This window comes from Halorubrum sp. SD683 (genome assembly GCF_002135045.1).
GTDB classification, from domain to species: domain Archaea; phylum Halobacteriota; class Halobacteria; order Halobacteriales; family Haloferacaceae; genus Halorubrum; species Halorubrum ezzemoulense.
Genome location: NZ_NEWJ01000003.1, coordinates 1 through 55,725, shown reverse-complemented (window position 1 = coordinate 55,725; position 55,725 = coordinate 1). Strand labels below are relative to the sequence as shown.

The window sequence follows — 55,725 nt, the reverse complement described above, 5'->3', positions numbered from 1 at the left end:
TGCCGGCCTCGTGGGCGAGCCCGCTCCCCGTGATCAGCGCCTTCGAGGGGATACAGCCGCGGTTGAGACAGGCGCCGCCGTAGGCGTCCTTCTCGACGAGGGTCGTGTCGAGCCCCTCCTGTGCGGCGCGGATGGCGGCGACGTAGCCGCCCGGCCCCGCGCCGATGACCAGTACCTCCGTTCCCGTGGTGACATCTCCGACGACCATTATTCGTTGAGTAACAGCAGGGGGTTTTCCAGGTGTTCCATGACGGTGTTCGCGAACTCGGCCGCGACCGCGCCGTCGACGACGCGGTGGTCGATCGATAAGGACAACGGGAGCGTCGGCGCCGGGACGACCGTCGAGTCGTCCGAGTCGTCGAGGAACTCGGACTCGACGTCCGCGTGGTCGCGGACGACAGGGCGCTCCTCGATGGCCCCGAGCCCGAGGATCGCCGTCTCGGGGTAGTTGATGATCGGCGTGGCGTACTCGCCGCCGATCGCGCCGAAGTTGGTGATAGAGAAGGTCCCGCCCTGCATCTCCGCGGGCTTGAGCTTCCGCTCTCGGGCGCGCGAGGCGAGGTCGTTCACCGCGTCGGCCAGCTCGAAGAGCCCCTTCTCGTCGACGTTCTCGACGACGGGAACCATGAGACCCGCGTCGGTCGCGACCGCGATGCCGAGGTTGTACTCGCTTTTCAACACGATCTCCTCGTCGTCCTCCCGGAGCTCGCTGTTGAGGTACGGGTACTCCTTCAGCCCGGCGACGATGGCCTTCATCACGAACGGCATGTAGGTGAGCTTCACCCCCTCGGCCTCGGCCTTCGGCTTCAGCTCCTCGCGGGCCTCCACGAGCGCGTCGACCTCGGCGGTGTCGTGGTGGGTGACGTGCGGCGCCGTGAACTTCGAGCGCTCCATCTGCTTGCCGATGGTGCGCCTGACGCCGCGGTACGGGACGGTCTCGTCGCCCGACGCGGGAGCGCTCGTCTCGGACGCGTCGCCGGCGGTCACGGCGGGCTCCGTGCGCGGGCCCGTCTCGACCGGTTCCGGCTCGGGCGTCGACGCGGGCGACTCCAGCGCGTCAGCGTACGCGTTCACGGCCTCGGCCGTGACGAACGCCTCGCCGTCCCGGGTCTGGTCGGTCGGCACGTCGTCGATGTCCACGTCGCGGTCGCGCGCGGCCTTCCGCGTGGCGGGCGTCGCGAGCGTCGTCTCCCGGCCCGCGGGGTCGGGCCCGCCGGCGGGCGTCGCCGGGGCGTCGGCGGAGCCGTCGTCGGCGCCACGCTTGCTGACCGCGGACTTCCGCCCGTCGGGGCCGGTATCGGTCGGCGTCGGCGCGGGACGGGGTTCGGGGCCGTCGTCCGGGGCGCCCGCGTCGGCGGCCCCGGCGTCGCCCTCGGCGTGGGCGCGCACGTCGGCCTCGGTGACGCGGCCGCCGGGGCCGCTCCCGTCGACGGCCGCGACGTCGACGCCGAGCTCGCGGGCGAGCCGGCGGGCCGACGGCGGCGCGAAGGTGCGTCCGGCGGGCGTGTCGGGCTCGGCGTCGGCCGCCTCGGTGGTCGGCTCCGACGCCGACTCGTCGGGCGAGTCGGGCTCCGGCTCCGGTTCGGCCTCCGCGTCGTCGCCGGCGGCCGCCTCGCCATCCTCGTCGACGCGGAACGAGATGATCACGTCGCCGACGGGGACCATCTCCCCCTCCTCGGCGAACAGCTCCTCGACGACGCCGTCGTAGCTCGACGGCACCTCGACGAGCGCCTTGTCGGTCTCGACCTCGGCGACGGGCTGGTCCTCCTCGACGCGGTCGCCGGGCGCGACCAGCCAGCTGACGAGTTCGCCCTCTGCGACGCCCTCGCCGACGTCGGGCAGTTTGAACTCCTCGACCGTCATTCGTCGCCCCCCTCGGCGGTCGGGCGTCTCCCCTCTGCCGTCGTGCGCCGGTCCTCGGCGTTCATGGGTGTACCTCTGCCGGACATCTTAAAATTCGACCGCCTCCAAGATTCCGTCCTCGATGCGGGCGGCGGACGGGAGGTAGTAGTCCTCCAGCGCGTACAGCGGGTACGGCACGTCGAAGCCGGTGACGCGGCCGATCGGCGCCTCCTGGTACAGCAGCGCCTCCTCCTGAAGGATCGCCGTGATCTCGCCCGCGAGCCCGCCGGTCTTGGGGGCCTCGTGAACGACGACCGCGCGACCGGTCTTCTCGAACGCCTCGACGACCGCCTCGCGGTCGAGCGGGGAAATCGTGCGGAGGTCGACGACCTCGCACTCGATCCCCTCCTCCCCGAGCGTCTCGGCGGCCTCCAGCGTGGGGCGAGTCATCGCGCCGTAGGTGAAGACGGCCACGTCGTCGCCCTCGCGGCGCGTGGCCGCCTCGCCGATGGGGACCGTGTACGGCTCCTCGGGGACCTCCTCGCGGAACGCCCGGTAGATCAGCTTCGGTTCGAGGAATATCACCGGGTCGGGGTCGCGGATCGACGCCGCGAGCAGCCCCTTCGCCTCGTACGGCGTGGAGGGGATGACGACCTTCAGCCCGGCCTCGTGGGCGTAGAACGCCTCCTTCGACTCGGAGTGGTGTTCGGGCGCGCGGATCCCGCCGCCGTAGGGGGCACGTAGCGTCATGGGGAGCGTGAACCGCCCGCGGCTGCGGGTCCGGAACCGCGCCATGTGCGAGACGATCTGGTCGAAGCCGGGGTACATGAACCCGGAGAACTGGATCTCCGGGACCGGTCGCATCCCCATGGCGGCCATCCCGACCGCGGTGCCGACGATGCCCGACTCGGCCAGCGGCGTGTCGATCACCCGGTCGCCGCCGAACTCGTCGAACAGGCCCTCGGTCGCGCGGAAGACGCCGCCGTTCTTCCCGACGTCTTGCCCCATCACGACGACGTCGTCGTCCTCGCGCAGTTCGGTGTGTAGTCCGTCTCGTATCGCCTGTACCAGCGTGAGGTTCTGTGTCTCGGTCATTTACTCCTCCAGGAACGCCGCGTCGCCGCGCTCGTCGCGCAGGGCGGCGAACTCCTCGTACTGCCGCTCCAGCTCGGGCGGAAGCTCCGCGTACGCGTGTTCGAACAGCTCGCGCGGGTCGGGGCGCGCCATCGATTCAGCCTCGTCTATCGCGTCCGCGACCCGGGCCTCGACCGTCGACTCGATCTCCGCGACGCGCTCGTCGTCGAGGACCCCTTCGTCCCGGAGGTACGACTCCAGCCGGTCGATGGGGTCCTTCCGCTTCCAGCGCTCGACCTCGTCGTCGTCGCGGTAGACGGTCGGGTCGTCGGCGGTCGTGTGCGCGCCGAACCGGTACTGGACCGCCTCGATCAGCGTCGGCCGCGGCCGGTCGGTCTCGGGGTCGCGCGCCTTCTCTAAGGCCGCTTCCGTGACGCTGTACACCGCCAGCGGGTCCATGCCGTCGACCTGAACGCCGTCGATCCCGTACGCCTCCGCCTTCTGCGCCAGGGTCGCGCTCCGGGTCTGGCGCTCTCGCGGAACGGAGATCGCCCACTGGTTGTTGTTACAGAAGAAGACGGTCGGCGTGTCGAACACGCCGGCGAAGTTGATTCCCTCGTGGAAGTCGCCCTCGCTCGTCGCGCCGTCGCCGAAGTAGCAGACGAACGCGTCGTCCTCGCCGCGGAGCTTCGAGGCCCACGCGGCGCCCGTCGCGTGGGGGATCTGCGACGCGATGGGGACGGCGACCGGGAAGACGTTGACGTCCGTCGGCGCGTTGTTGCCGTCCTCGTGACCCATCCAGTAGAGCAGGGTCTGTTTCAGCGGGAGCCCATGGACGAGGGCGGCGCCGTGTTCGCGGTACGACGGGACCATCCAGTCGTCGTCGTCGAGCGCGAACGCCGAGCCGATCTGGGCCCCCTCCTGGCCGGAGAGCGGGGGGTACGTCCCCATCCGCCCCTGTCGCTGGAGGCTCACCGCGCGGCCGTCGAAGTGACGCGCCAGCCGCATGTGCCTGTACATGTCGACGAGCGATTCGTCGTCGAGGTCCGGCACGTCGCCGACGACCTCGCCGTCCTCGTCGAGGACGCGAACCGTATCGTCGTACGCCCTATCGAACACGTTCACGGTCGAACCCACCTTCGCATGTAGGATCCCTTCACCGCCCGGGTAATATCGTTTTCGTAAATAATTTAGTATACTCAGAAATAGCGGCGTCGCTCTGAGAGACCGTCCATCAGACGGGTCGAGAATCGGACGTTTCTGAACAAACTCGGAGCATCACGGCAATATTTTCGCCAACATGGGCGGTTCAGCGGTTAGTAACGGACGAACAGGAAGGTTTTCGTCCGCGCGTCCGACCGTCATCGAAGTGCGGTCCGAACGTCGCGGACGGTCGGAGCGGACGGCGCCGTAGCTCAACGGTGGACGGGTCTCTCCCGGATCGACGGAGCGGTGGAAATGGAAGGAATCGGCGGCTACCCGAGGCGGAAAGCGGGTTCGTCCGGCTCGCCGTCGAGGTCTTCGAGCTGGATCACGTCGTCGTCCTCGTCCTCGAGCTGCTCCCGGAGGTGATTGACGTACCGCTTGTGCTCTTCGAGCTGCTCCCGGAGGTGTTCGGCCTCGAGTTCCAGCCGCTCGTGCTCCCGGACGAAGCTCTTCGGAACCTCGACTTTCGGGGGAAACGGCTCGCCGTCGTCGCCCGCGTCGGCCAGTTCCGACTCCGGGACGACCCGGACCTGGCCGTCGTGGGCAACGAGCGCGTCCACGTAGTCTCGGAACACCGCCGACAGCGAGATGTCCCGCTCCTCGGCGATGTCGCGAAGGGCCTCGAACGCGTCCTCGTTGACGCGGAACGAGATGGTCTTGTTCTTGTTGCCCATCGCCCGAAACGTGGGCGCGCGGATCACTTAATGGTTTGTCAGACAGTCGCAAGAAACGGCGAAAAGTGAGTCGTTACGGGGTGACGCGCCCGATCGGTTCGTCGGGGCGGTCGGCCGTCGCCGGTCAGGGCTCGGGCGTCCCGGCCGGGTCCGGTTCGTCGGGGCGGTCGGCCGTCGCCGGTCAGGGCTCGGGCGTCCCGGCCGGGTCCGGTTCGTCGGGGCGGTCGGCCGTCGCCGGTCAGGGCTCGGGCGTCCCGGCCGGGTCCGGCTCGTCGCCGGCGTCGCCGGCGAGCTCGTCGCCGCTCTCGTCGAGGTCCTCTAACGCCGACAGCGCGGCGGCCTTGTACGTCTCGGGGTCGAGGTCGTACTCCTCGCGGGCCATTCGCGCGTACTCGTTGCCCTCGTCGTCGAACGCGGCGACGCGCTCGACGGTACGGCGGGCGGTCTCCGCGACCCAGCGGTCGCGGGTGGCGGCGTCGACCTCGGTGATCGACTCGGGGCGGACGGACACTCGGACCGTGCCGTCGTCGGTCTCGTAGGTCCGGGGTTTCCCCACGACTGCGACGTAGGCCGGGGGCTCCAGGTCCCGGAGTTTGGAAGCGGCCTCGGGCTGGTACTGGCCGGCGTACACGAAGAACGTGCCCGTCGGGTCGACGATGCGACCACGCCAGTACTCGCTGTCCTCGCCGACGTCCTCCTTCTCGGTGAGGGTGCCGACGAAGAACACGCGGTTCGAGGACTCGCCCGTCGGCAGCAGCGCGTAGACGGGGGCCCGCTCGTCGTCGGACTCGGTGAACGTGTAGCCGGCGTCGTTGAACTCGCTCGCGAACACGCGCCGGGCGACCTCTCGGGTGGGGGCTGACTGGCTCATTTCAAATCGACCTCGCTTCGATCAGCGCGCTTTCAACGTCGACGGTGCCGGGGTCCTCCATCTCGTCGACCAGGACGTACCGCCCGAAGGTCGGGCCGGTGACGCGGTAGTAGCGCCCGAGCACGTCCTCGCCCATCTCCTCGGCGACGACGGTAGTGTCGAGCGCGTCCATCGCCATGTCCTTGGCCTCCTCGAGGGTCATGCCGGTGAGATCCTCGGTGGCCTCGCGGTCGAAGATGACCTCGGTGACGGTCTCGCCGTCGTCGAGGACGCCCTTGATCCGCAGGTCGAACTCGCCCTCGACCTGGCCGTGCTCGGAGCAGCGCCCGTTCTGGAGGACGCGCGTACAGTCCTCCTCGGGGCAGCGCTTGATCAGCCCGGAGCCGGACTGGATGTCGACCAGCGCGCCCTCGACGGTGTCGGCGTTGTCGCCGACCTCGATCGCTTCGTCGATCTCGGTGATACCGGTCGTCCGGTTGAGCTTCACCGAGTAGCTCCCCTCGTACTCGTCGGTGACGACGTTCGAGAGCTCGTACGCCTGTCCCTCCGTCAGCTCGGGGAGGTCGGAGGTCTCGAAGGCGACGAACTTGATCGTGCCCGACTCGTCGCCGAGGAGCCCGACCTGCGAGATGGAGTCGCTGCGGGGCTCCCACAGGTCGACCAGCTCGACGCGCAGGTCCACCCACTGCTCGTCCTCGTCGATGTCGTTGACGAGGACCTCCTCGCTGCCGCCGCGGCCGAGCTCGTCGCGCTCCATCCCGGCGTCTTCGAGGTAGCTGTTGGTGACGCTCCGGCTCGCCTCGTCGAGCGGCACGCGGTACTCGTCGACCAGCGTCGTCAGGCGCTCCTCGACGTCGTCGGGGTCGACGTCCGTGTGGTCCGAGAACTGTTCCGCTATCGCTTCCGCTTCCTGTCGCAGTTCGCTCATGGGGTGTCTCCGCCTCCGGTCTTGTTTCACTGGGAGGCGTACGGCCGTTGGTTCCTCACCGTATTAAAACGCCCGTGACCGCGGTGAAAGTGAACGTATCCGTCGAGAGCGCGCTTCTCTCCGGAGTTCTCCGGATCGGCGCCGGACTGACCGCGGATCAGATGCTCGGAAGACACCGGTGCGGCGGCGGCCGCGTCAGACGCGCGTCAGCCGTGCGCGGGCGCCGTTTCGAGTGGAACCGTCCCACGGTTTGCGGTAGCACGGAGGGGGACGAGCCGAACGGAGGAACGGGTGTTCGGGACCCTCACTCGTCGGCGTCGGGGAACGGCACCTCGATCAGGTCGCCGTCGTCGGGGAGCAGGCACTCGCCGTCGAACGCCTCGCGGGCGTCGCGGTGGATCGGGCGCGGGTCGGCGGCGTAGCGCGAGGAGATGTGGACCAAGGCGAGCCGCTTCGCGTCCGCGCGGTCGGCGATCGACCCCGCCTCGCCGCCGGTCGAGTGAGCCGTGTCGCGGGCGCGGTCGGCCATGTCGTCGGCGAAGGTGGCGTCGTGGATGAGCAGGTCGGCGTCCGCGGCCGCTTCGACCGTCGACTCGCGCGGGCGCGTGTCCGCGGTGTAGACAAGCTTCCGGCCCGGACGCGGCGGGCCGACGACCTGCTCCGGCTCAACGACCGTGCCGTCCTCGGCCTCGACCGGCTCGCCCTCGTGGAGGCGGCCGAACTTCGGCCCGACGGGGACGCCGAGCTCCTCCGCCTTCGGGCGGTCGAACCGGCCGGGGCGGTCGTCCTCCGCTAGGACGTACCCCTGCGAGACGGTGCGGTGTTCCGTCTCGAACGCGCGGATCTCGTACTCGTCGGTCTCGTGGGCGACCTCGCCGGGAGCGACCGGCTCGATCCGGATCGGGAAGGCGGGGTCGTGGCCGGCCGCGTGGACCAGGTCGTGGAGGTGCCCGCCGGTCCCCGGCGGGCAGTGGATCGCCAGCGGGTCGGTGCGGTCGTTGAATCCGAGCGTCTGGACGAGGCCGGGGATGCCGAGGACGTGGTCGCCGTGGAGGTGCGAGACGAACACGCGGTCGACGGCGAACCCGGTGCCGCTGCGCATCATCTCGCGCTGCGTGCCCTCGCCGCAGTCGAAGAGGAAGCGGTCGCCCTCGCGGTTGACGAAGACGGCGCTGGCCGCGCGCTCGACGGTGGGAACGGCGCCGCCCGTCCCGAGGAACGTGACGCGAAGAGACATGGCGACTCATCGGGTCGGCGGTTGTAAACCGGTGTCGATGCGGGGGAGGAGGGCGCCGGATCGGGCGGGCGGCCGATCGGTCGACACCCACATGAGTCCGGCCGCCCGAGAGCGACCATGCGAGAGCCGATCGCCGCCTTGGTCAGACAGGAGGGGTGGCGCGCGGAGGGCGCGGCCGCCCGCGTCCACTACGAGGGGGGCCGGGACCGGTACGCGGTGGAGTTTTACGCCGAGACGGGCCACGTCCTCTACTGGTCCGTCCCGACCGACGAAGACGAGGAGGGAACGGCGACGCCGGTCCCGCGGGACGGGGTGCCGGACCCGCTCCGGCGACGTGTGCGCGACGACCTCGACGAGGCCGGGATCGACACCGCCGTCGAGCGGCGCGAGCTCTGAGCCCGGCGCGCGGTCGGCGTGACCGAGGTCGCCGCGGGCGCCGGACTGACCGTCGGGTCGACCGCTGCGCCGACGCCGGTGACCGCGGTGGTTCCGGGAGAGATCACCCGATCGAACGGGTGTTACCGGCGTTTTCTGCCGACGTATTTCGGTTCGAAGGAAACCTATTTGCCCGCCTACCTGATACAAAGTCGTGATGAGTGGCGTCGAATGGGAGGACGACGATCCCTTCGAGGAGCAGCGGGACAAGATAGAGAATCCGATGAAGCGGCTGTTCGTCGAGTACGGCCGCGACTACGTCCCGCAGGTGACCGTTGGGGTGTTCGCGAGCGTCTTCGCGCGGCTGCTCGACCTGCTCCCGCCGCTGATGCTCGGGATCGCCATCGACGCCGTGTTCTACGAGGACGCCCTGTTCAGCGAGCAGATCCCGCTCGTCGTCCTCCCCGACGCGTGGCTGCCGACGGGACAGACCGCGCAGTTCTGGTTCACCATCGCCGTCATCGGGGGCGCGTTCGGGATCGGGGCCGGGTTCCACTGGATCCGGAACTGGGGGTTCAACGCCTTCGCCCAGAACATCCAGCACGACGTCCGGACGGACACCTACGACAAGATGCAGCGGCTCAACATGGAGTTCTTCTCCGACAAGCAGACCGGGGAGATGATGTCGATCCTCTCGAACGACGTGAACCGGCTCGAACGGTTCCTCAACGACGGGATGAACTCCCTGTTCCGCCTGTCGGTGATGGTCGTCGGCATCGGCGTCCTCCTCTTCTGGATCAACTGGCAGCTCGCCTTAGTCGCGCTGCTGCCGGTGCCGATCATCGGCGGGTTCACCTACCTGTTCATCAGGATCATCCAGCCGAAGTACGCCGAGGTCCGCTCGTCGGTCGGGAAGATGAACTCCCGGCTGGAGAACAACCTCGGCGGCATCCAGGTGATTAAGTCGTCGAACACGGAGCCGTACGAGTCCGACCGCGTCGACGACGTGTCGATGGACTACTTCGACGCCAACTGGGACGCGATCACGACCCGGATCAAGTTCTTCCCGGGGCTCCGCGTGCTCGCCGGAGTCGGCTTCGTGGTGACGTTCATCATCGGCGGCCTCTGGGTGTTCCAGGAGACGCCGCCGGGACCGTTCACCGGCGAGCTCTCGGTGGGGATGTTCGTCGTCTTCATCCTCTACACCCAGCGGTTCATCTGGCCGATGGCGCAGTTCGGGCAGATCATCAACATGTACCAGCGCGCCCGTGCCTCCTCCGCGCGGATCTTCGGGCTGATGGACGAGCCGTCGCGGCTCGCCGAGGACCCGGGCGCGGAGGACCTGACGGTCGGCGACGGCGACGTGGTGTACGACGACGTCTCCTTCGGCTACGACGACGAGACGATCGTCGAGGACGTCGACTTCGCCGTCGAGGGCGGCGAGACGCTCGCGCTGGTCGGCCCGACCGGCGCGGGGAAGTCGACCGTGCTCAAGCTGCTCCTCCGGATGTACGACGCCGACGAGGGGTCGATCGAGATCGACGGACAGGACGTCCGCGACGTGACGCTCAAGTCGCTCCGTCGCTCGATCGGCTACGTCGGGCAGTCCTCGTACCTGTTCTACGGGACGGTCCGCGAGAACATCACCTACGGTACCTTCGACGCCACCGACGAGGAGGTCCGCGAGGCCGCCGAGGCCGCCGAGGCGCACGAGTTCATCCAGAACCTCCCCGACGGCTACGACACCATGGTCGGCGAGCGCGGCGTGAAGCTCTCCGGCGGGCAGCGCCAGCGCGTCACCATCGCGCGGGCGGTGCTCAAGGACCCGGACGTCCTCGTCCTCGACGAGGCGACCTCCGACGTCGATACGGAGACGGAGATGCTGATCCAGCGCTCGCTCGACCGGCTGACGGCCGATCGGACGACGTTCGCGATTGCCCACCGGCTCTCGACGATCAAGGACGCAGACACGATCCTCGTGTTGGAGGGCGGGCAGATCGCCGAGCGGGGGACGCACGACGAGCTGCTCGACAACGACGGGCTGTACGCGCACCTCTGGGGCGTTCAGGCGGGGGAGATCGACGAGCTCCCGCAGGAGTTCATCGACCGCGCGCAGGAGCGCACGGCGCGGATAGTCGAAGAGGCCGATACCGACGACGACTGATCGGGGCCGCGCGCCGAGCGGAACGGGGCGGGGCTCGACCGAAGAGTCACCGCGGAAGCCGCGTCCACTCGTCGGCGGCCGCCTCCGGGGGCGCGTCGGCGTGCCCGAGCGCATCGAGAACGGCCTCGCGGACCTCCGACGGATCCCGAAACTGCGTCTCCTCGCGCCCTTCGAGCAGCCCGTCGAGCCGCGCCGTCCTCGTCGGCATCTCCAACGTCGCGGCGCCGTACTGCTCTATCAACTCCGCCGCGGTCACCGGATAGCGGTGTTCGCGGAGCGCCCGCTTCAGCGGGCCGAACGTCACGGCCGGAGCCGAGTCGTGTGCCCCCGTATCGTGATCCGCGTTGTCACCGCTCATGGAGCCGCGATCCGCGGGAAGCGTCATAATACCCCGGGAGCGGCCGCGGGGCGAGCGCCCATGTCTCGCGAGCGGTCGACCGCCCCTGCGCCGCGGCGACCACCAGACGCCGACGGTGACCACTCGGCATCGGCGATGACCGCCGGCTATACGACGCCGGCCACCGAGGCGTCGGTATGCGCCTCAGCGAGGTCACGTGGACCGACGTTCGCGACGCCGACGTCGACGTCGCGTTCCTCCCGGTCGGCAGCACGGAACAGCACGGGCCGCACGCCCCGCTCGGCACCGACGCGCTGAACGCCGTCGCGGTCGCAGAGGCGAGCGCGGACGCCTACGAGGAGACGGGAACGGACGACGAGGGGTCGGGCGGCGAGCCGGGAGCGGACCGCGGGGAGGTCGCGGTCGCGCCGCCGATCCCGGTCGGCGTCGCGGAGGAGCACCGCGCCTTCGACGGGACGATGTGGGTTTCCCCGGAGACGTTCCGGGCGTACGTCCGGGAGTCCGCGGAGTCGCTGGTCTCACACGGGGTCGACCGCGTCGTGTTCGTCAACGGGCACGGGGGGAACGTCGAGGCGCTGGCGGAGGTCGCCCGCCGCTTCTCGCGCGACGACGCCCACGCGGGGTACGGGGTGGCGTTCACGTGGTTCGAGTCGGTCGGCGACCACGCGAGCGACATGGGTCACGCTGGCCCGCTGGAGACGGCGCTGCTGCGCGCGACGAATCCGGACTTGGTCCGCGAGGAGCGGGTCGACGATGCGAGCGCGGGCGCCGCCGACCGGTGGGGCGAGTGGGTGTCTGGGGTGAACCTCGCGCACGACTCTGCCGAGTTCACCGACAACGGCGTCGTCGGCGACCCGCGGGAGGGCGACGCCGAGCGGGGCGCGGTCCTGCTCGACCGCGCGAGCGCGGCGCTCGCGGCGCTGGCGGAAGCGGTCGCTGACCGGAAGTCGACGTAGGGCGCGGCCGGAGCGGAGGGTTACTCCTCGTCCGCCGCGTCCTGAAGCGCCCCGCGGATCGCGGGGACGGTGCCGGTGAGGGAGGCGACCTCGTCGGCGGCGCTCTCGATGTCGCCGACGAGCGATTCGAGCTCCTCGATCTCCGCTTTCAGGTCGGCGGCGTCCTCGAAGGCGTCGGCGCGCTCGCCGAGGACGTACGCCTTCTTCGCCGAGCGGACGCTGTCGACGGCGTCGCCGGCGTCGAGCGCGGATTTCAGTCCGTTGAGCGCGCCGAGGACGTTGTCCGCGTCCGTCTCCCACACCGCGTCCGGGTCCGGGAGTTCCTCGCGCGCCGCGGCGAGGTGATCTTCGACCTCCGCGCGGGTCTCCGCGGCCGCCTCGCCGAACAAGTCGTCGTCATCGAACGTGGACTGGCCCATACCGGACCCGTCTCGCCCGCGCCTTTTAAAAACGCGCCCGAAAGCGGAAGTGAAACCGACGGAGAGGACGGGTCGGGTGCCGGATCGGGCGGGTCTCGCGTTCAGTTTCGGTCGGCCGGCGGGCTCAGATGCGAACGAGCAGCTCGACGGCGATCAGCGTCACGAGGAGGGCGAGAAGGCCAGCGAGGACCGCGAGCGTCCGGAGCTGATCGAGCACCGCGTCCGTCCCGGGCGTCGCCGCGAGGAGGGCGGGACGGTCGCGGAGACCGGACTCGCCGTCCGGGTCCGAGTCGGCGCTCGGGGAGCCGCCGGCGGGCGGGCCGGCGTCGGTCCGCGAGTTCGGGTCCGGCACGGGCGGGGATTCGATCCGAATACTCGTTAAACCGACTATGAGGCCACAATACCGGTATTGAGCGTTACGGAGATCGGTCTCGGTTCCACGACGCCTCCTCGAAGTCGACGATCCGCTCGCGGCGGTCGAGCGCGTCGATCCGGGCGAGTTCCTCGTCCGTCAGGTCGATCTCGCGGGCCGCCCAGTTGTCCTCGACGTGGCCGAAGTCGGCCGCCTTCGGGATCGGCGCGACGCGCTCCTTCGAGAGCAGCCATGCGAGGCTCACCTGGGCCGGGGTCGCGTCGTGGGCCGCGGCTATCTCTCGGAGGGCGTCGACCTCGGCGACGCGGTTGCGCGCGATCGGCGAGTAGGCGACGAGCCAGTGGTCGTGTTCGACGGCGTACTCGCGGAGCCGCTCCTGTTGAAGCAGGGGGTGACACTCCACCTGGTGGGCGAACACGTCGTGGTCGAGGCGGTCGAGCGCCTCGTCGAGTTCGTCGGGCTCGAAGTTCGAGAGCCCGATCCGATCTATCACCCCGTCGTCGACGAGGTCGTCGAGCGCGGGCAGCGTCTCCGCGGGCTCGTAGGTGTTGATCGGCCAGTGGACGTACAGCAGGTCGATCGAGTCGACACCGAGCCGGTCGCGGCTGGCGCGGGCGGTCTCGACCGCGTCGTCGTACGAGAGGTTGTCCGTCGAGAGCTTCGTCGCGACGAACGGGTCCTCGCGGTCGCGGTCGCTCCGGTCGATCCCGTCGCCGACCGAGGCCTCGTTGTCGTACCCCTGGGCGGTGTCGACGTGGCGGTAGCCGGTCTCGATCGCGTGGGCGACGCCGGCCGCGCACTCCTCGCCGGCGGCCAGCTTGTACGTCCCGTATCCGAGTCTGTCGAAGGCGGTCGCCATGCGCGTCCGTGCGGGCGGCGACGCCCTCAACGTACCGGTCCCGGCGGATCGGGGTGTCAGGCCCGGCGGCCTCGCGCACGTGCTCGCTTTCCGCTCGCCGAGCCGCCGGTACCGCCCGAGTCGACCGCGAGCAGAGTATCACTGGTAATATTCGGGGAGGAGTTATTATGACGATAGGATCTCTGCCGTTCGGTATACATGCAAGAGGGATCGGCCTCGGGCGTCCGATCGAGCTACGGTGCGAAGCTCGCTCTGTCGCTGATCGGGGTCATGGCGGTCTCAGTTTCGTACGGAGTCATCGTCTATCTACGCGCGGAGGGGACCGGCGCCGCGGGCGCCGAAGTGCGCTCCGGACTGATCGGGATGACGCTGTTGACGGTGATCGGGCTCGCGCTCATCGGCGTCACCGTCGGCTCGAACACGGTCATCTCCCTGCGGCAACTGACTGACAAGGCCGAGCGGATGGCCGAGGGAGAGCTCGACGTGCGGCTCGACACCGGGCGAACCGACGAGATCGGGCGGCTGTTCCACGCGTTCGACGAGATGCGCGGTTCGCTGCGCTCGGAGATCTCCGACGCCGAAGCGGCCCGCGAGGAGGCGGAACGAGCGCGACGGGAGGCCGACACGCGCGCCGAGACGGTCGAACACAAGGCGACCGAGTACGAGTCCGCCATGCGCGCGCTCGCCGACGGCGACCTGACGCGCCGGGTCGACCCCGAGAGCGACAACGAGGCGATGGCGCGGGTGGGCGCCGCGTTCAACGAGATGGCCGACGAGCTGGAGGGGACGGTCGCGTCCGTCGCGACCGTCGCCGAGGACACCGCCGACGTGGCCGGGACCGTCGACGACCGCACGGAGGACCTGCGGGCGACGACAGGGACCGTGAGCGAGGCGGTCGAGGAGATCGCCGAGGGCGCGCGCACCCAGCGCGACGACCTGCGGGCGGCGACCGACGAGGCCGAGAACCTCGCGTCCTCGGCCGAGGAGGTCGCCTCCACCGTCACCGACGTGGCGGAGACCGCGGAACACGCGGCGGAGGTCGGCGACGAGGGTCGCGAGGCCGCCGAGGAGGCGCTCGCGGAGATGGACGCGGTCGAGGAGACGACCGCGGAGACGACCGCGGAGGTCGAGGCGCTCGCCGCGGAGGTCGAGGAGATCGGCGAGGTGGTCGACACCATCTCGGAGATCGCCGAGCAGACGAACCTGCTCGCGCTGAACGCCTCCATCGAGGCGGCCCGCTCCGGGGCCGACGGCGCCGGCTTCGCGGTCGTCGCCGAGGAGGTGAAGGCGCTGGCCGAGGAGACCCAGGAGTCGGCGAGCGAGATCGAGGCCCGGATCCGCTCCGTCCAGGAGCGCGCGGAGACGGGCGCCGACGCGATGGCGCGCACGGAACAGCGGATCTCGGCCGGCGTCGACACGGTCGAGACCTCGATCGACGCCCTCGAACGCCTCGCGGAGGCCTCCGAGCGCACCGACGCGAGCATGACCGAGATCACCCGGACGACGGAGACGCAGGCCGACTCCGTCGACGCGGTGGTCGGCCACGTCGAGGATGTCTCCGCGATCAGCGCGCAGACGGCCAGCGCGGCCGGCGACGTCACCGGTGCGGTCGACGAGCAGGAGCGGACTCTCGGGGCGGTCGAGACCGCGGCCGGGTCGCTCTCCGACCGGGCGCTCGCGCTGCGCGACGCGGTCGACGACTTCGAGTTCGTGGCCGGCGACGGTCTCGGCGCCGCGGGCGACGGGACGGGCCGCGGCGCGGCGGCCGACGGCGCCACCGCCGTCCCCGACGGGGGAGGCGACGGCGACGGGAGCGAGTTTGACTTCTCGCGCGGCGGGGGCGACGACGCGCCCGCCGGGGAGGGGGTGAACTGAGATGCTCGTCGACACCACCGTCTGGGCGTGGATCGGCGCGCTCGCGATGGGCGCCGGAACGGTTCCCCCGCTGTGGGCGTGGCTCTCCGGATCGTCGGCGACCGACGAGTCGCACGGCGTCTACTACGGGACCCTCGCCGGCGTCACCGGCGTCGCGGCGCTCGCGTACCTCGCGATGGCGCTCGGCGTCGGCACGCTGTCGACGGCGGCCGGCGAGCTGGAGGTCGTCCGGTACGTCGACTGGCTCGTGACCACGCCGCTCATACTCCTCTACCTCGGGCTGCTCGCCCGCCCGTCCCGACGGGTGCTCACCGGGCTGATCGGCGTCGACGTGGTGGTCATCGCCGGCGGGGTCACCGCCGCCGCCACCGGCGGAGCGGTGTCGTGGGCCGCCTTCGCCGTCGGCGGAGCCGCGTACCTCGCGCTCGTCTACGGGCTGCTCGTCGCGCTCCCGCGGTCGGCATCGGCGGAGGGCGACCGGGTCCGCGCCGTTTTCGGCACGCTGCGGAACATCACCGTGGTGCTGTGGACGCTGTACCCGGTCGTGTGGCTGCTCGCGCCCACCGGCTTCGGCCTGCTGACGTCCGCGACGGAGATGCTCGTGTTCGTCTACCTCGACATCGTCTCGAAGGTCGGCTTCGTCGTCATCGCGGTCGCGGGCGCGGACGCGCTCGACCGCCTCGGCGCCGATGAGTTCGCCGCCGCCGACTCGGCGGCAGAGGAGCGGACGGCCGCCCTCGGCGACGACTGAGCCGCGGAGATTTTTCCTGCGTTACGCGTCGTCCGCGACGAGGTCCTCGTAGCGTGCGCCGGTCTGTTTCAGCGTCTCGGTCGAGTAGAGTCGCTCGTGGTCGAACGGGAGGTGGTCGGTCGCCAGCTCGTCGATCTTCGCGTCGACCGCCTCCGCCTCCCGACCGTGGATCATCGTGAACAGGTTGTACTCCCAGTCCTGGTCGGGGCGACGCGGGCGGTGGTAACAGAGCGTGACGTACGGGAGGCTGCCGACCGCCTCGCCGCGCTCGTCGAGCTCCTCGTCCGGCACGTCCCAGACCACCATACAGTTGTTCGTGAAGCCGGTGACGACGTGGTTGACGACGCAACCGATCCGCTTGATACAGCCGTCAGCGAGGAGGCGCTCGACCGCCGCGAGCACGTCGTCGACGGGCGCGTCGATCTCGTTCGCCACGTCGGCGTAGGGGGTCGCGGACAGCGGGAAGCCGTCTTGGATCGCCAAGAGGAGGTCCGCTTCGAGCGGGCTCAGGTCGCCGCGCGCGTCCTCGGAGATGCGGGTGGCGGAGACGTCGGTGTGGTCGAGCGACTCCCGCGCGAACCGGTCGGCGTTGACTACGGGGAACTCAAGGTCGATGTAGTAGTCCGTGAGCATCGGGAGCGCCAGCACCTCGCAGCCGGTTTGCTCCTCGATCTCCGCGAGGATCTCGTCGCGCTTCTCGCGGGAGCCCGCGGTGACGACGAACCACTGGTTCCACTCGTGGTCGCGGCGGTAGTTGTGGTTCACCTGCCGGTACCCGTTGATCACCTCGGCGACCTCGTCGAACCGGTCGTCCGGCGCGCGCACCGCCGCGAGCGTCGACGAGCCGATGACCGGCGGGTTGAGGACCGCGCCGAACCGGCGGAACACGCCGCGCTCGCGGAGGTCGCGGACGCGGTCGAGGAGGTCGTCGGCGTCGACCGCGACGCCCGTCTCGGCCGCGATCTCGCGGGCGACCCGCTCGAACGGACGGCGTTCGACGGGGAAGCCGCTCTGGTACTCGTCGATGAGGGCCGCGTCGACCGCGTCGAGGTCGGCCCGCCAGTCGGCGTCCAAACTCATTGGAAACGCTTGGGGCGGAGTGTACGTACGGGTTTCGGAGGGCGCCGATCGTCAGGGCGACACCACGTTCGGGGTGGAGCGTCGGTCGTCGGCGGGGGGCCTCGCCGGGCGTCGCGACGGTGATTCAGTCGTCGGCGGGGGGCCTCGCCGGGCGTCGCGACGGTGATTCAGTCGTCGGCGGGGGCCTCGCCGGGCGTCGCGACGGTGATTCAGTCGTCGGCGGGGGCCTCGCCGGGCGTCGGCGCGAACGCCCGGGCGCTCTTCTCCAACTGCGCCGTCGAGCAGCCGCCGACGGTCGCGGCCTGTTCGAGCGTCAGCGTGCGGGACCGATACAGCGTGAGCGCGGTAGCGACGGATTTGGACGTCATCGGGTACGATCGCTAACTATCTGGACAAGCATATAACTCTAACGCTATTTTGATCCTGATACGGCACACTTACAGAGCAATTTTAGCGCTTGTTCACATATATCCTCACAGAACAAGACATTCGTCCATTTGTACTGTGTGAGTGAGTACCACAGATCGGGCGAGAGCGGTCGCGCCGTCCCGGCTCATCGCTCGCGCGCGGTGTTGCCGCGTCGAGTCGGAGGGCGGAGGCGGTCCTTCTCGTTCCCGCGGTGCGGGAGTCGAACGGGGGACTTTTCGTGCGAGAAGCCTAACGGAGCGTATGGCTCAGGCGACTCAGGAGTTCGGCGACTGGCCCCTCAAGCGGCTGATGACCGAGGTCTGCGGCTCCGGCCACAAGTCGGCCGACGACCTGACGCGCGCGCAGGCGACCGAGGCGTTCGAGCGCATCCTCGCGGGCGAGCCCGACCCGACGACGCTCGGGGCGTTCTGGCTCTCGAACCGCTGGAAGCGGAACACGGCCGAGGAGCTCGGTGCGTACGTCGACGTGATGTGCGACCGCGTCGAGTACGCCGAACCCGACGCCGACCCCGTCGACTGCGGCGCGAACTACGACGGGAAGGGACGGACGGCGATCCTCGGCGTCGCGGCGGGCGCGGTCGCGGCCGCCGCGGGCACTCCCGTCGTCGTCCACTCGGGCGACCGCGTGCCCACGCAGAAGCAGGACGCGTACAAACACGTCCTCGACGAGCTCGGCGTCCACACGGAGCTGACCCCCGCCGACTCAGCCGACATGGTCGACGAGACCGGCTTCGGCTTCTACTACCAGCCCGCGTTCAACCCCGCCATCGACGACCTGTTCGACCGGCGCGACCAGATGGGCGTCCGGTCGTTCGTCAACACCGTCGAGACGCTGGCGAACCCCGCCGGCGCGTCCGTCCACCTCGGCTCCTTCTACCACCTCGCGTTCGCGAAGAAGGTGGTCGACACGTTCATCGAAAGCGAGTTCCACGACCTCGACCGCGTCCTGATGTTCCAGGGCATGGAGGGGTACGACGACGTACGCCCCGGCTACACCAAGGTCGCCGAGTGGGACGCGTCGAGCGACGACGGCGAGGGCAGCGAGGGCGCGTCCTTCGACGACTTCGAGATCGAGACCGCGGAGTACGGGATGGACCTCGAGGAAGACGACCTCGCGGTCGACGACGTCGCGACCGACTCCGCCGCGATCACCGAGGAGGTGCTGGCGGGCGAGCGAGACGGCGCCTTCGCGGACGCGGTCGCGGTCAACGCCGCGCTTCGGATCTACGCCGGCGGCGACGCCGACTCCATCGAGGAGGGTCTCGACGCCGCCCGCGAGGCCATCGACGACGGCTCCGCGCACGACGTGCTCGAAGCGATGCGGGAGTTCTGAAGGGGCGCGACGCGGGCGTTACAGTTCGCGGGCGGGCGCCGGGGGCATCGCCCGCTTGTGGGCGCTGCGCTCGTGGAGGTCGACCACGCGGTCGACGGCCTCTTCGGGCACGTCGAGTTCGCTGACCGTCGCCGACCGCGAGAGTCCGCCGTCGACGTGGACCGCGAGGATGGCGTCGACGGTGTCGTAGTCGAGCCCCATCTCCTCGGCGTCGGTCTGGCCCTCCCACATCCCCGCGGTCGGCTCCTGCATCACGAGGTCGCGGGGGACGCCGACGTGGGCGGCCAGCTGGCGCACCTGCTGTTTGTAGAGGTTGCCGATGGGATTACAGTCGACCGCCTGGTCGCCGTACTTCGTGTAGTAGCCGGTCATCGCCTCGGCGCGGTTCCCGGTGCCGAGGACGACCCGGTTCTCGGCGTTAGCGACGAAGTAGTTCAACACGGCGCGGGTGCGGACGTAGACGTTCCCGGCCGCCATCTGGTCCGTCGCGGCCTCCGGGACCGCGTCGAAGAAAGCCTCCGCGATCGGCTGGATCTCGATCACGTCGTACTCGACGCCGAGGTCGTGGGCGACGCGCTCCGCGTCGCTCATCACGTCCGCGTCGTTCACCGCCGAGGGCATCGTGAGGCCGTGGAGGCCGTCCTCGCCGAGCGCCTCGACCGCGAGGTGGGCGGTGAGCGTCGAGTCGATACCGCCCGAGAGGCCGAGGACCGCCCCCTCGGCGCCCGCGTCGTCGACGACGTCGCGGATGAACGAGACGATGCGCTCGCGGGTCGCCGCAAGTTCGTCGTCCGAGAGGCGGAGGTCGAGCGGGGGGTCGTCCGACAGCAACACCGACTGCTCCGATGCGTGGCTCATACGTCTATTGAGGGGCCGCAGCGATTAATACCTCCGCGTTGGCCCCGTGAACTGGACGCGTGTCGGGTTCTGTCCGGTCGCCGGCGGACGCCCGGAGGGGTCGCCTACAACAGCCCCTCGCGCTCGGCGAGCAGGAGCCCTTCGAGCGTCGCGTCGTTCGTCGGGGGCTCCCGGGCGATGTCCAGCGCCTCGTCGACCGGGACCGCTCGCGGCGCGAGGAACTCGTTGCTGTCGTGGTCGACATCGACCGGCTCCAACCCCTCGGCGAACACGTAGCCGCGCGTGTGGCGCAACACGCCCGTCGAACACCACACCTCCTGGAGCAGCGACGTCGAGGACGGCGCAAAGCCGGTCTCCTCGGCGAGTTCGCGCGCACCGGCCTCGGTGTAGGACTCGCCGGACTCGACGATTCCGGCCGGGAGCTCCAGCTGCGTGTTCCGCACGGTGGGCCGGTACTGCTCGACGAACAGCACCCGGTCGTCGGCGACCGCGACGATCACCGTCGCGGGCGACAGCTCCGCCCAGTAGTACTTCTTCTCCGTGCCGTCGGGCTGCTCGACGCGGTCGTAACCGCCGACGAACCACCCCTCGTCGTACTCGACGACGACCTCCTCCACCGGCCACTCGGGCTCGCCCGGCAGCGAGTGGTTGCGCCCGTCGGAGAACGCGGGGAGCTCGCGGAGGTCGGCGGCCGGCGCGTCGGCGCCGGCGGGTCCCTCGTCCGCGCCGGGCGCCCCGTCTTCGTCCGTCACGGGCGGACCACCTCGGCGTGGTACACCTCGCCGCCGCGGCGCACCCGCACGCCGGTCTCAGTCGAGGCGTTCGGCACCTGTTGGGTGAGCGCGTCGACCTCGTCGAACGGGGTGTGGGTGAACCACTCTTTCATCCCGTACGGCCCGGCCTGGTAGCCGTCGGAGCGCCCGTCAGGGCTCTCTATCGCACCGATCAGGTACGGGTACCGGCGGTCGGAGACGTTGTTCACGTCGGCGGCGGTGCCGTTCGTCTCGATCGGTTCGACGGTGAGGTAGTAGGGGTCGCCGCTCCCGAGGTAGCTCGGGAGCGCGCCGAGCGCGAGCAGCGCGACGACGACGAGAACGATGGCGATGAGGAGGTTCCGGGTGACCCGGCGCATGGTCGCCGTAGGGTCCCGCGGGGAATACCGGTTTCGGCCGACCGGACCGCGGTCGGCGGGACGCGACCGCGTGGGTGACGACTCGCGGTGACGCGACCGCGACGGCGGCGACTCACGGCGAGAGGGCGGCGACGCGTTTTAGCCCGAGGCCGCCCTGTTCGCGGTATGGAGTACCGGTTCGAGCTGGCGTTGTGCGCCGCGCTCGAATCGCCTGACCGGGTCGTCGCCCGCCAGCTCGGGGCGGGCGTCGAGACGCCCGGCGCGCGCATCGTCGATGTCTGTCTGCTGTCGCCGGGACCCGGCTTCGACGACCGCGCCGCGATCAGCGCCGAGCGGATCCCCGGTCCGGCCGTCGAGGCCGCGGTCGGCCCGGGCGAGGCCGTCCCCGTCGCCGACGCCTTTGACCTCCCGCCGGACCGGGCCGCAGCCGTCGTCGACCGCGCGGTCGAGGTCGGCTACCTCGAACGCGAGCGGCGGAACGGCCGGGAGGTCGTCCGCGCGACCGCGCGCTACCCGGACGACTGGGTGGGCGAGCTCGTCGCCGTCGAGAACAAGCCCGACCTCGGGACGCCGGGCGACCTGGAGGCGCAGCTCCGGTACGACGCCGCGCTCGGACTCTTCGACGAGGTGGTCCTCGCCACCGCCTCGTACGTCACCCGCGCGCACCTCAACCGGATCCCGGACGCGGTCGGGGTCTGGCGGTTCGACCCGGAGACGGGCGAGCGCGAGGTCGTCTGCGAGCCGACGCCGCTCGACCCGGCGGCGCCGGGCGTCGAGATCCGCGACGAGCGGCCCTCCCGCACGGACGTGGCGCTCGTCGGCCCCGAGGCGAAGGCCCGCAAGCGGCGGCGGGTCGCCGAGCGCGCCTACGGGAAGGGGTGGCGCCCCGAGCCGCCGGCGTGCGCGCACGGCGAGACGACCGCCGACGGGCGACCGCGCTGCGCGCACTTCGACCGCGTCGTCGACCCCGGCCGCGAGTGCGGAGGCGGGTGTCCCGCGTTCGAGGCGGCCGACCCGCCGGCGGCCGAGCGCGACGGCCTCCGCGACGAGCGGACGGCGTGGGTCGCGGCTCCCGAGGGGGACGGCCCGCGCCGTCAGTCCGGGCTCTCACGGTATCTGTGAGAACGCTTATACGGCGAGGGCGGGTCTCTCCGGTATGGACGAGATCGAAGACGTCTTCGTCGCGCGACTGATGTCGACGGACCTCCACACGGTGACGCCGGACACGTTGGTCGAGGACGCGGCCGCGGTGCTGCTCGAAAACGACATCAGCTCCGTGCTGGTCGTCGACGACGACGGCGACCTCGTCGGGATCCTCACCTCGACGGACTTCGTCGACATCGTCGCCAAGAGCCAACCGAAAGCCGAGACGACCGTCGAGCGGTACATGACGCGCGACCCGATCACCACCGGCGCGCAAGACGACGTGTCGGCGGTCGCCGCGACGATGCTGGAACGCGGGTTCCACCACGTCCCGGTCGTCGACGGGAAGACCCCCATCGGCATCATCACCACCTCCGACTTCGCCGCGTACGTCTCCTCGCCGGAGTCGGTCTCCGCGTAGGGCCCACGGGTCGGCGTCCGGTCGGCGGTCGCTCCGCGCGTCTCCGTCGCGAGGCGTCCGCGACCGCGACAAGTGACGCCACTTCCTGTGGCCGTATTACACCGGAACGCGTACCGTGGTCCGTGTCCGATCACCTACACCTCAACCTCTTCACCATGACCTCGGTGGAGCACGTCTCGCCCGGGTCGTGGCGGTACCCCGGCGACCGGTCGGCGGACTACGCCGACCGCGAGTACTGGACCGAGGTCGCGCGCACCGCCGAGCGCGGCGGCTTCGACGCGGTGTTCTTCGCCGACGTGCGCGGGATCTACGACGTGTACGGCGACGACCGCGAGACGGCCGTCGAGCGGGCGGTCCAGACGCCAGCGAACGACCCGCAGCTGGTCGTGCCCGCGATGGCGGAGGTCACGGACGACCTCGGCTTCGCGGTGACGCGCTCGACGACGTACACCCACCCCTACCAGCTGGCGCGGGAGTTCTCGACGCTCGATCACCTCACCGACGGCCGGGTGGCGATCAACGTCGTCACCTCGTACCTGGAGTCGGCCGCGGCGAACCTCGGCCTCGACGATCGGATGGACAAGGAGACGCGCTACGACCGCGCCGACGAGTTCCTCGACGTCTGCTACGAACTGTGGGAGGAGTCGTGGGAAGACGACGCGGTCGAGGCCGACCGCGAGGCCGGGCGGTACAGCGACCCGGAGAAGGTCCACGCGATCGATTACGAGGGCGATCACTTCTCTGTGCCGGGGCCGCACGGCTGCGAGCCGTCGCCTCAGCGCACCCCCGTCGTCTACCAGGCCGGTTCCTCCGACTACGGCCGGTCGTTCGCCGCGCGCAACGCCGAGGCCGTCTTCGCCAGCCAGCCGACCGAGGAGGGCGTCGTCGAGTACATGTCGGACGTGAAGTCGCGCGCGGCCGACGCCGGGCGCGACCCCGAGAGCCTCCGCTTTTTCATCGGCGTGGTGCCGATCGTCGGCGAGACGCAGGCGCTCGCGGAGGCGAAGCACGCGGAGTACAAGCGGCACGTCGACGTCGAGGCGACGCTCGCGCTGCTGTCCGGCTTCCTCGACATGGACCTATCCGAACTCGACCCCGACCAGAAGGTCGAACACATCGAGACGGACGCGATCCAAGGGACGATGAACGCGTTCACGAAGGCGCAGCCGGACCGCGAGTGGACGGTCCGCGAAGTCGCGGAGTTCTGCGGGCTCGGCACCACCTCGCCGAAGATCGTCGGCACCCCGGAGGTGATCGCCGACGAGCTCCAGCGCTGGCACGAAGAGGTCGGCGTCCACGGGTTCAACGTCAAGGAGGTCGTCCGCCCGGACTCGCTCGTCGACTTCGTCGACCTCGTCGTCCCGGAGCTCCGCGAGCGCGGGCTCGTCCCCCCGGCCGACGCCGAGCCGCCGGGTGAGACGCTCCGCGAGCGACTCCTCGGCGAAGGACAGACGCGGCTCCGCGCCGACCACCCCGCCCGCCAGTAGCGGGAGAGAGTCCGCCGCCGAGTCGACGGGACCGGACTGCAGTCGGGCTGTTTCGGTTCCTGTTGGTCACGTGTTGTGAACATCTTGCCGCTAGCTAATACGATAACGCTGCCGCCCCCGGCACGCTTAAGTATCTACCTCCGCTTGTTTCAGGTGACGCTTCGCTTGGAGGGCCGAAGCGTCAGCGGGGACCTACTGAATGACACGCTCGTGCCACCTTTTCCCGGCACGGGCGTGCCGTTCGTTCCTTTGACTCCCGAGCTACGGGTGTTCCGTCCGTTTGCGACGACGGCGTGGTAGTGGTGGAAGCGCTCGTCACCGACCGGTGCGCCCAGCGGCGTCGCACTCGCGCGCGGCGGTGGATGTGGCCGACGGGCGCCAACCGATCGTTTCAGAGGTTCTCTTGCTGGTACGCGCCGTCGTACGTCCCGTCGTGGTCGGCCTCTGCGAGCACCAGCTGCGCGATCCGCGCGCCCGGCTCGATCTCGATCGGGTGTCCCACGTCGAGGCGCCCCTCGCCGACCCCCTCGTAGCCCGCGTCCCACACCGCGGTGTCGAGGGTACAGGCGTTCCGCAGCAGCGTCGAGCGCGGGAGGACGAAGCCGATCCGCTCGTCCGGGATCCGCACCGGCTCGCCGTACCGGACGACGTAGCTCCCGCGTTCGAGCCGGTAACAGTCGCCCCGCGGCTCCAGCTCCCGGCGCTCGCCCACGCGCTTCCCGTCGCGCCCGAGCCGGCCCGGTTCCGCCTGTTCGAACAGCGCGTCGACGGTGAGGTCGACGCCGTTCGGCTGTCGCTGCGCGTCGTCGAGGTCGGCGCCGGCCGCGGAGAGCGCCGCCGCGACCGCGGCTCCCGAATCGAACATGCGCGTCCGGAACCGCGGCCGAGACTAAACGGTGTCGACCGCGCGGCGGGTCGCTCGCGCGGAAAGCGGCAGCTCTCGCCGGAGGCGCGGAGACGGTGGTTTTCGGCCGTTTCAGGCGTTTAGTGGCCTAAAATACTCGGCACGGCTACGTATTTCACGGTGTATGGTACCACTGTGAGTTCACAGCGAACGTTGCCGCATCAGACGATCTAACACGGTCGATCTTCGGGAAACTCGCGGGTTTTATATCCACGGGAGAGCCAACTGCGGATGATATGGGACAAACGATTACAGAGAAGATCCTCGATGAGCATCTCGTCGAGGGCGAGCTGACGCCCGGCGAGGAGATCGGCATCGAGATAGACCAAGTGCTGACGCAGGACACCACGGGGACGATGGTGTGGCTCCAGTTCGAGGCCCTCGAAATGGACGAGGTCCAGACGGAGCTGGCCGCGCAGTACTGCGACCACCAGACGTACCAGTTCGACTTCAAGAACACCGACGACCACCGCTTCCTCCGCTCCGCGGCCGGCACGTACGGCGCGTACTTCTCGCGGCCCGGCAACGGTATCTGCCACCAAGTCCACAAGGAGAACTTCGCGGCGCCCGGCAAGACGCTGCTCGGCTCCGACTCGCACACGCCGACCCCCGGCGGGCTCGGCCAGCTCGCGATCGGCGCCGGCGGGCTCGACATCGCCGTCGCGATGGGCGGCGGCCCCTACTACGTCGAGATGCCGGAGGTCGTCAACGTCCACCTCGAGGGCGAGCTCCCCGAGTGGGCGACCGCGAAGGACATCGCGCTCCACCTGCTCGGCGAGCTGACCGTCAAGGGCGGCGTCGGCAAGATCTTCGAGTACACCGGCCCCGGCGCCGAGAAGCTCACGATCCCCGAGCGCACCACGATCACGAACCTCGGCACCGAGCTCGGCGCCACCTCCTCGATCTTCGCGACCGACGAGAAGACGAAGGACTGGCTCGCGCGCCAGGACCGCGAGGACGAGTTCGTCGACCTCCAGCCCGACGAGGACGCGGAGTACGCGGAGACGATCGAGGTCGACCTGACCGAGCTCGAGCCGCTCGTGGCCGCCCCCTCGATGCCCGACAACGTCGCCCCCGTCAGCGAGTACGAGGGCACCGACGTCGAGCAGGTCATCGTCGGCTCCTGTACCAACGGCGCCTACGAGGACATCCTCCCCAGCGCGAAGATGCTGGAGGACCGCGAGGTCGCCAAGCAGACCGAGATGATCGTCGCGCCCGGCTCGAAGCAGGCCTCCGAGATGCTGGCACGCGAGGGCTGGACCGCGGAGATGATGGCGGCCGGCGTCAACTTCTCCGAGGCGACCTGCGGCGCGTGTATCGGCATCGGTCACGTGCCCGCCTCCGACTCCGTCTCGCTGCGCACCTTCAACCGCAACTTCGAGGGCCGCTCGGGCATCGAGGACGACTCCGTCTTCCTCTGCTCGCCCGAGGTCGCCACCGCGGCGGCCATCACCGGCGAGATCGTCGACCCGCGTGACCTCGCGGACGAGCTCGGCGACCTCGAAGCGCCCGGTCTCGAAATGGGTACGAAGTACGGCCCCGGCATGGGAGAGGACGACTCCGACATCATCTCGCCCGACGAGGCGATCGACGACGGGCTCGTCAAGGGTCCGAACATCGGCGACGTGCCGCTGAAGGACGACATCGACGTGGACGGCGGCGAGGCCCTCCTCAAGATGGAGGACAACATCACCACCGACCACATCATCCCGGCGACGGCGGACATCCTGAAGTTCCGCTCGAACATCGAGAAGCTCTCCGAGTTCACGCTCTCGCGCGTCGACGACACGTTCGCCGACCGCGCGCTCGACGCCGACGGCGGCGTCCTCGTGGCCGGCGAGAACTACGGCCAGGGCTCCTCGCGCGAACACGCCGCGCTCTGTCCGATGTACCTCGGCATCGAGGCCGTCTTCGCGCAGAGCTTCGCCCGCATCCACAAGGCGAACCTGTTCAACTTCGGGATCGTCCCGCTGGCGATCGACGAGGAGACCTACGAGGAGATCGACCAGGGCGACGACCTCGAAATCGTCGACGACGTGCCCGCGGGCGTCCGCTCCGGGCAGGAGGAGTTCACCGTGAGCGTCAACGGCGAGTGGGAGTTCACCGCCGACCTCGACGCCTCCGAGCGCGAGCGCGACATCCTCGCGGCCGGCGGCAAGCTCTCGTGGGTCAAACAGCAGCACGCCGACGGCGGCTCCGGCGCGACGCCGGCCGACGACTGACGCCGCGACCGCGCGGCCGAACCCGACTTTCTTTTTTCGCTCCTCACCAGCGGCGGCGACGCGCCCGACGCGGCGAGATCGAGGCGGACCCGTCGGTGGGCGGTCGGAAAGAGATGCAGAAAACGCCGGCGGCGTCAGCGGGCCGCGGCGGCGTCAGCGGGCCGCGGCGGCGACGCGTTCGCGCTCCTCCTTCTGCGAGATGGAGTAGGAGCCCTCGACGTCGTAGTCGGCGGCGGCGACGAGTTCGTTCGCGAGCGCCTCGGCGGCGGCGGTCGTCGACTTGTACGTCGCGCTCGCGACGGCGTCGGAGATGAAGAGCAACGCCTGATCGACGCGGCGCTGGGGCGCGACGTCGACCGCCTTCGGGACGGAGATGCCGCCGTACTTCAGGCGGACGGTCTCCTCGCGGGGCGCGGCGTTCTCGACGGCGCTCACGAGGATCTGGACCGGGTTCTCCTCGGTCCGGTCGTGAACGATGTCGAAGGCGTCGCGGACGATCCGCGTCGCCTGCTGTTTCTTCCCGGTGTTCTCCTCGGTCTGCATCAGGCGGTTGATCAGCCGCTCGACCAGGGAGATCTCCGACTTCTTGAACTGCTTCGACGCGTGGCGGCCCATCGTGTGCGCGATGGGCGTCACCGTCATGTACCGCTTCGTCGAGGGATCCTCGTAGGCGATCTCGGTGACGTCCCAGACGCCGAACAGCTTGGCGTTCTCGTTGGCGGCCTCGCTCGACGCGGGCGCGTCCGGGTCCGGCTCCTCGGCGGCGACGTCCTCCTCGGACGGCGCCTCGGTTTCCTCGCCGCTCATCTGACCGGCTTCTCCGCGTTGCCGCGAACCAGTTCGATCATCGACACGCCGTTGACCTTCTCGACCTTGTAGTTGACGCCGGAGAGGTCGCCCATCGCGCGACCCTTCGCGCCGCCGATCCCGGCGATCGTGACCTCGTCGTGCTCGTCGATGAACGAGATCGCGCCGTCACCGGGGCAGAACGCGGTGACCTGCTTCCCGTTTTTGATGAGCTGAACCCGGACGCACTTTCGGATCGCCGAGTTCGGCTGCTTTGCCTCGATGCCGACCTTTTCGAGGACGATGCCGCGCGCCTGCGGGGCACCCTCCAGGGGGTCGGACTTCGTCTTGAGCCCGCGCTCGCGCCGAGCGTACTCGGAGTCGGACCAGCGTCGCTTCTGCCGGTCCTTTTTGAGCTTACGGGCCGCGTACTTGCCGTTCGCCATCGTACGTCTACTTCCGAACGGAGCTACTTAAGCGTCGTCTTTCGCCGCCGCGAAACGCCCTCAGATTCCCCGAGCGGTACCTCTCGACGGATCTGAGGGCGTTTCGCGGCGGAACGACGGGCGCAAAACAACGTTGAGGCGATAAGCCGCCGAGAGACGCGTTCGTTCTCCGGTCAAAGCCGGCGGAAGAGTGCGCGGGTTCGGGCGCCCTCGGCGCGCGAACCGGGGCGTCCGACCCGGGACGACCGGCGGAGCGTCGCTCTCCTCAGGTCAGCTGTACGTCGTCGACGTCGTAGTGACGCTCGGCGAGCCGGCGGGCGGTCTCGATGTTCGCACCCTCCGCGCCGATGGCGACGCCGCGGTCCGCCTCCGGAACCTCGACGTACGCCACGCGGTCGTTCTGCTCCGAGATGGTGACCGCGTTGACGGCCGCCGGCGCGAGCGTGCTCGCGACGAACGCCTCGGCGGTGTCGGCGTCCTCGACCAGTTCGATCGACTTGTCGAGCCGCCGCTCCGCCTCCGTGACGGTCTCGCCGGCCTGCCCGATCGCGGCCGCCATCTCGCCCGCGGGCACCACGAACACGAGCCGGTCGCCCTCCACGAGGCAGTCGGTCGGCGTGACGCCGGTCAGCTCGTCGAACCGACCGATGTAGCGCCGCGCCTCGTCGGAGAGCTCGACGCGCATTAGTCGTCGCTCACGACGCGCGACCCCATCCGGAGGTCGACGTCGCCGGTCCCCATCGAGATGGGCTTGCCGGCGATGACGTTCTCGATGACCCCGTCGAGGTCGTCGTACTCGCCGTGGATCGCGGCGTCGAGCAGGTGGTTCACCGTCACCTCGAACGCCGCGCGCGCCAGCACGGAGTCCTTGTTGCCGGAGATGCCGTGTCGGCCGATCGACTCGATCTCGCCGTTGTTCGTCATGATGTCGGCGACGAGCATGAGGTGGCGGACGTTCACGTCGTCGAGCCCCTGCTCTTCGAGCGTGTTCTTCGTCTCGTCGATGATCGTCTCGCGGGCCGCCTCGACGCCGAGGTTGCGGTAGATCTCGTGGATGTTGTTACACGTCGTCCGCGAGGCGTCGACGCCCTCGATGTCGAGGGTGTCGCCGAACGCCGACCCCTCGGTGTAGAGGACGAACTCCTCGTCGCCGTCGATCTCCTCTTTGCGGATGACGACGCGCTCGATCTCTTCGATCCCCTTGAAGACGATCTCCCGGAGCCGCTCGACGAGCTGGAGCAGCTCGCGGTAGCTCGGCTCGTTGGGGCCGAACTCGATCACGGTGCCGGCCTGCCGGGCGTCGACGCCTAACGCGTCCTCGATCGTCTCGGCGATGATCCCCGCGATCTCCGTCGGGTCGGAGTGGGTGGGCCACCGCTCCAAGAGGGTGTCGTCGTTTAAGTCGATCCGGACCAGCATGTCCGCGACGTTGGTCGATACGTCGCCGAGCGCGAGGATGCGCGTCGCCTCGATCGACCAGACGACCTCGTGGGCCTTCTCGCGGTCCGTCGCGTACTCCCCGTCGAGGTGGACCGTCATCATCGGCGTGTCCGGCGTCTTCCGGGCGTCCACCAGCTCGATGAGTCGGGGGAGCCCCTGCGTGACGTCGATTTCTGCGACGCCAGCGTAGTGAAAAGTATTCATTGTCATCTGAGTACCGGGTTCACCAATCGATTGGGCAGAAACAGTGCCCACAGGGTCCAAGGGATCAACCCGCGTCTGCTCGTAGCGGTTCTCGACGCCCTCGGCGATGTCGGTCGCCTGCTCGATGGTGACCTCGCCGGCCTCCTCGGCCTTCCGGTCGATCGCCTCGTACACCTTCGTCCTGAGTCGGCGGGGGAGCTCGGTCGCCTCCACGACCGCCTCCATGTCGTCGGTGACGTTGTCGTACTCAGTCATCGGACTCCACCCCCGGCCCGCCGGCCTTGTTGAGCCCCGGCCCGGCGTGCTCCGAGAGGTTCGTCGGCGGCTCGCGCTCGCCGAGGAACCGCTCCTTCTCCTCGTCGGAGGCGAACTCCGCGTCGACCACGCGGTCGACGATCCCGTCGACGTCAATGCCGTCCTCCTCGCCGGAGGAGACCTTCACGGGCGAGGTGCCGTCCTCGCCGAACTCGAACTGGACGATCCGGCCCGAGGTGTCCCGGACCGTGCCGTCGTACTGCGCCTCCAGCTCGGAGAGCGCGTTGATGAGCCGACGCTGGAGGTAACCGGACTTGGAGGTCCGGACCGCCGTGTCGACGAGCCCCTCGCGGCCGCCCATCGCGTGGAAGAAGAACTCCTGCGGGGTGAGCCCGCCGCGGTAGGAGTTTTCCACGAAGCCGTGCGCCTCAGAGGAGAGGTCGTTCGGTCGGTAGTGCGAGAGCGTCCGGTCCTCGTAGCCGCGGTTGATCCGCTCGCCGCGGACCGCCTGCTGGCCGACCGACCCGGCCATCTGCGTCAGGTTCAGCATCGAACCGCGGGCGCCCGAGCGCGCCATCACGACCGCCGGGTTGTCGTCGCCGAAGTGCTGGTCGGCGATCTCCCCGGCCGAGTCGCGGGCCTTCCCGAGCGTCTGCATGATCTTCATCTCGAGCGTCTCGTCGACGCCGCGGCCCGGCAGCGACTCCAGCTCGTCGGCCTCGTACGTCGCGATGAGCTCCTGAACGCGGTCGTAGGCGCTCTCGATCGCTTCGTCGACCTGCTCTTCGGCCTCCGGCGGGATCGACTCGTCGTCGATCCCGATCGAGAACCCGAAGTTCATGATCGCGCGCATCGCCAGCGACGCGATCTCGTTGATGAACACGCGGGCGCGGGTCTCGCCGTACTCCTTCGTGAGCGTGTCGACGACCTCGCCGCCGAACGCGCCGACCGCGTCCTCGTCGATGGTCCCCTCTATCAGCTGTCCGTCCTCGATGACGACGCTGTCGCCGGCCGAGGAGGTAAACGAGAGGTCGAGGTCGTCCGGGAGCAGCTCCGAGAACAGCGTCCGGCCGGTCCAGAACTCGCGGCCGTCGTCGTCGACGCCGTCCGCCTCGGGCAGTTCGTCCACGCGCGTGGCGCGGAGCAGGTCCAGCGCCTGCGTCTCCGTGAACTCGGGGTTCGAGTGGGTGAGCAGGTAGGTGCCGGAGATGTGGTCCTGGATCGCGCCGATGATGTTCCCGCCGAACCGGGGCGAGAGGATCTGCTCTTGGACGCGCATGAGGACGCGGGCCTCGGCGCGGGCCTCCTCGTTTTGGAGCGCGTGCATGTTCATCTCGTCGCCGTCGAAGTCGGCGTTGTACGGCGGGCAGACGACGGTGTTGAGCCGGAACGTCTTGTACGGCATCACCACGACCTCGTGGGCCATGATGGACATCCGGTGGAGCGACGGCTGTCGGTTGAAGATCACGATGTCGCCGTCCACGAGGTGGCGGTTCACCTCCCAGTCGGCCTCGACCTTCTCGGCGAGCTCCTCGCAGTTCTTCTCGGTCACCTTCAGCCGGCGGCCGTCGGGACGGCGCACGTAGTTCGCGCCGGGGTGGGCCTCGGGCCCGTTGCGCACGTACTGCCGCGCCTCCTCGACGTTGCGCTCGGTGACGTTGAGCGTCTGGGTCATCTCCTTGGCGACCCGGTCCGGAACGCCGACCGCGTTCAGCGAGAGGGTCGGGTCCGGCGGGATGACGGTCCGGGCGGAGAAGTTGACGCGCTTTCCGGAGAGCGAGCCGCGGAAGCGGCCCTCCTTCCCCTTCAGCCGCTGACTGAGGGTCTTGAGGGGACGGCCGGAGCGGTGTCGCGCCGGCGGCGTCCCGCTGATCTCGTTGTCGACGAAGGTTGTGACGTGGTACTGGAGCAGCTCCCAGAGGTCCTCGATGATCAGCTGCGGGGCGCCGGCCTCGCGGTTCTCCATGAACCGCTGGTTGATCCGAATGATGTCGACCAGCTTGTGGGTGAGGTCGTCCTCGGAGCGCTGGCCGTTGTCGAGCGTGATCGAGGGACGAGTGGTCACCGGCGGGACCGGGAGCACCGTCAGGATCATCCACTCGGGGCGGGAGTGCTCGGAGTCGATGCCGAGGACCTCGAGGTCCTCGTCCGGGATGTCCTCGAACCAGTCGCGGATGTCCGAGGGCATCAGCTTGTTCATGTCCTCCTCGGTGAGGTCGACGTCCAGCGCCTTCTCGATGGCGCGGCGGTCCTCCTTGCGCGGGCGGAACTCGCCGGCCATGATCTCGTTGATCCGGTCGACGGCGATGTCCGTCTTCTCGGCGAGCTCCTGCGGCGAGGTGCCCGGGTCGTCCTCCTCCTCGTCGGGCTGCATCGCGGCCGCGATTCGCTCGGAGTAGTCTCCGGAGAGCACGTCCTGAACCTCGTAGTAGGTGGTCGGCTTCTCGTGTTTGATGTCCGCCTGCGGCTCGCCGCAGAACGGGCACGTCGACGCCTTGCGGGCCTGCCGGACGGCGGCCTTCAGCACGTCGTGTTCGTCGTCGCCGAGCTCCTTCGCCCGCTCGTAGCGGTCGCGGAACTCGTCGCGCTGGGCGTCGTCCAGGGCGAGCCGACCGCACTCGCGGCACGTCGAGCGCAGCAGCCGCCGGATGAGCTTCGTGAAGCCCACGTGGATGACCGGCGCGGCCAGCTCGATGTGGCCGAAGTGGCCGTTACAGGAGCCGGAGTGCGAGCCGCAGGTCCGGCACTCCAGGCCGGGGTCGATGACCCCCAGTCGCGGGTCCATCAGCCCCATGTCGATCGGATAGCCGTCGTCGTCGTACGTGTCGGCCGTGATCACCTTCGTCGCGGACATGTCCCGGTACGTCTCCGGGTCCATGAGGCCGAAGTCGATCCCGCCGAGCACTTTCGGTGTTTGCATTGACATCTAAATCGCGTCCTCCAGTTCGAGTTTCGGTCGGATGCCGAGGGCGATCATCTCGTCGAGCAGCAGCTTGAACGCGTAGCTGACCTCCAGCTCGTGGATGTCGTCCTCGTCGCCCGTGACCGGGTCGTACACGCGGCGCTGCTCGCGGTCCTCGACGGCGACGAGCCCGGTCTCCGCTGAGACGTGGACCGTTTCGGCGTCAGAGGACTCCAGCAGCCGCTCGTTGAGCACCATCGACGCGCCGTGGCCGATGATCGTGTCGCGCTCCATCTCCCCGACGCGCAGCCCGCCCTCGCGGGCGCGCCCCTCGGTCGGCTGGCGCGTGAGCACCTGGACCGGCCCGCGCGAGCGGGCGTGGAGCTTGTTCGACACCATGTGGTACAGCTTGTGGTAGAAGATCGTCCCGACGAAGATCTCGGCGTCGATCTTCTCGCCGGTGACGCCGGAGTACATGACCTCCTTGCCGGAGGACTCGAAGCCGTACTCCTCCAGCTGACCGCGGAGCTCCTCCTCGTCTTCCCCCTGGAACGGCGTCCCGTCGACGCGCGAGCCGCGGAGCGAGCCGACCTTCCCGCCGAGCATCTCCAGCACGTGGCCGACCGTCATCCGCGACGGCAGCGCGTGCGGATTCATCACGAGGTCCGGGACGACCCCCTCCTCGGTGAACGGCATGTCCTCCTGGGGCGCGAGGTGGCCGACGACGCCCTTCTGTCCGTGTCGGGACGCGAACTTGTCGCCCAGTTCGGGGACGCGCTGGTCGCGCACCTTCACCTTCGAGAGCTTGGAGCCGTCCTCGCCTTCCATCAGCGTCACCGTGTCGACGACGCCCGATTCGCCCGAGCGCATCGTCACGGAGGTCTCGCGGCGCTTCTGCGGTGAGAGCCCGCCCATGTCGTCCGGCTCTTCGAGGAAGCGCGGCGGGCTGGTCTTCCCGAGCAGGACGGACGACTCGTCGACCTTCGTCTCGGGGTTGACGAGGCCGTCCTCGTCGAGGTGGGTGTACGCGTCCTCGCCGCGCGCGCCGCGAACGTCTTGGTCCGGAATCTCGAAGCGGTCCTCCTGGCCGCCGGGGTACCGGCGCTCCTCGCCCTCGTAGGTCCGGAAGAAGTGCGAGCGGGTGAGCGCGCGGTCGACGGAGCCCTGGTTCATCACCAGCGCGTCCTCGATGTTGAAGCCCTCGTAGGACATCACGGCGACGACGAAGTTCTGCGCCGCCGGCCGCTTGTCGAAGCTGATCTGGTCGGACGTCTGCGTCTTCACCATCGCCAGCTGCGGGTAGTGCAGGAGGTGCTGACGCGTGTCCGGCCGGATGCGGTAGTTGGCCGAGGGGAGCCCGAGCGACTGCTTCATCATCCCCGCGCCCATGGTGATCCGCGGGCTCGCGTTGTGCTCGGGGTACGGAATCATCCCCGCGCCGATGCCGAAGACGAGCTGCGGGTCGATCTCGAGGTGCGTGTGGTCCTCGGTCACGTCCTCCTCGTCGACCGCGACGAGAATGTCCTCCTCCTCCTCCGCGTCGATGAACTCGACGTAGCCGCGCTCGACGAGGTCCTCGAACTCGACATCGCCGCGTTCGAGGGCCTCGATCTCCTCGTCGCCGAGGAGCGGCTCGCCGTTCTCGACGACGATGAGCGGGCGTCGCGCCCGCCCCGCGTCGGCGTTGACGATGACCTCGCGGGTCCGGTCTTTCACCGAGACGTTCACCATCTCCGAGACGTCGCCGCGGCGGCGCGCCTCGCGTATCTGTTCGGCGAGCTCGTCCGGGTTCTCGTGGGTGCCGACGAGGCTCCCGTTGACGTACACCTTCGCTTCGCGTTCTGCTTGTGCCATGATCAGTCGTCCGCCGTCTGTCGTTCGACGCCCTCGATGCCGGGGATCCCCTCGACACCCATCGACGCCAGTTCTCGTTTCAGCCCCTGTTCGTCCTCAACCGTCTGCGAGAGCTCCATCGCCTGCGCGAAGTTCTTCACGAGCCCGCAGTTCGGCCCCTCCGGCGTCTCGGAGGGACAGATGCGACCCCACTGGGTCGCGTGGAGGTCCCGCGCCTCGAAGTGCGGCTGCGACCGCGACAGCGGCGAGCGCAGGCGCCGAAGGTGCGAGAGCACGCCCATGTAGTCGGTCCGGTCGACGAGCTGGGAGACGCCCGAGCGGCCGCCGACCCAGTTCCCCGTCGCGATCGGGTGTTCGAGGCGCTCGGTCAGCACGTCGGAGCGGACCACCGTGTTGACGGTGAGCTGCCGGTTCCGCATGTTCGCGCGCTCCAGCTGGTACTTCACGTCGCGCGCCAGCTTGTTGAGAGCGGTCCGGAACAGGTCGCGCATCAGGTCGCCGGAGACCTTCAGGCGCTTGTTCGCGTAGTGGTCCTTGTCGTCGGCCTCGCGGCGGTCGAGAGCGAGCTCGAAGCACGCCTCGGCCATGCGGCAGAGGTAGTACGCCTTGTTGATCCGCACGTCCTCCTCGTCGACGCCCTCCTCGTGGAGGTGCGGGAGGAGGTAGCGGTCGATGACGTAGTTTGCCCGCTTGAGCTGGTAGTTCTTCCCCTGACCGCTCGCGACGCGCTCGCCGAGGGTCTCGATTGCCTCCTCGGTCGTCTGGACCGAGGCCTCCTCTAAGTTCTCCAGCATGAACTTCACGATCTCGGGGTCGTCCGAGACGCGGTGGACGATCTCCTCGTCGGATTCGAGCCCGAGCGCGCGGACGAGCGTCACGAAGTCGATGGATCCGGAGACGGAGGGGAACGACACTTCGAGCAGCCCCTCGCGGTTGCGTTCACAGAGCACTAAGGCGCGGTAGCCCCGGCGCTGGGAGAACGTCTTCGCGACCTGGATCTCGTCGCCGTACTTCGAGTCGTACTCGGCGAGGATCTTGTTCGGCGCCAGGTCCTCCGAGGTCATCAGCACGCGCTCGGAGCCGTTGACGATGAAGTAGCCGCCGGGGTCGACGGGGTCCTCGCCGATGTCGATGAGCTCCTCGTCGGAGAAGCCCGCCATGTTACACTTGTCCGAGCCGACCATGATCGGCATCCGACCGACCTTCGTCTCGGTCGTGTCGACGACCTGCTCCGGTTCGTCCTCGCCGCCGCGGACGATGGACATCTCCATGAACACGGGCGCCGAGTAGGTGATGTTGCGGAGGCGCGCCTCCTGGGGATAGAGCAGCTCCTCGGAGCCGTCGGCCTCGCGGACGCGCGGGGTGACCATCCGCACGTCGCCGAGCTCGACGTAGACGGGCTCCTGGCCCTCCTTGTCGCCGATGTCCGTCTCGATCGTCTCCTTCTCGTCGACGACTTCCTGCATGCCGCGGTCCAGGAAGTTGTTGAACGAGCGGAAGTGGTGTTCGGCGAGCCGTTCGTCGGAGAAGTATTCGCGTGAAACCACGCGTCGGTCTTGCCTGTTCATGAGACGACCAGTCGATACACGACCGCCTCGTCGGTCGTGCGGGAGTCGCGGACGATCTTCACCACGTCCCCGACCTCGGCCTCGTCGGGGAGCGCGGGATCCGTGCGTTTGATCTTCGGTAAGTTCGTTTTCTTCACGTCGTACTCCGCCAGGACCTCTTCGACCTCCTCGGGGTCGTCGAGGAGGACGTGGTCCGGGACGAGTTCGTGTTGGCTTACGTCTACCATGGGTGCTGGTGGTGGGGAGAAGCTATCACGAGATACTACAGGTAGGTATATGCGCCAGCGTCATAAGACTTACCAAGCGCCGCCGCGCGCGGCTCACGGGTCGCGGGGCGTTCGACACTCCCACACACGCGAGGTTGACACAAAAGGATATCGGAGGCAACCCCCCTGTCACCGGACCCCATCCTCGTCGGCGATGACAAGCCTTATTTGCCAGACAGGGATACGAACTGGTACGACAAGCCCGGATGGTGTAGTGGCCCATCATACGACCCTGTCACGGTCGTGACGCGGGTTCAAATCCCGCTCCGGGCGTCCCCGGTTTCGGGGCGCTGTCGCTTGGTTGCCCGGATGGTGTAGTGGCCCATCATACGACCCTGTCACGGTCGTGACGCGGGTTCAAATCCCGCTCCGGGCGTTTCTGCTGTCGCAATTGCGAGCGAGGAGCGGTAGCGACGAGCGAGTACCGCGACAGCAGAAACCGTCGAAGGGATTTGAGTCAGGGAGTGAAGCGACCGTAGCGAGCGGAACGACCGGGGTTCAAATCCCGCTCCGGGCGTTTCTGTCGACGCCGACTACGAGCGAGGAGCGATAGCGACGAGCGAGCCCGGTGTCGGCCCACCTTCCGGGCTACAGGTCCAGTTCCGCCCGCAGGTCGTCGACGAGGGACTCGGTCTTCGCGTCCGGGTCCTCGTCGGTGTCGACCGGGGGGCGCCCGTCGTACGTCTCGTGGACCATCGAGACCCCCTCGGCGAGCGTGTCGAGGCCGTATCCGCCCTCCAGCACGTACGCGTGGGCGGGGCCGGCGTCATCGGCGAGCGTCCGGATCCGGTCGGTCAACAGCGCGTACCCCTCCGAGGAGACGCGCATCCGCGGGATGGGGTCGTGGCGGTGCGCGTCGAACCCCGCCGAGACGATCAGCAGGTCGGGGTCGAACCGATCGATCGCAGGCCCAATCCCCTCGTCGACGGCGTAGAGGTAGTCGGCGTCGCCGGCACCGGCCGCCAGCGGGAGGTTCACGGTCGTCCCGTCGCCGTCTCCCTCGCCGGTCTCGTCGAGGTCCCCCGTGTCCGGGTAGAGGCCGTCCTCGTGGATCGACGCGTAGAGGACGTCGCCGCGGTCGTAGAAGATGTCCTGCGTGCCGTTCCCGTGGTGCACGTCCCAGTCGAAGATCGCGACGCGGTCAGCGAGGTCCTCGTCGAGGGCGGTCTGGGCCGCGACGGCGGCATTGTTGAAGAAGCAGAACCCCATCGCGTCGTCGGTGACGGCGTGGTGGCCCGGCGGGCGGCCGATCGCAAACGGGGTCTGCCGCCCGGTCGAGCCGTCGAGCGCCGCGCGGGCGGCCCACTGGGCGAGCCCGGCCGAGGTGAGCGCCGCGTCCCACGTCCCGTCGCTGGCAACGGTGTCGGGGTCCCAGCTGCCGCCGCCGTCCGCGACGAACGACTCCAGTTCGTCGACGTAATCGGGGTCGTGAACGGCCGAGACGGCCGCCTTCGCCGCGGGATCGGCCTCGACGTACTCGACGCCGTGCCGCTTCGCGAGACCGCGGCGGATCGCGCGGAGTCGGTCCGGGTTCTCCGGGTGTCGCTCGCCGGTGTCGTGGTCGAGACACCGCTCGCTGTAGCCAAACTGCATCTACTCGAACAACGCGAAGTACGTCTCGATGTCCTCGGCCTGTACGGTCCGTCGGTCCGCGTGCCGGGCCAGCGTCGCGGCCGCGCTCGCGACGTTGTCGGCGTAGTCTTCCAAAATGTCGGCCAGCGCGACGCGCGCGTCGACGCCGACCCGATAGCGGTCGTCGATCCGGAGTCGAGCGATCCGGTCGATGGGCGCGACCGGGAGCGTGAGATCCTCCCGGCCGACGACCTGCTCGACGCCGAAGTCCGCGGCCATCAGCGTCTTCCGGCCGTCCGCGGTCGCCTGCTCGGCCGCGTCGACGGCGAGCTCGGCGCCGTGCGATTGGATCCGTCGCGCGAGCTCCTCGGCGGCGTCCGCGCTGACGCGGAGTTCCCCCGCGTTCCGCCGGATGATCCCGTCGACCGGCGCGAACGGTAACTCGACACTCATACACACAGTCGCGTCCGTGTGTCGTATAACGCTTTCCGTTACCCGCTTTGCCGCCGGATCCGGACGGGCCGCCGCGGCGGTCGGGCGCGTCAGAAGACGTCGTCGGCGTCGATGGTCCCGTCGCGCTCCGGGCCGCGGACGGTTATCTCCTCGCCGAGCCGGAGGCTCGCGTCGGTGTCGACCGATTTCGTCTGCTGTCCGTCGTCGAGCACGACGGGGTCCCCGGTCTGGACGACCGTGCCGGTGAACTCGACGGCGCCGTCCGATCGCTCCGCCGCCGCGGTCGCCGCGCCGCCGCTCGCACCGCCCCCTTCCTCGTCGCCGGCCTCACCGGCGACGGCCTCGGCCGCCGCCTTCTTGCCGTCATCGGAGAAGGCACCGAGGCCGGTTTCGTTCGACCCGCGGCCGTCTCCGTCGCCCCCGGTGCTTCCGGCCCCGGACGCGCCGCCCGCGACGCCGGCCGCCGCGTCGCTCCCCTCGTCGAGGACGGAGACGGTCGAGCGCCAGTTCGCGGACGCCTCGAGGTCGTCCTGCCAGCCGTCCTGGATCTCGACGTCGGTGAAGACGACCCGGTCGGCCAGTTCGATCTCGCGGTCGGCCTTGTCGCCCCACAGCGCGACGCGGATCTCGCCGGTCTCGTCTTTGATCCGGACGTTGCGGACCTGTCCCTCGCTGCCGTCGTCGCGGTCGAACGTCCGCTTCGGGTCGGTCTCGATGACGCCGCCCCCGATGTCGACAGTCTGGCCGATCTCGAGGTCGGCGATGTCGGTGGTCTCCGGGACGTACTCGACGTCCTCGTCGACGCGCTCGACCGTGCCGCGGTCGCCGACGTGGAGCTCCAGGTCGCCGTCGCGCTCGCGGACGTAGCCGTCGCCGACCTCGACGACCTCGCCCGCCGCGAACTCCTCGGCGAGGTCGGCCTTCCCGTCCCAGAGCGTGACGCGCACGCGCCCCGTCTCGTCGCCGAGCGTGAGGTTGGCGACGCGTCCCTCGCTGCCGTCGTCGCGGTCGAACGTCCGGATCGAGTCGGTGTCTAACACCTGCCCCACGAGGTCCACGTCGGACGCCCCGAGCGTCAGGTCCTCGACGCGGTAGGTGTCGAGCACTTGGACGTCGACCTCGGCGTCCTCGTCCGGCTCGACCTTGTCCGCGCTCACTTCGAGGCCGCTGTACCCCTCCTTGGGACGGCCCATGACGCGGAGGACCTGCCCGACTTCGAGCTCCTCCTCGGCCGCCGCGGCCATGTCGTCCCACAGTGCGACCCGGACGGAGCCGGAGGCGTCGGCGACATCGACGTTACACACGCGACCCTCCTCCGCGTCCTCGTCGTCGCGCTCGAAGGTCCGGATCTCGCCGATGGCTGTCACCTTGCCGAGGAACTTCACCTCGTTCATCCCCGGTTCGATGTCGGCGATGGTGTCGGCCTCCTCGTCGCGCAGCTCGTGTGCGATGAGCATCGCGGCGGTCTCCTCGTCCGCGAGCCCGCCCATCTGCTCGACCTTGTCCTCGACGGCGGCCTCGAACTCCTCGAACTCGACGTCGGTGTCGAGGTCCTCGTACACCTCCTCTATGGCGCCCATACTCGTCCCTCCGTGGTCGACGGGTTCGCGCATAAGCGTTGCCGTTGGCCGGGGGTCGCGCCGGGCACCCCCCGGTCGGCACGGGGACCGGAGCGGGTCGCGGTCGCGGCTCGAAAGCGTCTCATGGGCGTTCATGGGTCCCGTCGATACAAAAGGTGTTCATCCGGCACGGGGAGTATGCGGACCGCAGGCACGCGGCCGCCGGACCGTAACCGTCTTAAGTTCCACCGCGATACGTAGAAATGAGTCCTGGTAGGGTAGTGGACTATCCTCTTGGCTTGCGGAGCCAGGGACCGGAGTTCAAATCTCCGTCAGGACGTTTTCGGACAAACCAAACGGCGAGCGTAGCGAGCCGTGCGTGTGTCCGAAAACTCCGCGAAGATTTGAGCAGGAAAGTCGCAGCGGCCGAGCGAAGCGAGGCCGAACGGCTTTCCGAGTTCAAATCTCCGTCAGGACGCTCACTTTGCGGCTGCCTCACTTCGTTCGGCAGCGACTGCGTTCGGTCCCGACGTGCCCGACGCTTGTTTCACTCGCGTCGGACTCCGTCGAGACGTTTCGGCCACACCAAACGACGGGCGCAGTGGAGAGTATGTCGCCCCCGCGACTGGGGCTCAGAGCCGGTCACCCTCACTCCACGGGCGATCTGACCGAGCTGTTAATCGTGCGGGTGGAACCGCTCCATCGCTCGGCGGACCCCATCGGTGGCGCCGATGAACGTCACGCTGTCGCCCATTTCGAGGACGCTGTCGGCCGAGGGAACGCGGTTCTCGCCGTCGCGGCTGATCACGGCGACGAAGGTGTCGTCCGGGATCCGCGCGTTGAGGTCGCGGATGCTCTTCCCCGCCAATTCGCGAGAGGTCACCTCAACCTCCTGAACGTCGTGGCTGTCGCCGAGCTCGTTCATCCAGTGGGTGAGCGCGGGGCGTTCTATCTCGTCGTCGATGGCCGCCGCGGTCGCCGTCGTGGCGTCGATGCCGGTGACGCCGATGCTGTCGAAGGCGTCGACGTTGTCCGGGTCGTTCACCCGTGAGTAGACGGACGCAACGTCGAACTTGGTGATGGCGAGCTGGCACGCGAGGAGATTGATGTCGTCGTCGGCCGTCGTCGTGATGAACCGCTTCGCGTCGTCGATGTCGGCGGCGCGAAGCGCCTCCGTGTCACTGCCGTCCCCCTCGTAGACGGTGAACCCCTCTGCGCGCGCCCGTTCGGCGACGTCCGGGTCCGTCTCGACGACGACGACGTACTCGCCCCTGTTCTCCAGTCGCGTGGCGAGCGCCTGACCGACCCGGCCCCCGCCGATGATTATCGTGCGCATTGGTGACACTCCGAGAAACTCTCCGATCTGCCGCGCGAACCCCGCCTCGACGAGGACCGTCGCGAAGATGACCGCAAACACCGTGCCGACGAGCAGTTCGCCGGCGGCGATGCTGCCAGCGAGCTCCAGCTCGATGGCGAACAGCGTCGCCACGCTCGCCGGGATGATCCCCCGCGGCCCGACGGTCGCGATGAACAGGCGCTCCGGGCGGGTGAACCGCTCAACGCCGAACGTCGCGAGGAACGCACCGAGGGGTCGCAAGACGAGCATGATGACGGCGACGATCGCGATCACGCCGACCCCGAGGCCGGCGATCGCCTCGACGTCGATCAGCGCGGCGAGCGAGATGAAGACGAAGGATAAGACGATCGTGGTGGTGTTCTCCGCGAACGTCTCTATCTCCTCGCGGTTGTCGATCCCGAGGTTCCCGAGGAGGATCCCGCTCGTCGCCGCCGCCGCGATGCCCGCCTCCGCGGCGACGGCCTCGGCGGCCGCGAACGAGCCGATCGCGGCCGACAGCACGAGGAACTGCGACGCCTGCACGTCGCGTTCGGGGACGAGGTCGCTGTCCAGCAACACGTAGATGATCCCCGTGGCGAGCAGCCCCGCTGCGACCCCGACGCCGAACCGCTGGAGGAACGAGAGCACCGTCGCGGGGACGCCGAGGTCGTCGAGCAGCAGCGTCTCGAAGATGACGACCGCGACGATCGCGGCCGTCACGTCGTTGACGATCCCCTCCGTCTCCAGCGCGGTCGCGACGTGGTCCCGCACCCGGACCACGTTGAGGATCGGCGTGATGACGGTCGGGCCGGTCGCCACCAGCAGCGCGCCGATCAGCAGCGCGATCTCCCACGTGCCGTCCGTGAACGCGCGGACCGCCGCCGCGGTGCCGAGGAACATCACGACCGCGCTGATCGTCACCAGCCGGAGCGACACCGTCGACGCGCGGCGGATCCGGTCGATCCGGAGCGCGAACGCCCCCTCGAAGACGATGATCGCGACACTGAGTCCGACGATGATCTCCAGCCCCTCACCGAACGTCTCCAGCGTGACGAGGCCGAGCAGCTCGGGTCCGAGCACCACGCCGATTGCGAGGTAGAAGATGACGCTCGGCACCCGGAGCCGGTGAGCGAGCAGCTGGACCGCGAGCCCCGAGACGAGAATCACCGCGATCACTGGGAGTAGACTACTGGACACGTCGATCGACAGTACGACCCCCCACGTCGTTAGTGTACTGGTGGATCCGCCGACGCCGAGCGGAGTGGCGGAGACCGGCCACGACATTGGTTTCCACACACGGGAAACTATTAATTCGGTTCCGTCACACGGTGAACGTACGCCCGGTCGGTCCCCACCGCCGGGTCGAATCCATGACCGTCCGCGACCCCATTCCGACGTTCGCCCCCCGCTGGAGCGTCCGGAAACGGGTCCGCGGGCCGGTCGCCGCTCTCCTCGGTGCCGTCGCCGCGTGACCCCGACGCGGGGGCGGCCCGCTCGCTGCCGACGCGAGCGACCGCTTCTACCGGACTGCTCTCGACACCGATCCGTCGCCCTCCGACCGCGCGGTGCGGTCTCCGGCGGCCGAACTGACGCCGACCGCGAGGCGCACGCCTCGCACCACCACCCCAATCCGACGATGACAGCAGATCGACCCCCCTCCAGACGCATGGTTCGCCCCGACCTGTACGCGTGCCCGCACCCGACCGAGTCCCTCCCGTCGCTCGGCGCGACGATCGCCTTGGCGGCGCTGCCGGCCGTGGTGGTCGGAGTCCTCGCGTTTCCGATCGCGGCCGCGGTCGCGCTGGCGGCCCTCGCCGGCGCGGTCGTCGGCGCGGCGCTCCACCGACGGTATCCGAGCGCGGTCGGCCGGACGCTCCACCTCCCGGCCGACGACGCGAGCATCCGAGAGACCTGACCGACCCCGCTGACGCACGAACCCTCCGCCTCCCGCTGACGCACGAACCCTCCGCCTCCTGCTGACGCTCCGCCCTCCCCCGAGCCGTTCGCGGAACTCGACATTTATCACTCGCCGCCACCGACCGCGACGCGTGAGCGACCGCGACTCGGAGGCACGGAGCGACCGCGGGGACGCCGTCCATCGCGATCGCGTCGTCGCCGGCGCCGCGCTGTTCAACGAGGGGCACCCCCTCGCGGCGCGTCACGTCTGGGAAGCGGCGGGGGCGTCGATCGATGACGGCGGCGGGGAAGACGCAGAGCGACCGGAGGACGCCGAGCGACTGCTTCGGGGGCTGACCGCGACCGCGACGGCGACGCACCGCGCGGCCGACGGCGACGAGCCGGGCGCTTCCGAGCGCGCGGCGGACGCCGTCACGGCGCTGACGGCGGACTCCGACTCGCTGGGGGTCGCGATGGCCCCCGTCCGGGAGTGGGCTGAGCGGCTCGCCGAGGCGCCAGAGGCGACGGGGCCGGCGACGCCGCCGCGGATCCGCGTCGACGGCGAGACGCCGACGTTCGGCGATCTGTCGCTCGGGGCGGTGGGTCTCGCGGTGCCGGCGCTCGCGGCGACGGGCGAGCCGGGCGACGCGGCGACGCTCGCGACCGCGGCCGAGTTCGCGTCCGCGGAGCGCGGGACCGGGCGGACCGAGTTCGCCGAACTGCTGCTCGCGTACCTGCGGACGCCGGACGCGCGGCCGCAGGTGGCCGCGCGACTGGGCGACCACGTGGAGCGAGAAGAGCGGAAGCGGCGGGACGTCGAGGACCTGTTCTAGCGGCGCGGTCCGGCGCGAGGGCGGCCGGCGGCGGCCACTCAGGCGTCGTCGCTCGGCGCGTCCGGGTCAGCCGGGAAGTTGGGCTCAGCGGGCGCGTCGGCGGCGTCCGCGCCGGCGGCGTAGCGGCCGCCGTTCGTCTCGGTGTCGCGGTCCGGCTTGGGTTCGCCCTCGAAGGTGTAGTCGCCCGAGTTGTCCGCGGGGTCGTAGCCCAGCGCCTCGCGGGCTCGCTCGATGGAGTAGTAGCGCCGGTCGTTGTCCGAGATGCCGTACACGACCTCGTAGCCGTACGTCGCCCGGAGACAGCGGTCGAACAGGTGCGCGCAGTCGCGGTGCGAGAGCCACATCGCCTGCCCGCGCTCGTACTCGCGGGGCGGGTGGTCCTTGGTGAGGTTCCCGATGCGGACGCAGACGACGCTCATGTCGAACTCGTCGTGGTAGAAGCGGCCGAGCGACTCGCCGGCCGCCTTCGAGACGCCGTAGAGGTTGCCGGGGCGCGGGAGTTCGCTCCCGTCGAGCCGGTACTCGTCTTCGGGGCGGTACAGGTCGGGCGTCCGCTCGTCGGTCTCGTAGCCGCCGACGGCGTGGTTCGAGGAGGCGAACGCGAACTTCTCGACGCCGGCCTCGGCGGCGGCGCGCATCACGACCTGCGTCCCGTCGATGTTGTTCCGGAGGACGGAGTCCCACGGCGCCGTCTTCCGCGGGTCGCCGGCGAGGTGGATCACCGCGCCGACGTCGGCGATCGCCTCGCGGACGGCGCGCTCGTCGGTGATGTCGGCGACGTACCGGTCGGCGTCGGTGACCCCGTCGGGCACCTTCGCCGCCGGGAGCGGCTCGCGGTCGAGGAGCCGCCAGTCGTAGTCGTCGCCGATACCGCGGAGGATGGCCTGTCCCACCCGTCCGCCGGCGCCCGTCAGCAGTACCGGCTCGTCCATTCGACTCTACGTGGGCGGGAGAACGGCATATATGACACGGTTCGACCGGTACGCCCGAATGCCGGCCGCGAGGCCGGGGTCACGAGAGGAAAACGGGGACGAGCGGTCGGGAGGGCGCGCCTATAGCTTCTGCCGCGAGACCTTGACGCCGGTGGGGGTGACGATGATCTGGTCGTCGCCCTTCTGGACGATGTCGCCGTCGACCTCCTGGACGACCTGCCGGAGCTCGTCGTAGACGTGTTCTATCGTCCGGTCCGACGTGGAGTGGCGGGTGATGTCGGCGATGACGAAGTCGCCGTCGTACACCGCGTCCTTGATCGGGATGACGTCGCTCTGGTCGGCGATCTCCGCGAAGTGTACCTGCGTGTCCGTTTCCGCGTGCGCGTCGGCGAAGTCGTCCGCGTCGAGTTCGACGTAGTCGTCGACGGAGCGGCTCCCACCCCCGCCGAGGATCTTGCTCATGATGCCCATACACACCACACGACGAGGTCGGACATTAGTTCTTACGTCAGACGCACCCCCGGCGAGCGGACGCGGCCTCAGTCGAGTCGCTCCTGCCACTCTTGGACCTGCGAGAGCAGCTCCACCGGGGGCGTCTCCGCGACGTCGACGTCGCTCAGCTCCTCGATCACGGCGCGGGTCTCGGCGTCGAGCCGCTCGGCCGCCTCGGCGTCGGATCCGGTCGCTGCGGTCTTCGCAGCGCCGCCGGAGCCGCCGGATTCGACCGACGTGTCCGCGGAATTGCCTCCGTTCCGACGCGCGTTCGAGGGCTGGGCGTCCGCCCCCGTTTCCCTGTCGGCGTCGGACGCGTCCGAGAACGACCCGGACGAGAGGTCGAACACGACCTGCTGGGTGCCGCCTTCGCCGTCGCCGCCGGCGCCCCTGCGGCTCCCGTTTCTCCCGGTCCGCGAGCCGCGGGCCTCAATCGCCTTCTCCTCGCGGAGGCGGTTGAGGACCTCGTCCGAGCGGGAGACGACGGGGTCCGGGACGCCGGCGAGGTCGGCGACGTGGACGCCGTACGAGCGGTTGGTCGGGCCGTCCCGGACGGTGCGGAGGAACGTCACCTCGCCGTCGCGCTCGTCGACGGCGACGTGGACGTTCTCGACGCGCGGAAGGTGGTCGGCGAGCGTCGTCAGCTCGTGGTAGTGGGTGGCGAAAAGGGTGCGCGCGCGGACCTCGTTGTGGAGGTACTCGGTCGCGGCCCACGCGATGGAGATACCGTCGTAGGTGGCGGTGCCGCGGCCGACCTCGTCGAGGATGACCAGCGAGTCCTCGGTGGCCGAGTGGAGGATGTTCGACAGCTCTTGCATCTCCACCATGAACGTCGATCGACCCTGCGCCAGCTCGTCGAGCGCGCCGACACGCGTGTAGATGCCGTCGACGAGCCCCACCTCGGCGGCTCGCGCGGGGACGAACGAGCCCGCCTGCGCGAGCAGCTGGATCAGCGCGGCCTGCCGCATGTACGTCGACTTGCCGCTCATGTTCGGGCCGGTGACGATGAGGAAGCCGCGGTCGGCGTCGAGCCGCAGGTCGTTCGGGACGAAGTCGGTCGTCCCCTCGACGACGGGGTGGCGGCCGGCCTCCACGTCGAGCCGGCGCTCCGTCGTCAGCTCCGGGCGCGTCCAGTCGCGACGCGCGGCGTGGGTCGCGAGCGAGGCGAGCGCGTCGAGTTCGGCGACGGCGCGCCCGGCGTCCTGAAGCAGTTCCGCGCGCTCGGCGACGCGCTCGCGCAGTTCCTCGAACAGCTCGTACTCCAGCTCGCCGCGGGCCTCCTCGAGGCGGAGGACCTCCCGTTCCTTCTCCGCGAGCTCGTCGGTGACGAACCGCTTCGAGTTCTTCAGCGTCTTGATCTCGCGGTAGTGCTCGGGCACCTGATCGGCGACCGACTTGCCGACCTGAATGTAGTAGCCGTCCGTCTTGTTGCGGTCGACGGTGACGTGGCTGAGCCCGTGCTCTCGCTTCTCGCGCTCCGCGAGCCCGTCGAGCCACGAGTTCACGCCCTCGTGGCGGTCGATCAGGTCGTCGAGCTCGTCGTCGTAGCCGCGCTTCAGGAGTCCGCCGCTCGTCTTCGCCTTGGGCGGATCCTCGGCGAGGGCGTCGGCGAGCTCTTCCCGGAGCGCGGCCGCGCGGTCGCGGTCGACCCTACCGAGCACGGCGGCCGCGGGCGAGTCGGCGAGGGCGGTGTCGTCGAGCGCGTCCGCGAGGGCGGGCAGCAGCGCGAGCGTGTCGCGGATCGAGAGCAGTTCGCGCGCGCCCGCGCTCCCGCTCGTCGTGCGCGCCGCGAGGCGTTCGAGGTCGTAGGCGTCGCCGAGCACCTCGCGGAGCCGGTCGCGGGCGAGCGCCGCGGACGCCAGCGCCTCGACCGCGTCGAGCCGGTCGTCGAGCGTCTCGCGGTCACGTCGCGGCCGGGTGAGCCACTCGCGGAGCAGTCGGCCGCCGGCTGCGGTGACGGTGTGGTCGACCGTGTCGAACAGCGAGCCGTCGGCGTCGCCCCGCATCGTCTCCGTGATCTCGAGGTTGCGCTGCGTGGTCGCGTCCACGTCGACGCGGTCGTCCGCGCCGTACGCCGTCAGGCGGGTCATCGAGGCCAACACGCCCGCCCCCGTCTCCGCGACGTACGAGAGGACCGCGCCCGCGGCGCGGACGGCGAGCGTCGAGTCGAGCCCGACGCTGTCGGTCGTCTCGCGGCCGAACTGCTCCCGTACCGCGTGCTCTGCGCGCCCGGTCGCGAACGCCTCCGCGTCGAAGGCGGTGACGCGTCCCGAGAGGTCCTCGCGGACCGCCCCGAGCAGGCCGTCGTCGTTCCGGACCTGCGGACCGGGCAGCACCTCGGCCGGGTCGAACCGGTACAGCTCCGCGCGCAGGTCGCCCCCGTCGTCGACGGTCGTGGCGAGGAACCGCCCCGTGGTCACGTCGGCGAACGCGAGGCCGTACGGCCCGTCGTCGGCGGGTCCGTCCGCCGCGCCGCGCCCGTCCTCCTCGCGGACGACCGCCGCGAGGTAGCGCGCGTCGTCGTCGCTCGTCTCCAACACCGTGCCCGGCGTGACGACGCGGACGATCTCGCGGGCGTGGTCGCCGCCCTCGGTCTCGTACTGGTCCGCGACCGCGACCCGGTAGCCGCGCTCGACCAAGGCGTTCACGTACGGCGTCAGCTCCGAGAGGGGCACGCCCGCCATCGGGTACGACGAGCCGTGGGAGGACTTCTGCGAGATCGACAGATCGAGCTCGTCGGCGACCAACTCCGCGTCGTCCGCAAAGAACTCGTAGAAGTCGCCGCACTGCATCGCGAGGACGTCCGCGTCCGTCTCCGCCTTGAGATCGAGGAACTCCCCGACGATCCCCGTTGCCATATGTCCCTACTCCCGCCGTGCGCGGCTAAAACCCTGCGGGTGTCCGTCCGGTCGGCCCGAGCCCCGCCGCGCGCCGGCGCGCCGTCATCCCAGCCGGTTCCGCTTCGTCGACGCCCGGTGAGCGATCCCGGACGCCCCGAACACGAGCGTGAAGAGCGCCGCGTACGCGTACCCGGAGACCGCGCCGAACGGGGCGGTCCCGGTCCACCCCGCCGTCGCCAGCAGCCCGCAGACGACCGCGAGCCCCACGTAGTACTCGGCCCAGAGGATCTCGTTCTCCGAGACGATCTCCAGGTACACCTCCAGCTGTCGGCTCTCCTCGGTAAGCGACACCAGCCCCCGGTCCGACTCGTAGTCGATGAACCCGCTCGCCGCCAGCTTCGGCAGGTGCGACTGGTGGAGCGCGGTGTACACGCGCTTGCGCTGCTTGTACGTCACCGCCGGAACCTCGACGTCGTTCTCCCACGCGGCCAGCTGCTCGGCGATATCCCTGACGCGCGCCTCGGTGCCGTTGGTCTTCAGGTACTTGATCACGTTGCGACGCCGCCGATTGCTCAGCGCGGTGAACACCTCGTCGCGCGAGGGGCCCTCACCGTCGGTGTCCGACGACGCCGCTTGTTTGGCGAGTTGTGGTGTCATAGCTCATACATGCCGAATGAGAGTACGGTTATCATGGGAGGATATATCACTTCGCATTGTACCCACTAGAGCCGGTCCCGGAAGATTCGCCCGAACAGAAGCGTACACACTCGCCGTACTTCGGGCGTTCTTGGCGTCTCCGACACAGTTCATCACATCGATACAAGTGGGTTTGTCCGGGCGCTGTAACGATGTTGTGGGCCGGAGAGCCCGCGTCGGACGCGGTAGGCGGCGCATACATAGGTCGGTGCGTCGCGTTCGGACCAGCATGAACGTGTCACGAGACTCGGTCGTCGGTCGCCTCCGGCAGCCCGCGCGCGCCGTCGTCGGTCGCCTCCGGCAGCCGGAGTACACCGGTGCGAACCGGTGTCTCCCCTGTACGGCCGTCAACGTCGGCATCGCGGCGGCCGGGGCGGGAGCGGTGGCCGCGGTGGGCGCGCCGCTACTCGGGGCGGTCGGGTTCGGCGGCGCGCTCGGAGCCATCTGGCTCCGCGGGTACCTCGTTCCCGGGACGCCGGAACTCACGAAGCGCTACCTCCCGGAGCGGGCGCTCGCGCTGTTCGGCAAGGCGCCCGGCAACGCCGAGCCCCGCGGGCTGGGCGTCGGTGAGGTAGACCCCGAAACGTACCTCCTCGACGCGGGCGTCCTCGTCGAGACGCCCGCAGGCGACGACTTCGCGTTCGCCCCCGACTTCGCCGCGTCGTGGCGGGCGGCGGCCGAGGACGGGGCGGGAGCGACGCCCGACGAGGGGAGACGGACCGACCGCGACGACCTCGCGGCGCTCGCGGCGCTCACCGGACTCGACCGGCACGAACTCTCAATCGACTGGCGGGGCGGCGCGGGGTTCGCGTACGCCGGCGAGGAGCGGATCGGTCACTGGGAGTCGCGGCCGGCGTTCCGGGCCGACGCCGCGGCCGACCGCGTGCTGACGGGGCTCGACGGCGACTGGGCGGATCGCCCGCTCGCCGAGCGGAGCGCGGTCCTCGGCGCCCTCCGGCTGTTCGTCGCGGAGTGTCCGTCGTGCGCCGGGGACGTGGCGCTCGAAGAGCGCGTCGTCGAGTCCTGCTGTTCCAGCTACGACGTGGTCGCCGGTCGCTGTGCGGGCTGTGACGCGCGGCTGTTCGAACTGCGACTGCCGGCGTCGCTCGCGGCCGCGAGCGAGTAGGAAGCCGAGGGAGGTCGGACGAGTCGAGAGGAATGGACGGTCAGTTTTCGGGGAGTGGGTTTCCTGGAAGTCGCGTCGGAGAGGCCTCAGCGTAGCCGCAGCTGTCGCAATACCGAGAAGCGGTTGACCCACAGCTGGGCGGCGCTGGCGGCGGCGAAGGCGCCGAGCGCGAGGCTGGTCCACAGCATGGGGTCGACCGCCGACACGAGCGGGACGTCGAGGAGCGCGGCGAGCACGACGAGCAGCGATCCCACCGCCAGCGCGCGGTACAGCTCCGACCACGTCGCGCCGCCGGGCGCGAGAATCTCCGTGTACAGGCGCACGTCGCGTGCGCGTCGAGAGAGTTCGAGCGTCTGCGACTCGCGGTCGTACGTTATCACGCCCGCCTCGGCCAGCTTCGGGAGGTGCGTCTGGACCAGCGACGTGTACACGCTCTCGCGACAGCGCTTCGGGGGCGGGGTCTCCCCCGTCTCGCGGCGCGCGACGAGCGTCGACAGCTCGTTGACCGAGACCGTCCCGCCGACGGAGCTGAGCTGTTCGATCGCGCGCCGTCGGCGCTCGTTCGCGAGGATGGCGTACACCTGTTCGGCCGGAAGCACGTCGTTTCGGAGTTTCATGGAGATGGGGGCCGGGCGGCCGCGCCCGGCGGCGCCCGAGTTCTGCTACTTCCTGCGTCTGACGGGGGTATATGTATGGGCTGGCTACCCGGGGAGACCGCCGATCGGGTGCGGGAGGTACGGGCCGCCTGCCGGGTTCGACCCGCCGAGTACGGTGTCCGTGCGGCGATCTGGGGTGTGGGTATGAATCGCATGCGGTCGCGATCCGCCACGGTAGGGGCGCCGGACCGCCCGTCGAACGCGACGTTTGACCGGTGGCGTGAAGGCTTCTACCGGCTGGAATCGGTCGTTCGACGGTGACGTGGGAGCGCGTAACTAGGTGGGTATCCCTCGGAGGAGAAAGTAACCGATTCGGTCAGCCCAGCGCGGACGGGGGGCGAGTCGGAGGAGACACCATGAGCAAAGACACAAACGACAAAATCGGACTCTCGCGGCGCAAGGTGCTCGCGGGCCTCGGCGCGGTCGGCGTCGCGTCCGCGGGCGCGGGACTCGGTACCACGGCGTACTTCAACGACACCGAGTCGTTCGACGGGAACACCCTCACCGCGGGCGAGCTGGACCTGAAGCTGGACTACAAGTCGACGTACCTCGGCGGCCCCGGGCGCCTAGACGACATCGAGGCGATGGGGTACCCTGACGTCGAGGACCTCGGCGACGGGCGCTACCTGCTCGACCAGACGCCCGCGCCCGGAGAGGGGCAGAGTTGGGAGGACTACGTGACCGGCGAGATCGACTTCTGTTCACCGGCGATGGACGAGTTCCTCGTCAACGGCGACGGGATCCCGGTGTTCACGCTCGACGACGTGAAGCCCGGCGACTCCGGCGAGGTGACGATCAGCCTCCACATCTGTGACAACCCCGCGTACGTCTACCTCGCGGGCGAGCTAACCCAGGCGGAGAACGGGCAGTCCGAGCCCGAGGCGGACGCGGACGACACGCCCGACCAGGGCGACCTCGCCGACGCCATCGAGGTCTGCGTCTGGTACGACGAGGACTGCGACAACGTGTACGAGCCCACGGGCACGGGCGAGCGGCAGGAGCTTGAGGTCGCCTTGGTCAGCGACACCTCCGACTCGATGAGCGGCGCGAACCTTTCGGCGCTACAGGCGGCCGCAACGAGCTTCGTCGGTAACCTCTCGTCGCCGGACGAGGCCGCCGCGATCTCGTTCGCGAGCGGCGCGTCGCTGGACCAGAAGCTGACGACCACCTACCAAGACGTCATCAACGCGATCAACAACTACACCGCGTCCGGCAGCACGAACGTCGCGGGCGGGATCAACGTCGCACAGACCGAGCTCACGAGCGGCACGAACGCGACGCCCGGCGCCTCGAAGGTCATGATCGTCTTGACCGACGGCTTCGAGAACGTCGGCGACGCTCGGACGGCCGCCACCGCGGCCAAGAACGCCGGCACGCGTATCTTCGGGATCGGGCTCGGCAACAACGTCGACGCCAGCCTCGTCCAGGACATCTCGTCGTCGCCCGGCGACGCGTTCCTCGCGCCCGACCCGGCCGACCTCGACACGGTCTACGCCGAGATCGCGCAGATCGTCTTAGCGGGCGAACAGAAGATCCTCTCCGGCACGATGAGCGAGGTCTTCGCGGAGCTGGCCGACGGCGAGGCGCTCGACGGCAACCGGCAGGAGGAGGGTCGGCAGCCGTACCCCGGCGCGACCACCCAGTGCATCGGCTTCGAGTGGACGCTCCCGGCGGATGTCGGCAACGAGATCCAGACCGACTCCGTGAGCTTCGATCTCGCCGTCTACGCCGAGCAGTCGCGGCACAACGACGACCCGCAGGTAGCGTTCAACGGGACCGACGTGAACAGCACCAGCCCCGGTCCCGCCCCCAACGGCACCGGCAACATGAGCGGTCAGAACTAGCTCCTCGGAGCGACGCGGCCCCGGACGACGAGACACGTCCGGTTCCCGGCTCGGCGCCTTCGGGCGGCCGACGCGGCGGTTCGCGACCGCCGCCGGGAGTTCCCTTCGGGGATGATACACAATGAACGACGACAAAATCGGACTATCGCGGCGCAAGATGCTGGTCGGACTCGGTGCGGTCGGCGTGGCCTCCGCGGGCGCGGGCCTCGGCACCACGGCGTACTTCAACGACACGGAGACGTTCGCGAACAACGAGCTGACGGCCGGTTCGCTCGACCTGTTCGTCCACGTCGACTACTCTGAGGACCAGGGCAACTACGCGCAGTACTCCACGGAGCCGGGAACGTACGTCGACGGGAACGTGGTCGGGATCGAGGGCCAAGGCTCGACGGGCGACCCCCTCAGCATCCGGGTCTCCGACCTGAAACCCGGCGACTCCGGCGAGGGCGAGTTCTGCTTCTCGATCGTCGACAACCCCGCGTACATGTGGATGTGCGGCGAGCTGACCGCGAACGCGGAGAACGGGCAGTCCGAGCCCGAGATGGACGACGACGACACCGGCGGCGACCCCGGAGACGGCATGGGCGAACTCGCGGACGCGATGCAGGTAACCGTCTCGTACTGTACCGACGACGGCGACGGCGGCAACGACATCGGCGACGAAATCGTCTCCGGCTCGCTGCGGGACGTGATGCTCGCGCTCCGGGCCGGCGTCCCGCTGTCCAGCGACGGCGATGCGAACGCGCCCCTCGCGGATCGTCCCACCTTCGCTGGCGTCACGGAGGCGTTCACCGACGGCGAACCGAACGTCGACGAGCAGTGCGTCTGCTTCACTTGGGAGGTGCCGACGAGCGTCGAAAACGAGATCCAGACGGACTCGGTCATGTTCGACTTCGAGTTCTACGCGGTTCAGGCTCGCCACAACGACGGGGCGCACAACCCCTGCGTCGACGAGACCGTCGTCACGGCGTACGACAACGACTGGAAGGGCCAGACGCTCGGCAACCCCACCGAGGGCAACGTCTACACCAGCGTCTCGTTCGGCCAGAACCAGACCGTTCTGAGCTTCGCGTTCGCCGACGACGGCGACGGGGTCGACTTCCTCGACACCGCGGACTACTCCAGCACGAATCTTCCGGTCGCGGTCGACGCGGACGATGACGGCACCCACGACTGGCAGCTCATCTGGCAGCCCAACGCCGGGTTCCCGGACGCGCCGTTCGGCTACCAGCCGAACAACGGCGGGAGCTACGGCGCCGCCGAACCGCTTCCGGCCGGCTTCTCGGCAGTGAAGGTCGGGAACACGATCGTGTTCGGAATCCCGAACAGCGACATCAACTCGACGTTCCGGCTGCTCGGGTACGGCAGCACCGGCGGCGAGGGACCCATCGCGGAGGTCAACGTCGACCCCTCGTTGGGCCCGGACTTCTACAACAGCGCGAACGCGATCGAGTTCAGCGACTGACGTGCTGACGACGTCGCTCGAAGCGGCGTGATCGCCTCCCACCCCGGACCCGCGCGGGCGGCCGGGACGACGGTTCGACTCCGTCGGTGGGACTCCCTTCGGGGATTCACAATCATGGCAGACAACGACAACATCGACTCCATCGGACTGTCGCGGCGGACCGTGCTGGCCGGCCTCGGCGCGGTCGGCGTGGCCTCGGCTGGCGCGGGTCTCGGTACCACGGCGTACTTCAACGACACCGAGTCGTTCGACGGGAACACCCTCACCGCGGGCCAGCTGGACCTGCTCGTCGACTGGCAACAGACCTACGACTTCGGCGAGGGCAACCAGTTCGTCAGCGCGCACCCGGACCACGACGGCGACGGCGAGCAGTCGATCGAGATCGACGGCGAGGTGTTCACGTACAGCGACTTCCCGGACGAGGACGACGAGGACAGCAACGGCGCGAACCTCCCGATCCTGGACTGCGAGACCATCCCGCCGCTGTCGGAGGCGGACTTCGGCACGGACCCAGTCACCGGCGAGGAGATGGAGACGCTGGTCCAGCTCACCGACGTGAAGCCCGGCGACTCCGGCGAGATCACCTTCTCGCTCCACCTCTGTGACAACCCCGGCTACATCTGGATGCAGGCGAGCGACGTCGACGACGACGGCGGCACCGCCACCGAGCCCGAACTGATTGTCGACCCCGACAACATGGGCGACCTCGGCGACGCGATCCAGGCGAAGCTCTGGTACGACGAGGACTGCGACAACGTGTACGACGGCGCGGAGCCGGTCGACATCATGCTCACGCTGGACTTCTCGGGGTCGATGCTGTACGATCAGTTCGACGGCGTGGTGAGCGAGGACAACATCACGGTGGGCGGGACCACCTACGACGAGACCACGAAGATCGACCTCGTCGAGCTCGGCACCCGCCAGTTCGTCGACTACCTCGAGTCGCAGGGGTCGGACGTCCAAGTCGGCGTCACGTACTTCGACGGCGAGGGGAGCGGCGACACCGAGCCTAGGACCGGGCTCCTCCAGCCGCTGACGGCCGACCTCGACGATGTCGACGACGCGCTCGACGGGCTCCGGAAGAAGCTCGCGAACGTCGTCAGCGGGACGAACAACGACCCCGACATCGACGACAGCGACGCGGACCCGTTCTCGAACGCGAGCGGCATCGCGACGGGGACGTACATCGGCGAGGGCGTCAACGACGCGCAGGCCGAACTCGACGCGAACGGCCGCGGCGGCGTCGAGTTCCGGAACATCGTCCTCTCCGACGGAGATGGTGTACACGTTCGTCGCGGGGTTCGGCGACGAACGTGTACACCATCTCCGTCGGC

The 55,725-nt window shown here is 69.5% G+C and carries 51 protein-coding genes and 3 tRNA genes (1 of these 54 only partly in view); 19 read left to right on the top strand and 35 right to left on the bottom strand.

Features of this window, described 5'->3' with window-relative positions; genetic code table 11:
* The 8 genes from lpdA to rnz form a co-directional block, all read right to left on the bottom strand.
* A protein-coding gene (gene lpdA / locus B9G49_RS02435) for a dihydrolipoyl dehydrogenase (RefSeq protein WP_086215304.1) crosses the window boundary here: on the bottom strand, nt 1-208 show its 5' portion. The gene continues 1,220 nt to the left of window position 1, outside the view; 208 of the gene's 1,428 nt are visible here — the first part of the coding sequence; its start codon is at nt 206-208; its stop codon lies off the left edge, out of view.
* The gene (locus B9G49_RS02430) at nt 208-1,863 is read right to left on the bottom strand and encodes a dihydrolipoamide acetyltransferase family protein (RefSeq protein ID WP_086215303.1); all 1,656 of its coding nucleotides are present in this window, start codon (nt 1,861-1,863) and stop codon (nt 208-210) included. The genes lpdA and B9G49_RS02430 overlap by 1 nt, the downstream gene beginning before the upstream one ends.
* 87 nt (nt 1,864-1,950) lie before the next feature.
* Nucleotides 1,951-2,937, bottom strand: coding sequence for an alpha-ketoacid dehydrogenase subunit beta (locus B9G49_RS02425; RefSeq protein ID WP_007345778.1), 987 nt, complete (start codon nt 2,935-2,937; stop codon nt 1,951-1,953).
* The gene (gene pdhA / locus B9G49_RS02420; RefSeq protein ID WP_049932323.1) at nt 2,938-4,041 is read right to left on the bottom strand and encodes a pyruvate dehydrogenase (acetyl-transferring) E1 component subunit alpha; all 1,104 of its coding nucleotides are present in this window, start codon (nt 4,039-4,041) and stop codon (nt 2,938-2,940) included. It abuts the gene before it with no gap.
* Between the two features lie 350 nt (nt 4,042-4,391).
* Nucleotides 4,392-4,796 (bottom strand): CopG family transcriptional regulator, encoded by a 405-nt coding sequence (locus B9G49_RS02415; protein ID WP_049932250.1) that lies wholly within the window; start codon nt 4,794-4,796, stop codon nt 4,392-4,394.
* A gap of 238 nt (nt 4,797-5,034) precedes the next feature.
* The gene (locus B9G49_RS02410) at nt 5,035-5,667 is read right to left on the bottom strand and encodes an RPA family protein (protein WP_049932248.1); all 633 of its coding nucleotides are present in this window, start codon (nt 5,665-5,667) and stop codon (nt 5,035-5,037) included.
* A 1-nt stretch (nt 5,668) separates the two neighbouring features.
* Nucleotides 5,669-6,595: a replication factor A gene (locus B9G49_RS02405; RefSeq protein WP_049932247.1), complete on the bottom strand. Its 927-nt coding sequence runs from the start codon at nt 6,593-6,595 to the stop codon at nt 5,669-5,671.
* Between the two features lie 304 nt (nt 6,596-6,899).
* Complete coding sequence (gene rnz / locus B9G49_RS02400; protein ID WP_086215302.1) at nt 6,900-7,832, bottom strand: ribonuclease Z; 933 nt, start codon at nt 7,830-7,832, stop codon at nt 6,900-6,902.
* A 117-nt stretch (nt 7,833-7,949) separates the two neighbouring features.
* Here rnz and B9G49_RS02395 point away from each other — a divergent pair, with 117 nt between their 5' ends.
* Together B9G49_RS02395 and B9G49_RS02390 are read left to right on the top strand one after the other, a co-directional pair.
* A complete protein-coding gene (locus tag B9G49_RS02395; RefSeq protein ID WP_049932243.1) occupies nt 7,950-8,228 on the top strand; it encodes a hypothetical protein in 279 nt (92 codons plus the stop codon).
* Nucleotides 8,229-8,424: 196 nt separating this feature from the next.
* On the top strand, nt 8,425-10,371 hold the full coding sequence (locus B9G49_RS02390; protein ID WP_086215301.1) for an ABC transporter ATP-binding protein: 1,947 nt from the start codon (nt 8,425-8,427) through the stop codon (nt 10,369-10,371).
* Between the two features lie 46 nt (nt 10,372-10,417).
* On the opposite strand, the gene B9G49_RS02385 is transcribed toward B9G49_RS02390, so the two are convergent.
* Entirely contained in the window at nt 10,418-10,729 is a 312-nt protein-coding gene (locus tag B9G49_RS02385) for a hypothetical protein (RefSeq protein ID WP_086215300.1), read from the bottom strand.
* 176 nt (nt 10,730-10,905) lie between these two features.
* Here B9G49_RS02385 and B9G49_RS02380 point away from each other — a divergent pair, with 176 nt between their 5' ends.
* A complete protein-coding gene (locus tag B9G49_RS02380; protein WP_086215299.1) occupies nt 10,906-11,685 on the top strand; it encodes a creatininase family protein in 780 nt (259 codons plus the stop codon).
* A 20-nt stretch (nt 11,686-11,705) separates the two neighbouring features.
* Here B9G49_RS02380 and B9G49_RS02375 read toward each other — a convergent pair whose 3' ends face one another.
* From B9G49_RS02375 to B9G49_RS02365, 3 genes are all read right to left on the bottom strand, one after another.
* Entirely contained in the window at nt 11,706-12,104 is a 399-nt protein-coding gene (locus tag B9G49_RS02375; RefSeq protein WP_049932236.1) for a DUF5790 family protein, read from the bottom strand.
* A gap of 124 nt (nt 12,105-12,228) precedes the next feature.
* Nucleotides 12,229-12,456, bottom strand: a complete 228-nt coding sequence (locus B9G49_RS02370) for a hypothetical protein (protein WP_086215298.1) — start codon at nt 12,454-12,456, stop codon at nt 12,229-12,231.
* 64 nt (nt 12,457-12,520) lie between these two features.
* On the bottom strand, nt 12,521-13,336 hold the full coding sequence (locus B9G49_RS02365; protein WP_086215297.1) for an aldo/keto reductase: 816 nt from the start codon (nt 13,334-13,336) through the stop codon (nt 12,521-12,523).
* A gap of 198 nt (nt 13,337-13,534) precedes the next feature.
* Between B9G49_RS02365 and B9G49_RS02360 the strand changes: the two genes are divergently transcribed.
* Nucleotides 13,535-15,211 (top strand): methyl-accepting chemotaxis protein, encoded by a 1,677-nt coding sequence (locus tag B9G49_RS02360; protein ID WP_086215296.1) that lies wholly within the window; start codon nt 13,535-13,537, stop codon nt 15,209-15,211.
* 1 nt (nt 15,212) lies between these two features.
* Complete coding sequence (locus B9G49_RS02355; protein ID WP_086215295.1) at nt 15,213-15,962, top strand: bacteriorhodopsin; 750 nt, start codon at nt 15,213-15,215, stop codon at nt 15,960-15,962.
* A 21-nt stretch (nt 15,963-15,983) separates the two neighbouring features.
* Here the strand turns inward: B9G49_RS02355 and B9G49_RS02350 are convergent, their stop codons facing one another.
* Nucleotides 15,984-17,042, bottom strand: a complete 1,059-nt coding sequence (locus B9G49_RS02350; RefSeq protein WP_086215294.1) for an Lrp/AsnC family transcriptional regulator — start codon at nt 17,040-17,042, stop codon at nt 15,984-15,986.
* Between the two features lie 209 nt (nt 17,043-17,251).
* A complete protein-coding gene (locus B9G49_RS16625) occupies nt 17,252-17,410 on the bottom strand; it encodes a hypothetical protein (RefSeq protein ID WP_167373093.1) in 159 nt (52 codons plus the stop codon).
* Nucleotides 17,411-17,711: 301 nt separating this feature from the next.
* On the opposite strand from B9G49_RS16625, the gene B9G49_RS02345 reads away from it, so the two are divergent.
* Entirely contained in the window at nt 17,712-18,803 is a 1,092-nt protein-coding gene (locus B9G49_RS02345; RefSeq protein ID WP_086215293.1) for an anthranilate phosphoribosyltransferase, read from the top strand.
* Between the two features lie 18 nt (nt 18,804-18,821).
* Here the strand turns inward: B9G49_RS02345 and B9G49_RS02340 are convergent, their stop codons facing one another.
* From B9G49_RS02340 to B9G49_RS02330, 3 genes are all read right to left on the bottom strand, one after another.
* Entirely contained in the window at nt 18,822-19,661 is an 840-nt protein-coding gene (locus B9G49_RS02340; RefSeq protein WP_049932225.1) for an NAD+ synthase, read from the bottom strand.
* Nucleotides 19,662-19,765: 104 nt separating this feature from the next.
* On the bottom strand, nt 19,766-20,413 hold the full coding sequence (locus tag B9G49_RS02335) for an NUDIX hydrolase (protein ID WP_049932223.1): 648 nt from the start codon (nt 20,411-20,413) through the stop codon (nt 19,766-19,768).
* Nucleotides 20,410-20,793: a hypothetical protein gene (locus B9G49_RS02330; protein ID WP_049932220.1), complete on the bottom strand. Its 384-nt coding sequence runs from the start codon at nt 20,791-20,793 to the stop codon at nt 20,410-20,412. The genes B9G49_RS02335 and B9G49_RS02330 overlap by 4 nt, the downstream gene beginning before the upstream one ends.
* Nucleotides 20,794-20,958: 165 nt before the next feature.
* Between B9G49_RS02330 and B9G49_RS02325 the strand changes: the two genes are divergently transcribed.
* The 3 genes from B9G49_RS02325 (at nt 20,959) to B9G49_RS02315 (ending at nt 23,844) form a co-directional block, all read left to right on the top strand.
* Nucleotides 20,959-21,915: a DUF5787 family protein gene (locus B9G49_RS02325; RefSeq protein ID WP_086215292.1), complete on the top strand. Its 957-nt coding sequence runs from the start codon at nt 20,959-20,961 to the stop codon at nt 21,913-21,915.
* Nucleotides 21,916-21,949: 34 nt separating this feature from the next.
* Nucleotides 21,950-22,357 carry a cyclic nucleotide-binding/CBS domain-containing protein gene (locus B9G49_RS02320; RefSeq protein WP_086215291.1) on the top strand — a complete coding sequence of 136 codons (408 nt, stop codon included), beginning with the start codon at nt 21,950-21,952 and terminating at the stop codon, nt 22,355-22,357.
* Between the two features lie 122 nt (nt 22,358-22,479).
* Nucleotides 22,480-23,844: an LLM class flavin-dependent oxidoreductase gene (locus tag B9G49_RS02315; protein ID WP_086215290.1), complete on the top strand. Its 1,365-nt coding sequence runs from the start codon at nt 22,480-22,482 to the stop codon at nt 23,842-23,844.
* Nucleotides 23,845-24,235: 391 nt separating this feature from the next.
* Here the strand turns inward: B9G49_RS02315 and B9G49_RS02310 are convergent, their stop codons facing one another.
* Nucleotides 24,236-24,709, bottom strand: a complete 474-nt coding sequence (locus tag B9G49_RS02310) for a deoxyuridine 5'-triphosphate nucleotidohydrolase (protein WP_049932211.1) — start codon at nt 24,707-24,709, stop codon at nt 24,236-24,238.
* Nucleotides 24,710-24,984: 275 nt separating this feature from the next.
* Between B9G49_RS02310 and B9G49_RS02305 the strand changes: the two genes are divergently transcribed.
* Complete coding sequence (locus tag B9G49_RS02305; protein WP_049932208.1) at nt 24,985-26,970, top strand: aconitate hydratase; 1,986 nt, start codon at nt 24,985-24,987, stop codon at nt 26,968-26,970.
* A gap of 153 nt (nt 26,971-27,123) precedes the next feature.
* Here B9G49_RS02305 and B9G49_RS02300 read toward each other — a convergent pair whose 3' ends face one another.
* From B9G49_RS02300 to B9G49_RS02265, 8 genes are all read right to left on the bottom strand, one after another.
* Nucleotides 27,124-27,777, bottom strand: a complete 654-nt coding sequence (locus B9G49_RS02300; protein WP_049932207.1) for a 30S ribosomal protein S7 — start codon at nt 27,775-27,777, stop codon at nt 27,124-27,126.
* Nucleotides 27,774-28,202, bottom strand: coding sequence for a 30S ribosomal protein S12 (locus B9G49_RS02295; protein WP_006111505.1), 429 nt, complete (start codon nt 28,200-28,202; stop codon nt 27,774-27,776). The genes B9G49_RS02300 and B9G49_RS02295 overlap by 4 nt, the downstream gene beginning before the upstream one ends.
* Before the next feature lie 265 nt (nt 28,203-28,467).
* Complete coding sequence (locus B9G49_RS02290; RefSeq protein ID WP_049932204.1) at nt 28,468-28,887, bottom strand: NusA-like transcription termination signal-binding factor; 420 nt, start codon at nt 28,885-28,887, stop codon at nt 28,468-28,470.
* Nucleotides 28,887-30,101, bottom strand: a complete 1,215-nt coding sequence (gene rpoA2, locus B9G49_RS02285; protein ID WP_049932202.1) for a DNA-directed RNA polymerase subunit A'' — start codon at nt 30,099-30,101, stop codon at nt 28,887-28,889. Before rpoA2 ends, B9G49_RS02290 begins: the two co-directional genes overlap by 1 nt.
* Nucleotides 30,094-33,021, bottom strand: coding sequence for a DNA-directed RNA polymerase subunit A' (locus B9G49_RS02280; RefSeq protein WP_086215289.1), 2,928 nt, complete (start codon nt 33,019-33,021; stop codon nt 30,094-30,096). Before B9G49_RS02280 ends, rpoA2 begins: the two co-directional genes overlap by 8 nt.
* 6 nt (nt 33,022-33,027) lie before the next feature.
* On the bottom strand, nt 33,028-34,857 hold the full coding sequence (gene rpoB / locus B9G49_RS02275) for a DNA-directed RNA polymerase subunit B (RefSeq protein ID WP_004599095.1): 1,830 nt from the start codon (nt 34,855-34,857) through the stop codon (nt 33,028-33,030).
* A gap of 2 nt (nt 34,858-34,859) precedes the next feature.
* On the bottom strand, nt 34,860-36,425 hold the full coding sequence (locus tag B9G49_RS02270; RefSeq protein ID WP_006111499.1) for a DNA-directed RNA polymerase subunit B'': 1,566 nt from the start codon (nt 36,423-36,425) through the stop codon (nt 34,860-34,862).
* On the bottom strand, nt 36,422-36,652 hold the full coding sequence (locus B9G49_RS02265) for a DNA-directed RNA polymerase subunit H (protein WP_004599097.1): 231 nt from the start codon (nt 36,650-36,652) through the stop codon (nt 36,422-36,424). Before B9G49_RS02265 ends, B9G49_RS02270 begins: the two co-directional genes overlap by 4 nt.
* Nucleotides 36,653-36,891: 239 nt before the next feature.
* On the opposite strand from B9G49_RS02265, the gene B9G49_RS02260 reads away from it, so the two are divergent.
* Together B9G49_RS02260 and B9G49_RS02255 are read left to right on the top strand one after the other, a co-directional pair.
* Nucleotides 36,892-36,964 (top strand) — tRNA-Asp (locus tag B9G49_RS02260).
* A 30-nt stretch (nt 36,965-36,994) separates the two neighbouring features.
* Nucleotides 36,995-37,067 (top strand) — tRNA-Asp (locus tag B9G49_RS02255).
* Between the two features lie 212 nt (nt 37,068-37,279).
* On the opposite strand, the gene B9G49_RS02250 is transcribed toward B9G49_RS02255, so the two are convergent.
* The 3 genes from B9G49_RS02250 to B9G49_RS02240 all read right to left on the bottom strand — a co-directional run bounded on the left by B9G49_RS02250 (nt 37,280) and on the right by B9G49_RS02240 (nt 40,296).
* Entirely contained in the window at nt 37,280-38,284 is a 1,005-nt protein-coding gene (locus B9G49_RS02250; RefSeq protein ID WP_086215288.1) for a histone deacetylase, read from the bottom strand.
* On the bottom strand, nt 38,285-38,716 hold the full coding sequence (locus tag B9G49_RS02245; protein WP_049932198.1) for a histone family protein: 432 nt from the start codon (nt 38,714-38,716) through the stop codon (nt 38,285-38,287).
* A gap of 89 nt (nt 38,717-38,805) precedes the next feature.
* Nucleotides 38,806-40,296: a single-stranded DNA binding protein gene (locus tag B9G49_RS02240; protein ID WP_198943797.1), complete on the bottom strand. Its 1,491-nt coding sequence runs from the start codon at nt 40,294-40,296 to the stop codon at nt 38,806-38,808.
* A gap of 246 nt (nt 40,297-40,542) precedes the next feature.
* Here B9G49_RS02240 and B9G49_RS02235 point away from each other — a divergent pair.
* Nucleotides 40,543-40,615: transfer RNA gene (locus tag B9G49_RS02235), tRNA-Arg, on the top strand.
* A gap of 336 nt (nt 40,616-40,951) precedes the next feature.
* Here the strand turns inward: B9G49_RS02235 and B9G49_RS02230 are convergent.
* Complete coding sequence (locus B9G49_RS02230; protein ID WP_086215286.1) at nt 40,952-42,787, bottom strand: sodium:proton antiporter; 1,836 nt, start codon at nt 42,785-42,787, stop codon at nt 40,952-40,954.
* 490 nt (nt 42,788-43,277) lie between these two features.
* Between B9G49_RS02230 and B9G49_RS02225 the strand changes: the two genes are divergently transcribed.
* Both B9G49_RS02225 and B9G49_RS02220 read left to right on the top strand, forming a co-directional pair.
* Nucleotides 43,278-43,526, top strand: coding sequence for a hypothetical protein (locus B9G49_RS02225; RefSeq protein WP_233125145.1), 249 nt, complete (start codon nt 43,278-43,280; stop codon nt 43,524-43,526).
* A gap of 133 nt (nt 43,527-43,659) precedes the next feature.
* Nucleotides 43,660-44,340: a hypothetical protein gene (locus B9G49_RS02220; RefSeq protein WP_086215285.1), complete on the top strand. Its 681-nt coding sequence runs from the start codon at nt 43,660-43,662 to the stop codon at nt 44,338-44,340.
* A 38-nt stretch (nt 44,341-44,378) separates the two neighbouring features.
* Here the strand turns inward: B9G49_RS02220 and azf are convergent, their stop codons facing one another.
* The 4 genes from azf to B9G49_RS02200 form a co-directional block, all read right to left on the bottom strand.
* Entirely contained in the window at nt 44,379-45,272 is an 894-nt protein-coding gene (gene azf / locus B9G49_RS02215) for an NAD-dependent glucose-6-phosphate dehydrogenase Azf (protein ID WP_049932190.1), read from the bottom strand.
* Nucleotides 45,273-45,392: 120 nt separating this feature from the next.
* On the bottom strand, nt 45,393-45,743 hold the full coding sequence (gene sepF / locus B9G49_RS02210; protein WP_049932189.1) for a cell division protein SepF: 351 nt from the start codon (nt 45,741-45,743) through the stop codon (nt 45,393-45,395).
* A 68-nt stretch (nt 45,744-45,811) separates the two neighbouring features.
* Complete coding sequence (mutS, locus tag B9G49_RS02205) at nt 45,812-48,622, bottom strand: DNA mismatch repair protein MutS (protein ID WP_086215284.1); 2,811 nt, start codon at nt 48,620-48,622, stop codon at nt 45,812-45,814.
* 84 nt (nt 48,623-48,706) lie between these two features.
* Nucleotides 48,707-49,261, bottom strand: coding sequence for a hypothetical protein (locus B9G49_RS02200; protein WP_086215283.1), 555 nt, complete (start codon nt 49,259-49,261; stop codon nt 48,707-48,709).
* Between the two features lie 268 nt (nt 49,262-49,529).
* Between B9G49_RS02200 and B9G49_RS02195 the strand changes: the two genes are divergently transcribed.
* Nucleotides 49,530-50,426, top strand: coding sequence for a hypothetical protein (locus tag B9G49_RS02195; RefSeq protein ID WP_086215282.1), 897 nt, complete (start codon nt 49,530-49,532; stop codon nt 50,424-50,426).
* An 86-nt stretch (nt 50,427-50,512) separates the two neighbouring features.
* Here B9G49_RS02195 and B9G49_RS02190 read toward each other — a convergent pair whose 3' ends face one another.
* Entirely contained in the window at nt 50,513-51,043 is a 531-nt protein-coding gene (locus tag B9G49_RS02190; RefSeq protein WP_049932183.1) for a hypothetical protein, read from the bottom strand.
* Between the two features lie 395 nt (nt 51,044-51,438).
* On the opposite strand from B9G49_RS02190, the gene B9G49_RS02185 reads away from it, so the two are divergent.
* From B9G49_RS02185 to B9G49_RS02175, 3 genes are all read left to right on the top strand, one after another.
* Nucleotides 51,439-52,926 (top strand): VWA domain-containing protein, encoded by a 1,488-nt coding sequence (locus tag B9G49_RS02185; protein ID WP_086215281.1) that lies wholly within the window; start codon nt 51,439-51,441, stop codon nt 52,924-52,926.
* A 121-nt stretch (nt 52,927-53,047) separates the two neighbouring features.
* Nucleotides 53,048-54,391: a SipW-dependent-type signal peptide-containing protein gene (locus B9G49_RS02180; RefSeq protein WP_086215280.1), complete on the top strand. Its 1,344-nt coding sequence runs from the start codon at nt 53,048-53,050 to the stop codon at nt 54,389-54,391.
* A 114-nt stretch (nt 54,392-54,505) separates the two neighbouring features.
* Nucleotides 54,506-55,725, top strand: a 1,220-nt coding sequence (locus B9G49_RS02175; RefSeq protein ID WP_143414675.1) for a SipW-dependent-type signal peptide-containing protein, incomplete at its 3' end; no start/stop codon positions are given.

Excerpts from the sequence above, each read along its gene's own strand:
- B9G49_RS02225 (WP_233125145.1), top strand. The coding sequence starts at position 43,278 with ATGGTTCGCCCCGACCTGTACGCGTGCCCGCACCCGACCGAGTCCCTC.
- B9G49_RS02365 (WP_086215297.1), bottom strand. The coding sequence starts at position 13,336 with ATGGCGACCGCCTTCGACAGACTCGGATACGGGACGTACAAGCTGGCC.
- B9G49_RS02350 (WP_086215294.1), bottom strand. The coding sequence starts at position 17,042 with ATGAGTTTGGACGCCGACTGGCGGGCCGACCTCGACGCGGTCGACGCG.
- B9G49_RS02345 (WP_086215293.1), top strand. The coding sequence starts at position 17,712 with ATGGCTCAGGCGACTCAGGAGTTCGGCGACTGGCCCCTCAAGCGGCTG.
- B9G49_RS02190 (WP_049932183.1), bottom strand. The coding sequence starts at position 51,043 with ATGAAACTCCGAAACGACGTGCTTCCGGCCGAACAGGTGTACGCCATC.
- B9G49_RS02380 (WP_086215299.1), top strand. The coding sequence starts at position 10,906 with ATGCGCCTCAGCGAGGTCACGTGGACCGACGTTCGCGACGCCGACGTC.
- rpoA2 (WP_049932202.1), bottom strand. The coding sequence starts at position 30,101 with ATGACTGAGTACGACAACGTCACCGACGACATGGAGGCGGTCGTGGAG.
- B9G49_RS02385 (WP_086215300.1), bottom strand. The coding sequence starts at position 10,729 with ATGAGCGGTGACAACGCGGATCACGATACGGGGGCACACGACTCGGCT.
- B9G49_RS02330 (WP_049932220.1), bottom strand. The coding sequence starts at position 20,793 with ATGCGCCGGGTCACCCGGAACCTCCTCATCGCCATCGTTCTCGTCGTC.
- B9G49_RS02240 (WP_198943797.1), bottom strand. The coding sequence starts at position 40,296 with ATGGGCGCCATAGAGGAGGTGTACGAGGACCTCGACACCGACGTCGAG.
- B9G49_RS02200 (WP_086215283.1), bottom strand. The coding sequence starts at position 49,261 with ATGACACCACAACTCGCCAAACAAGCGGCGTCGTCGGACACCGACGGT.
- B9G49_RS02310 (WP_049932211.1), bottom strand. The coding sequence starts at position 24,709 with ATGTTCGATTCGGGAGCCGCGGTCGCGGCGGCGCTCTCCGCGGCCGGC.
- B9G49_RS02390 (WP_086215301.1), top strand. The coding sequence starts at position 8,425 with ATGAGTGGCGTCGAATGGGAGGACGACGATCCCTTCGAGGAGCAGCGG.
- rpoB (WP_004599095.1), bottom strand. The coding sequence starts at position 34,857 with ATGGCACAAGCAGAACGCGAAGCGAAGGTGTACGTCAACGGGAGCCTC.
- B9G49_RS02270 (WP_006111499.1), bottom strand. The coding sequence starts at position 36,425 with ATGAACAGGCAAGACCGACGCGTGGTTTCACGCGAATACTTCTCCGAC.
- B9G49_RS02375 (WP_049932236.1), bottom strand. The coding sequence starts at position 12,104 with ATGGGCCAGTCCACGTTCGATGACGACGACTTGTTCGGCGAGGCGGCC.
- B9G49_RS02295 (WP_006111505.1), bottom strand. The coding sequence starts at position 28,202 with ATGGCGAACGGCAAGTACGCGGCCCGTAAGCTCAAAAAGGACCGGCAG.
- B9G49_RS02395 (WP_049932243.1), top strand. The coding sequence starts at position 7,950 with ATGCGAGAGCCGATCGCCGCCTTGGTCAGACAGGAGGGGTGGCGCGCG.
- B9G49_RS02265 (WP_004599097.1), bottom strand. The coding sequence starts at position 36,652 with ATGGTAGACGTAAGCCAACACGAACTCGTCCCGGACCACGTCCTCCTC.
- B9G49_RS02360 (WP_086215296.1), top strand. The coding sequence starts at position 13,535 with ATGCAAGAGGGATCGGCCTCGGGCGTCCGATCGAGCTACGGTGCGAAG.
- B9G49_RS02325 (WP_086215292.1), top strand. The coding sequence starts at position 20,959 with ATGGAGTACCGGTTCGAGCTGGCGTTGTGCGCCGCGCTCGAATCGCCT.
- B9G49_RS02195 (WP_086215282.1), top strand. The coding sequence starts at position 49,530 with ATGAACGTGTCACGAGACTCGGTCGTCGGTCGCCTCCGGCAGCCCGCG.
- mutS (WP_086215284.1), bottom strand. The coding sequence starts at position 48,622 with ATGGCAACGGGGATCGTCGGGGAGTTCCTCGATCTCAAGGCGGAGACG.
- B9G49_RS02300 (WP_049932207.1), bottom strand. The coding sequence starts at position 27,777 with ATGAGCGGCGAGGAAACCGAGGCGCCGTCCGAGGAGGACGTCGCCGCC.
- B9G49_RS02415 (WP_049932250.1), bottom strand. The coding sequence starts at position 4,796 with ATGGGCAACAAGAACAAGACCATCTCGTTCCGCGTCAACGAGGACGCG.
- B9G49_RS02320 (WP_086215291.1), top strand. The coding sequence starts at position 21,950 with ATGGACGAGATCGAAGACGTCTTCGTCGCGCGACTGATGTCGACGGAC.
- B9G49_RS02180 (WP_086215280.1), top strand. The coding sequence starts at position 53,048 with ATGAACGACGACAAAATCGGACTATCGCGGCGCAAGATGCTGGTCGGA.
- B9G49_RS02250 (WP_086215288.1), bottom strand. The coding sequence starts at position 38,284 with ATGCAGTTTGGCTACAGCGAGCGGTGTCTCGACCACGACACCGGCGAG.
- B9G49_RS02410 (WP_049932248.1), bottom strand. The coding sequence starts at position 5,667 with ATGAGCCAGTCAGCCCCCACCCGAGAGGTCGCCCGGCGCGTGTTCGCG.
- B9G49_RS02280 (WP_086215289.1), bottom strand. The coding sequence starts at position 33,021 with ATGCAAACACCGAAAGTGCTCGGCGGGATCGACTTCGGCCTCATGGAC.
- azf (WP_049932190.1), bottom strand. The coding sequence starts at position 45,272 with ATGGACGAGCCGGTACTGCTGACGGGCGCCGGCGGACGGGTGGGACAG.
- B9G49_RS02405 (WP_049932247.1), bottom strand. The coding sequence starts at position 6,595 with ATGAGCGAACTGCGACAGGAAGCGGAAGCGATAGCGGAACAGTTCTCG.
- B9G49_RS02245 (WP_049932198.1), bottom strand. The coding sequence starts at position 38,716 with ATGAGTGTCGAGTTACCGTTCGCGCCGGTCGACGGGATCATCCGGCGG.
- B9G49_RS02425 (WP_007345778.1), bottom strand. The coding sequence starts at position 2,937 with ATGACCGAGACACAGAACCTCACGCTGGTACAGGCGATACGAGACGGA.
- B9G49_RS02305 (WP_049932208.1), top strand. The coding sequence starts at position 24,985 with ATGGGACAAACGATTACAGAGAAGATCCTCGATGAGCATCTCGTCGAG.
- sepF (WP_049932189.1), bottom strand. The coding sequence starts at position 45,743 with ATGGGCATCATGAGCAAGATCCTCGGCGGGGGTGGGAGCCGCTCCGTC.
- rnz (WP_086215302.1), bottom strand. The coding sequence starts at position 7,832 with ATGTCTCTTCGCGTCACGTTCCTCGGGACGGGCGGCGCCGTTCCCACC.
- B9G49_RS02430 (WP_086215303.1), bottom strand. The coding sequence starts at position 1,863 with ATGACGGTCGAGGAGTTCAAACTGCCCGACGTCGGCGAGGGCGTCGCA.
- B9G49_RS02290 (WP_049932204.1), bottom strand. The coding sequence starts at position 28,887 with ATGCGCGTCGAGCTCTCCGACGAGGCGCGGCGCTACATCGGTCGGTTC.
- B9G49_RS02185 (WP_086215281.1), top strand. The coding sequence starts at position 51,439 with ATGAGCAAAGACACAAACGACAAAATCGGACTCTCGCGGCGCAAGGTG.
- B9G49_RS02355 (WP_086215295.1), top strand. The coding sequence starts at position 15,213 with ATGCTCGTCGACACCACCGTCTGGGCGTGGATCGGCGCGCTCGCGATG.
- B9G49_RS16625 (WP_167373093.1), bottom strand. The coding sequence starts at position 17,410 with ATGACGTCCAAATCCGTCGCTACCGCGCTCACGCTGTATCGGTCCCGC.
- B9G49_RS02340 (WP_049932225.1), bottom strand. The coding sequence starts at position 19,661 with ATGAGCCACGCATCGGAGCAGTCGGTGTTGCTGTCGGACGACCCCCCG.